We start from the raw sequence: 41,227 nt of genomic DNA on the forward strand, positions 1-41,227 counted from the left end.
ATCTTCGTCACAACCGCGCCGGAGCGCTTCCAGCGGCGCGGTTGTGACGAAGATTGCAGCCTTCGAGCAGCGATCGAACCGCACGTCGGCCGGGTTGCCGCCCGTCGGCCTTCGCGAAATTTACGGCGCTGCCAGCTGGCGGTTAGACTTGACGAAGTTGGCATGTCAGGCGGGTATTGTCATATCGTTTTACGACTTGTCGAGACCGGTTTCCAGGCCACCGTTCAGCGCTGCACGGACGCATCCCTAACGGGATCGTCTCCGCCTGGGGGACAGCCTATCGAGACAAGACCGAGGGGTCCGTAGCCCGCAACCTCCGGGTACGACCTCATCGAAGCAGCCGTTAACGCCGCTCGAAACGTTCAGGTGAAGGGTCAGGTGCATATGACGCCCAAGCGCGTCGGGTTATACAACCCCGCGTTCGAGCACGATTCGTGCGGGGTAGCCATGGTCGTCGATATGCACGGCCGTCGTAGCCGCGACATTGTGGACAAGGCAATCACCGCGCTGCTCAACCTCGAACATCGCGGTGCTCAGGGCGCCGAGCCTCGCAGCGGTGACGGCGCCGGCATCCTGATTCAGGTACCGGATGAGTTCCTGCGTGCCGTCGTCGACTTCGAGCTGCCCCCGGCGGGCAGCTACGCCACCGGCATCGCCTTCCTGCCGCAGTCGTCCAAGGACGCCGCGGCGGCCTGCGATGCGGTGGAGAAGATCGCCGAAGCCGAGGGCCTGACGGTGCTGGGCTGGCGCAACGTGCCCATCGACGACTCCTCACTGGGCGCGCTGTCGCGTGACGCGATGCCGACGTTCCGGCAGGTGTTCCTGGCCGGCGCGTCGGACATGACGCTGGAGCGCCGGTGCTATCTGGTCCGCAAGCGTGCCGAACACGAACTCGGCACCAAGGGCCCCGGTCAGGACGGTCCCGGGCGCGAAACCGTTTACTTCCCAAGCCTTTCCGGTCAGACCCTGGTCTACAAGGGCATGCTGACCACCCCGCAGCTGAAGGCGTTCTACCTTGACCTGCAGGACGATCGGCTGACCAGTGCGCTGGGCATCGTGCACTCCCGGTTTTCCACCAACACCTTCCCGTCCTGGCCGCTGGCCCACCCGTTCCGTCGGGTCGCGCACAACGGTGAGATCAACACGGTCACCGGCAACGAGAACTGGATGCGGGCCCGCGAGGCGTTGATCAAGACCGACGTCTTCGGCTCGGAAGCCGACGTGGAAAAGCTGTTCCCGATCTGTACCCCGGGCGCCTCCGACACCGCGCGGTTCGACGAGGCGCTCGAACTGCTGCACCTCGGTGGCCGCAGCCTGGCCCACGCGGTGCTGATGATGATTCCCGAGGCATGGGAACGCAACGAGTCCATGGATCCGGCGCGGCGGGCCTTCTACCAGTACCACGCCTCGTTGATGGAGCCCTGGGACGGGCCCGCGTCGATCACCTTCACCGACGGCACGATCGTGGGCGCCGTGCTCGACCGAAACGGCCTGCGCCCGTCGCGGATCTGGGTGACCGAAGACGGTCTGGTGGTGATGGCCTCCGAGGCCGGCGTCCTGGACTTGGACCCCGCCACGGTGGTGCGCCGGATGCGGCTGCAGCCCGGCCGGATGTTCCTGGTGGACACGACGCAGGGGCGCATCGTCTCCGACGAGGAGATCAAGGCCGAACTCGCGGCCGAGCACCCGTACCAGGAATGGCTCGACCGGAACCTGGTTCCCCTCGAGAAGTTGCCGCAGGGCGACTACGTGCGGATGCCGCATGATCGACTCGTCAAGCGGCAGTTGACATTCGGCTATACCTATGAAGAGCTCAACCTGTTGGTTGCGCCGATGGTGCGTACCGGCGCCGAGCCGATCGGCTCGATGGGCACCGACACCCCGGTCGCGGTCCTGTCGCAGCGGCCGCGGATGCTCTACGACTACTTCCAGCAGCTCTTCGCGCAGGTGACCAACCCCCCGTTGGACGCCATCCGCGAGGAGGTGGTGACCAGCCTGCAGGGCACCACCGGCGGCGAGTGTGACCTGCTGACACCGACCGAGATCTCCTGTCACCAGATCATGTTGCAGCAACCGATTCTGCGTAATCACGAGCTGGCCAAGCTGATCAACCTCAATCCCGACGATGAGGTCAACGGGCGTCCGCATGGCATGCGGTCCAAGGTGATTCGCTGCCTGTACCCGGTCGCCGAGGGCGGCGCAGGATTGGCCGCGGCGCTCGATGACGTGCGCGCCCAGGCGTCGGCCGCGATCACCGACGGCGCGCGGCTGATCATCCTGTCGGACCGCGAGTCCGACGAGCGGATGGCGCCCATCCCGTCGCTGCTCGCCGTTGCCGGTGTGCACCACCACCTGGTGCGCGACCGGACGCGCACCCAGGTGGGCCTGGTCGTCGAGAGCGGTGACGCCCGCGAGGTGCACCACATGGCGATGCTGATCGGTTGCGGGGCGGCGGCGATCAACCCCTACCTGGCGTTCGAGTCGATCGAGGACATGCTCGACCGCGGCGCGATCGACGGCTTCGCCGACCGGCAGGAGCGCGAGAAGGCTTTGAACAACTACGTCAAGGCCGCGGGCAAGGGCGTGCTCAAAGTGATGTCCAAGATGGGCATCTCGACGCTGGCCTCCTACACCGGCGCGCAGCTGTTCCAGGCCGTCGGTGTTTCCGAGGACGTGCTCGACGAGTACTTCACCGGGCTGAGCTGCCCGATCGGCGGGATCACCCTGGAGGACATCGCCGCCGACGTCGCCACCCGCCACCGGCTGGCCTACCTGGACCGCCGGGACGAGCGCGCGCACCGCGAGCTCGAGGTGGGCGGCGAGTACCAGTGGCGCCGCGAGGGTGAGTACCACCTGTTCAACCCGGAGACCGTGTTCAAGCTGCAGCACTCGACGCGCACCGGCCAGTACAAGATCTTCAAGGACTACACCCGCCTGGTCGACGACCAGAGCGAGCGGATGGCCTCGTTGCGCGGCCTGCTCAAATTCCGTGGCGGAGTGCGTCCCCCGATTCCGCTGGAAGAAGTCGAGCCGGCCAGCGAGATCGTCAAGCGCTTCTCCACCGGTGCGATGAGCTACGGCTCGATCTCCGCCGAAGCGCACGAGACGCTCGCGATCGCGATGAACCGTCTGGGCGGGCGATCCAACAGTGGCGAGGGCGGCGAGGACGTCAAACGTTTCGACCGCGACCCCAACGGGGACTGGCGGCGCAGCGCGATCAAGCAGGTCGCCTCCGCGCGCTTCGGCGTTACGTCGCACTACCTGACCAACTGCACCGACATCCAGATCAAAATGGCGCAGGGCGCGAAACCCGGTGAGGGAGGCCAACTTCCCGGCCACAAGGTCTACCCGTGGGTTGCCGAGGTGCGGCATTCCACGCCCGGTGTCGGGCTCATCTCGCCGCCGCCGCACCACGACATCTACTCCATCGAGGATCTCGCACAGCTGATCCACGACCTGAAGAACGCCAACCCGTCCGCGCGGGTGCACGTCAAGCTGGTCTCCGAGAACGGCGTCGGCACGGTTGCCGCCGGTGTCTCCAAGGCGCACGCGGACGTGGTGTTGATCTCCGGTCACGACGGTGGCACCGGCGCGACGCCGCTGACGTCGATGAAACACGCCGGTGCGCCGTGGGAGTTGGGCCTGGCCGAGACGCAGCAGACGTTGCTGCTCAACGGTTTACGTGATCGGATCGTGGTCCAGGTGGACGGCCAGCTCAAGACGGGCCGGGACGTGATGATCGCCGCGCTGCTCGGCGCCGAGGAATTCGGCTTCGCCACCGCACCGCTGGTGGTGGCCGGCTGCATCATGATGCGGGTGTGTCACCTGGACACCTGCCCGGTAGGCGTGGCCACCCAGAACCCGGTGCTGCGTGAGCGGTTCACCGGCAAGCCCGAATTCGTCGAGAACTTCTTCATGTTCATCGCCGAAGAGGTACGGGAGTACATGGCGCAGTTGGGTTTCCGTACCCTCAACGAGGCGGTCGGCCAGGTGGGGGCGCTGGACACCACCCTGGCTCGGGCGCACTGGAAGGCGCACAAGCTGGATCTCGCGCCGGTGCTGCACGAGCCGGAGTCGGCGTTCATGAACCAGGACCTCTACTGCAGCTCCCGGCAGGACCACGGCCTGGACAAGGCGCTGGACCAGCAGTTGATCGTGATGAGCCGTGAGGCACTCGATTCCGGCAAGCCGGTGCGGTTCTCCACCACGATCAGCAACGTCAACCGCACGGTGGGCACCATGCTCGGCCACGAGGTGACGAAAGCCTATGGCGGCCAGGGGCTTCCGGATGGGACCATCGATATCACCTTCGAGGGGTCCGCGGGCAACAGCTTCGGGGCCTTCGTGCCGAAGGGAATCACCTTGCGGGTCTACGGCGACGCCAACGACTACGTCGGCAAGGGTCTGTCCGGTGGCCGGATCGTGGTGCGTCCTTCCGACAACGCCCCGCAGGACTACGTGGCCGAGAACAACATCATCGGCGGCAACGTGATCCTGTTCGGTGCGACCAGCGGCGAGGCGTTCCTGCGCGGAGTGGTCGGCGAACGGTTCGCGGTCCGCAACTCCGGCGCCCACGCCGTCGTCGAGGGCGTGGGTGACCATGGATGCGAATACATGACGGGTGGTCGGGTCGTGATCCTCGGTCCGACCGGCCGCAACTTTGCGGCGGGAATGTCAGGCGGTGTGGCTTACGTGTACGACCCGGACGAGGAACTTCCGGACAACCTCAACATCGAGATGGTCGACACGGAGAGCCTGGACTCCGATGACGCCGAATTCCTGCACGGCATCATCCAGGCGCACGTCGACGCCACCGATTCCGCGGTCGGCCAGCGGATCCTGGCCGACTGGCGCTCCCAACAGCGCCACTTCGTCAAGGTGATGCCGCGCGACTACAAGAAGGTGTTGCAGGCGATCGCCCAGGCCGAGCGCGACGGCACCGACGTGGACAAGGCGATCATGGCGGCAGCACATGGCTGATCCGAGCGGCTTTCTCAAGTACACCCACCGGGAACTGCCGAAGCGTCGGCCCGTCCCGCTGCGGTTGAAGGACTGGCACGAGGTCTACGAGGACTTCGACGAGGACACCCTGCGCGAGCAGGCGACCCGTTGCATGGATTGCGGGATCCCGTTCTGCCACAACGGGTGTCCGCTGGGCAACCTCATCCCGGAGTGGAACGACCTGGTACGCAGGGGCCGTTGGCGCGACGCGATCGAACGGCTGCACGCCACCAACAACTTCCCGGACTTCACCGGGCGGCTGTGCCCGGCGCCGTGTGAACCGGCGTGTGTGCTCGGCATCAACCAGGATCCGGTGACGATCAAGCAGATCGAGCTGGAGATCATCGACCACGCCTTCGACGAAGGCTTCGTCGTGCCGCTGCCCCCGGACAAGCTGACGGGGAAGAAGGTCGCGGTGGTGGGCTCGGGCCCGGCCGGTTTGGCCGCCGCCCAGCAGCTGACCCGCGCCGGCCACACGGTCACTGTTTTCGAGCGGGCGGACCGCATCGGTGGGCTGCTGCGCTACGGCATTCCGGAATTCAAGATGGAGAAGCGGGTCCTCGACCGCCGCCTGGACCAGATGCGCGCCGAGGGAACCGAATTCCGGGCGGGCGTCAATGTCGGGGTGGACATCACCGCCGAGCAGTTGCGCGCCGACTTCGATGCGGTGGTGCTGGCCGGCGGCGCCACGGCTGGGCGGGACCTGCCCATCCCGGGACGCGACCTCGACGGCATCCACCAGGCGATGGAGTACCTGCCCTGGGGGAACCGGGTGCAGGAGGGCGACGACGTCCTGGGGCCCGACGGGCAACCTCCCATCACCGCGAAGGGCAAGAAGGTCGTCATCATCGGTGGTGGTGACACCGGGGCGGACTGTCTGGGTACCGCGCACCGGCAGGGCGCGACCGTCGTGCACCAGTTCGAGATCATGCCGCGCCCGCCGGACACTCGCGCCGAATCGACCCCGTGGCCGACCTATCCGCTGATGTACCGGGTTTCGTCGGCGCACGAAGAGGGCGGTGAGCGGGTGTTCTCGGTGAACACCGAGCAGTTCATCGGCGAGGACGGCCACGTGACGGCGCTCAAGGCGCACGAGGTCACCATGCAGGACGGCAAGTTCGTCAAGGTCGAGGGTTCGGACTTCGAGCTCGAGGCCGACCTGGTGTTGCTGGCCATGGGGTTCGTCGGCCCGGAACGCGAGGGGCTGCTCACCGACCTCGAGGTCAAACTGACCGATCGCGGCAACGTGGCGCGCGGAGCCGACTTCGACACGTCGGTGCCCGGTGTGTTCGTGGCCGGGGACATGGGCCGCGGCCAGTCGTTGATCGTCTGGGCGATTGCTGAAGGCAGGGCCGCGGCCGCCGCCGTGGACCGGTACCTGATGGGCGCGACCGCGCTGCCCGCGCCGGTCAAGCCGACGGCCGTACCGCTGCAGTAATCACACCAGTCACACCAGAAACACGCCGACAATCGTTCGGCGAGCCTGCCCTAGTTTGCCAGGACGTAGGTGTCTAATGGACCGCTGTGGGCTTCATGCCACAGAGGCCCCGGCTGAACAGACCGTCGCAGGAGTGGTCACTGTGCATATGAATCCATTACCTCGATCGCGGGTGGGGCGAATGGCCTGGTCATGGCTGCGCCACCCGGTCAAAAGTCGCGAGTTTCCCGCCAAGCACGAACGCCTGGTTACGGCCGAGGATCTGCTGCTCTTCGGGGTGTGAACAGCCGACACGGCCGCGCACGGCGCTCGGGGGGTTTGCTCAAAGTCGCTCGTGGCGGCCGGCCCGCGATCAGCCGTCCAACAGCCCCGAATCGCGGATGGCCTCGGCCAGCGGTTCTAGAACGGCCGGGTCGTGCGGTGGGTTGATGTACAGGATGCCCAGGTCGAGCCCTTCGGCCGCCAGTCCAGCCGCCTGCTCGAGGACCTGCTGGTAGTTGCGCTCCTCGTCCAGGCGCAGGTGGGCCGACAGCGTGATCTCCTTGGGGTCGCGGCCGATCTTCTCGCACTCCGCGGCCAGCACGTCGCGCTTACGCGCGAACTCCTCCGGCGGGCCGCCGACGAAATTCCAGTGCTGCGCGTAACGGGCGGTCAGGGGCAGCGTTCGTTTCTCCCCGCTGCCACCGATGCAGATCGGGGGGTGGGGGCGCTGCACGCCCTTGGGCTCGTTGCGGGCGCCCTTGAGCTGGTAGAACTTGCCGTCGAAGTCGGTGGTCTCCTGGCTGAGCAGGCTGATCAGCACCTGACACGCCTCCTCGAACCGATCGAAGCGTTCCCGCAGGCTGCCTAATTCGATGCCGTAGGCGCCCGACTCCTCCTCGTTCCACCCGGCGCCGATGCCCAGCTCGAGCCGGCCGCCGGAGATGATGTCGAGCGCGGCGGCCATGTTGGCCAGCAATGCCGGGTGCCGGTAATGGATCCCGGTGACCAGGGTGCCCAGCCGCAGTCGTTTGGTGGCCTGGGCCAGCGCGGTCAGCGTCGTCCAACCCTCCAGGCAGGGCCCGGTGCTGTCGGAGAAGATCGGATAGAAGTGGTCGAAGGTCCACCCGGACTCGAAGACGTCGATATCGTCGGCGGTCTGCCAGACGGCGAGCATGTCCGCCCAGGTGGTGTCTTGGGGTGAGGTCTTGAACGCAAATCGCATGGAATCGACGTTAGTCGATCTTTATGAAGGGCAACTAAACTCAGCGGGGCGATGAGCTACTCCCTCGGACTCGACACCAAGGTCACGCTGCTGGCGGCCGGCCTGATCTTTCTGCTGGCGCTGGTGCTCGGGGTGTGGAAGTACCGGCAGATCATGGCCGCGCCCGACCATCGCGCCCATCCCTACGTCGACATCGCACACCGGGCGGCGTTGCTCTACTCGTTCGCGACGCTGCTGCTGGCGGTCTTCGTCGAGCTCAGCGCGTGGCCGACGTGGGTCAACCTGAGCGCGGCCGGTGTGGTCGTCTTCTTCTTCGTCGGCGCCATCCTGAGCTACATCGGGCACGGGGCGCGGCGCGACACCGTCAACCAATTCGCGGATCCGTCATCCGGCACCCGGTTGGTGATGGTGTTGCTCACCGCCGGCGAGATCGGCGGCTTCAGCGTGCTGTTGGCCGGGTTTGTGGTCGGCCAGCTGCTCTGAACGTAGCGCTGCGACCCTCCCGATCTGCTAATGGGCGGTCATGCTCAGACCGCTCCCGCCGCCGCCTCGGCCCCGGATAGGCTCTGCGCCCATTGCAGGAGACTGGGTGCGTCGAGCTGAGGTTGAATTCCCGCGGTTCCCGCCAGGCCAGGTGAGCTGCTGAGCACGCCCGCCCCGGGGAGTGCGCCCGCCCCGGTTGACGCCGACGGTACGGCGGCCGCCGCGCTGATGGTGTATGGCTGCGCGAGGACGACGTTGCCGGTCGTGGAGACCACTCCGCTGACGATGTTGAGAGTTCCACCGTAGGTTTCCAATGCTCCTCCGGTGGACCCGACCCCGACCGTGACGATGCTGTCAGAGATCGTGACGCTATCGCCGGAGAAGGCCCCCATGCCGCAGATACTTTGCGCAGTGAGCGTCAAACTGCTGCCGTTCTGGATGGTCAACGTCGCGCCATTGCCGATCATTTGCATCCAGCCGCCGTTGGTGAGGATCAATGTGCTGCCGGACTCGATGTTGATGGTGCAGCTGTAATTTACGTTGAAAGTGCCAGCGTCGATGATGAGGGAACTGCCGGCGCCGATATTGACGATGCCCCCTTGCGACGTCGTGTAGGTGCCGGGGCCGTATGTGCCGGGCCCGGTGATCTCGCCGGTGACGGCGGTGTTGGGGGAGGCTAGCTGGCGGGTCGCGTTGGTGCTGAGTTGCTGGGTCAGTGACTGGGTGCGGGCGCCGGTTGTGTTGCCCGCGGTCTGGGCAACCGAACGGGCCTGCGCGTCGCGCCCGGACTCGTTGGTGGTCTGGGGCGGTTCGTGAATCGGGGTCAGGGTGCTCGCGGGCGCCGATGCAGCGGCATAGGCATACATCGCGGTAGCGTCTTGGGCCCACATCTCCATGTACTGGGCTTCGGTGGCCGCGATCGCCGGGGTGTTCTGCCCGAGAAAGTTGGTCGCGATCAACGCCATCAACTGCGCCCGGTTGGCCGCAATCACCGGCGGGGGCACGGTCATCGCGAACGCGGCCTCGTAGGCCGCCGCCGCCTCGTACGCTTGGGCCGCGGTGCGCGCTGCCGCAATCCCACTGGCCTGCAACCACGCCACGAACGGTGTGGCCGCGGCCGCCATCCTCGTCGCCGACGGACCAAACCACCGCCCGGTAAGCCCCGACACCTCCGCCGAGTAGCCGCTGGCGGCGGACTCCAACTGCGCAGCCAACGCATCCCAGGCCGCCGCGGCCGCCAGCATCGGTCCCGAGCCCGGCCCGGCATACATCCGCCCGGAATTCACCTCAGGGGGCAGCAACCCATAATCCACGACGACGTCTCCGTTCCCTCGGCGCGATTCTTAGCCGAACGTACGTTTAGCTCAGCTAGTTATACGCATGTCGGATTAACTGTGAGCGACAGCGCGCTGAAGTTTCTTGGCACGGAATCATCTGTGGCGCAACAGCATCGGCCATGCAGAAGTCCGAGGGCGACCCCGAGCAAGTGGGTGACGCTCGTCTAGGGGATTGCGGCGGTCGCCTGCGGCGCCCGGCTGCGCCCCGCTTGCAGTCACCGCGCGGGCACACTGGAACCATGGATCCCGTTGACGCTTTGCGGCAGATCGCCTACTACAAGGACCGCAGCCGCCACGATCCCCGGCGGGTTATGGCGTATCGCAACGCCGCCGACATCATCGAAGGTCTCGACGACGCGGCGCGGGAGCGGCACGGCCAGGCCAACAGCTGGCAGTCGTTGCCCGGGATCGGGCCCAAAACCGCGAAGGTGATCGACCAGGCCTGGTCGGGCCGCGAGCCCGATGTCCTCGTCGAATTGCGTTCCACCGCAGAGGATCTCGGCGGCGGTGACATCCGTGCCGCGTTGCGCGGCGACCTGCATCTGCATTCGAACTGGTCCGACGGGTCCGCTCCGATCGACGAGATGATGGCGACCGCGTCCGCGCTGGGGCATGAGTACTGTGCGCTGACCGACCATTCGCCGCGGCTGACGATCGCCAACGGGCTGTCGCCGGAACGGCTGCGCGCCCAGCTCGACGTGATCGACAGGCTGCGTGACCAGTTCGCCCCGATGCGCATCCTGACCGGGATCGAGGTGGACATCCTCGAAGACGGCAGCCTCGACCAGGAGCCCGAGCTGCTCGAGCGCCTCGACGTCGTCGTGGCCAGCGTGCATTCGAAGCTGTCGATGGATGCCGCGGCGATGACGCGGCGCATGGTGCGGGCCGTGTCCAATCCACATGCCGACGTCTTGGGCCACTGCACCGGCCGGCTGGTCTCCGGAAACCGGGGCATCCGGCCGGAGTCGAAGTTCGACGCGGAAGCGGTGTTCACCGCCTGCCGCGAGCACGGGACCGCGGTGGAGATCAATTCGCGGCCCGAACGGCGCGACCCGCCGACCCGCCTGCTCAAGTTGGCACTGGACATCGGCTGCGTGTTCAGCATCAACACCGACGCACACGCGCCCGGCCAGCTCGACTTTCTGGGCTACGGCGCTCAGCGTGCCGTGGACAACGGCGTGCCCGTCGACCGGATCGTCAACGCCTGGCCGGCCGACAAGCTTTTGGAGTGGGCGGGCTCGAATTGAGCCGGCTCAGACCCGCACGGCTTCCTCGGCATCGGGAACCGGTTCGTCTTTGCGGCCAGCACCATGCAGCACGTTGGCCCCGGCGACGGCCGCGCAGGTCGCGGCCGGAATGAGCAACGCGTAACCGCCCAACTCGGCGCCAAACACGATCCCGGCCACGCCCCCTCCCAGAAACAATAGGAGCGTCGTCACCAGAATCGCGGCATTCCATTTCTTGATGCCGTGTTGCCGACTGCGGCCGAGCATCAGCCCGAGGTCGGTGACCGTCCCGGTGAAGTGGGTGGTGCGGATCGCCATCCCGCGGAAGCTCGAGGTCATCCCGTTCTGGAGACCGAGGGCCGCGGCGGCCAGCAGCGCCTGCACCGCGGTTAGCTCGACCCCCAGCGCATTGATCTGCCGCCTGACAAAGGTTTCCTCCACGCCGGCGGCGGCCAGCACTAGGAGGGCCGCCTCGGTGAGCAGCACGAAGGCGTGCCGGCGGCCCGCGAGGGCTTCGGTGGGCGCAAGAACCGCCCCGGCCACCGTCGCGCCCATCAGGAAGCCCAGAAAGATCGCACCGAGCACGTGGCCTTCATAGAGCCACGGGTTGGCCGTGTTCATGCCCAACTGCGTGGTGATCGCGGTGAGGTTACCGACCGGCAAGGCCAGGATCAGGAGCGCGACCGCGTTGACGAAACCCGCTGACAACGCCAATACGGCGCTGTAACCGAGCAGGATGCCTTCGCGGGGCGGGCCGCTTGCGCGGGCCTTGTCCGGCGGCGGCATCGTGTTCAGTTACTCACTTTCGAGGTCGGGTTTTCCCCAGCCTAGCTAGCGGGGCTTCGGACGCGCCACGGGCGAAGACCGTCTCACATCAACCTCAAATCATTGAAAACATTTGCGGCGTAGGAGAATTCGAAACGAGGTGCAAACCGCTCAGTCGGGTAGGTGCGGTATCTCCAGCCCGGGGTCGCGGCCCACGAGCACCGCGGGCGTCAGCGCGGATTTGCCGTAGCGATCGCGCACCCGGTCAATCGCCGCATCGATCGCGAGCCGGTGCTCGTCGTCGTCGAAGGGGAGCGTCAGCTGCTGGGCGCCGCTTCGGTCGATGCCCGACACCGCGAAGCCGACCAGCGTGAGCCCGCGCTGGGCGATCAGTGGCGCGGCCGCCGCTACCAGCTGGCGCGCGGCGGCCAGGACCGGCTGCGTCGAGGACGTCGCCCACGGCAGCGTCCGCGAGCGCGTCACCCGGCCGAAGTCGTCGAACCGTAGGCGCAGCGTCACCGTGCGCCCGGTGCGTCCGGCGACGCGCATCCGGCTGGTGATGCGGTCGATCAGGTTGACCACCACCGCGTCGACCTCGGCGGGTGACATCGTGTTGCCGGCGCGGCCCAGCGCGCGCTGCGCGCCCACCGACCGGCGACGCGCTCCGGTGGTCACCCGCCGGCGGTCGATGTTGCGGGACAGGGCGAACAGCTGGCGGCCCATCGCGCAGCCCAGCAGCGACGCCAGCGTCGATTCGCTCAGCTCGGCGACGTCGGCGACCGTCACCAGCCCGTGGGCGTGGAGTTTGTCTGCCGTCTTGGCGCCCACACCCCAGAGCCGCCGCACCGGCAGCGGGTGCAGGAAGGCCAGCTCCCGGTCGGGCGGGACCAGCAACAGCCCGTCCGGCTTGGCCTCCTGGCTGGCGACCTTGGCGAGGAACTTGGTCCGGGCGACGCCCACGGTGATGGGCAACCCGACCCGCTCTCGCACGTCGGCACGCAGCCGCGCGGCGATCTGGACCGGTGTCCCGGAAACCCGGCGCAGCCCGCCGACGTCGAGGAACGCCTCGTCCACCGAGAGCGGCTCAACGATCGGCGTGCAGTCGCGGAACACCTCGAAGACCGCCTCGCTGGCGCGGCTGTAAGCCCGCATCCGCGGCGGCACCACCACGGCGTGCGGGCACAGCCGTCGCGCCTGGCCGCCACCCATCGCGGTGCGCACACCGTAGGCCTTCGCCTCGTAGCTGGCGGCGAGCACCACCCCACCCCCGACGATCACGGGGCGGCCCCGCAACGTCGGGTCGTCGCGCTGTTCGACGGACGCGTAGAAGGAATCCAGGTCCGCGTGCAGGATGGACGCATCACACCGCACGAACATATGTTCGCACGGGTGGCTGACGCCATCCGATGGTGGCGACCCGCTTCGCCCGGCTACGCCGCGCTTGCGATCGCCACGTTCCAATGGTGGCGACCCGCTTCGCCCGGCTACGCCGCGCTTGCGATCGCCACGTTCCGATGGTGGCGACCCGCTTCGCCCGGCTACGCCGCGCTTGCGATCGCCACCTAGCCGGTTTCGCCGTAGATGCTCGTCACCCAGATGTGGGTGAGGGTGTCGACGACCCGGTCCTCGTCGACCGCCGGCGTCTCGGCGGACAGCGCGGCCATCATCGTGCGCTCGTTCATCTGGTTCAGTGAGGTCGCCAGGTCCGCCGCCGGAATCGTCTCCGGGGCGGCGCCGCGAGCGCGTTCCGCGGTGATCATGGCCGCCGTCTGATCGATCCACTTCTGCATGAACCCCAACCACACGACCCGCAACTCGGAGCTCGTCGCCAAGGCCTCGGTGGCGGCGCGGGCCAGCCGGCGGTGCGAACTGAACGCCTTGTAGAACGCCTTGATGCCGTTACGCCACACCCGGCGCGGATCCTCCGGCAGCCGTTGGACGGCCCCGTCGAACTCGGAGTCGGCGCGCGCGATCACCGGCTCCAGCAGGGAGAGCAGCACCGCTTCCTTGGACTTGAAATAGAAGTAGAACGTCGGGCGCGACAACCCCGCCCCTTTGGCCAGGTCGTCGACGGAGATGTCGGTGAACGAGCGCTGCCCCAGCAGCCGTTCGGCGGTCGCCAGGATCGCCTGTTCACGGTCGTCGCCGGAGGGGCGGATGGCGCGGCGGCCACGCAGGGCACGGGTCTGGCCGGCGGTAGTCACGCCCGTTACTTTACACAGCGTCGAAAGTTTCGACACAGCGTTGACTTAATCGACAGCACGTTGATAGCGTGGCCGCATGAGTGAGCACCTTGACGTGATCATCGTGGGCGCCGGCATCTCCGGGATCAGCGCGGCGTGGCACCTGCAGGAGCGCTGCCCGACCAAGAGCTACGCGATCCTCGAACGCCGCGACGACCTGGGCGGCACCTGGGACCTGTTCAAATACCCGGGCATCCGGTCGGACTCCGACATGTTCACCCTCGGGTTCCGGTTCAAGCCCTGGCGCTCGGCGCAGTCGATCGCCGAGGGCGCCGACATCAAGAACTACATCAAGGAGGCCGCGGTCGAGAACAAGATCGACCGGCACATCCGCTACCGCCAGCGCGTCGTCGCCGCCGATTGGTCCGACGCCGAGAACCGCTGGACCCTGATCGTCGAATCCGATGGCGACCAGCGCGAGCTGACGTGTTCGTTCCTGTTCGCCTGCACCGGCTACTACAACTACGACGAGGGATATTCGCCGACCTTCCCCGGCGCCGAGGACTTCGAGGGCAGGATCGTCCACCCGCAGCACTGGCCGGAGGACCTCGACTACACGGGCAAGAAGATCATCGTCATCGGCTCCGGAGCCACCGCGATCACGCTGATCCCGGCGCTGGTGAACACCGGCTCTGGCCACGTCACGATGCTGCAGCGCTCGCCGACGTACATCGGCTCGCTGCCCGGGATCGACCCGTTCGCCGAGCAGGCCAACCGGTTGCTGCCGGGCCGGCTGGCGCACATCGCGAATCGCTGGAAGGCCATCGCGTTCAGCACCTTCCAGTACCAGCTGTCGAGGAAGCGCCCGGCCTACATGCGCAAGACGTTGATGACCATGGCCAAGCGGCGCCTGCCGGAGGGCTACGACGTCGAAAAGCACTTCGGTCCGCGGTACAACGTGTGGGATCAGCGGCTGTGCCTGGCCCCCGACGGCGATTTCTTCCGCACCATCCGGCACGGCAAGGCCGACGTCGTCACCGACACCATCGACCAGTTCACCAAGACGGGGATCAGGCTCACCTCGGGCGAGGAACTGCAGGCCGACATCATCATCACCGCAACGGGATTGAACATGCAGTTGCTGGGCGGGGTGCGGCCCACCCGAAACGGGGAGCCGATCGAGCTGACATCGTTGATGACCTACAAGGGCCTGATGTTCTCCGGCGTGCCCAACTTCGCGATCACCTTCGGCTACACCAACGCGTCGTGGACCCTCAAGGCCGACCTGGTCTCCGAGTTCGTCTGCCGGCTGCTGAACTACATGGACGACAAGGGATTTGACTTCGTTGAGCCGCAGCACCCCGGCGCCGACGTCGACGAACTGCCGTTCATGGACTTCAACCCTGGCTATTTCCAGCGCTCGATGCACCTGCTGCCCAAGTCGGGGTCGCGCGCCCCATGGCGGCTCAAGCAGAACTACCTCTTCGACATGCGCACCATCCGGCGCGGCAAGGTTGACGACGAGGGCCTGCGATTCGCGAAAAAGCGTGCGCCGGTTGCGGTTTAGGGCTTGACGACGACGATGCCGTCGTCGTCGCTGTAGGCGATCTCACCCGGGACGAACGTCACCCCACCCAGCGTGACCTCGACGTCGCGCTCGCCGGCTCCGGTCTTGCTGCTCTTGCGGGGGTTGGTGCCCAGCGCCTTGATGCCGATGTCGAGGCCACGCAGCGCGGCGGCGTCACGCACCGCGCCGTTGACGATGAGGCCGGCCCAGCCGTTGGCGCGGGCCAGCTCGGCGATGACGTCGCCGACCAGCGCCGAGTGCAGCGAGCCGCCGCCGTCGATCACCAGCACGCCGCCCGCACTCGGCTGGGACAGCACGGATTTCAGCAGCGCGTTGTCTTCGAAGCAGCGCACCGTGCTGATCGGCCCGGCGAATTGGTGGCGGCCACCGAACTGGCGGAATTGGACGTCGCAACTGCGTACGTCGGGTCCGATGTCGTCGACGAGGTCGGCGGTCGGCTGGAATGACACGGTCACGCCTGACACGGTAGCGGCTACGCGCGCGCTCAGTGGCGCCGCAGCTGCCGGATCAACAGGATCGCCAGCAGGCTGACGGCCAGGGCGACGATCAACGGCACCGGCGACTGGCTCAGGACCGAACCGCGAACGTCGGGGGAAACCGGGTTGTTGGCGGCATCGACTGTGGATTTTGCTTGTGCCGCAGCGTCTTTGGCGGCCGCGGTGAGATCGCCGTTGCTTTCGATTCGCTGCTGCACCTCAAGCGGTGGCTCGGCGGCCTTCGCGGGGGGCTGGACGGCTTTGGCGGGTGCCTTCTTCGCCGGTGCCTTCTTCGCCGGTGCCTTTTTGGCGGGCGCCTTCTTCGCAGGAGCTTTCTTGGCGGGAGCTTTCGCGGCCTTCTTGACCGCCTTGGCCGGAGGCTTCTTTTCCGGCGGCGGGGTCGATGCGCCGTCGGGTTCGCTGTTGGGTTGGTCCTGCGGGTCTGCCATGCGGCCGCTCCTTGAGCAATCTTTCAGTAGTTCTCTAGCCGACGCGGGTTCTTCGAACCCATCATGCCAGCACGGGTGCGGGCGCCTCGGCCGCCGGTCACGGTCGGCGCCGCAGCGCCCACACAGCGCCTCCGGCGACGAGCACCGCCGCCACCACGACGAACGGCCACACCGGGACCGCCGAGTCCCGGCCTCCGGCGTGGTCCCCGCCCGCCGGAGGCCCCGGCGTGCCGGTGCCCGGCACGGTCAGCCGGAACGACCAGGATCCGGAGACCACGTGACCGTCGGCGGAGGTCACCCGGTAATTGACGGTGTAGGTCCCGGCCGGCCCCAGCGGCCGCAGGCCGATGCCGACCACCGCGCCCTGCACCGTGGGGTCGCCGGCGGACCACACGTTGCCGTCGGGCCCGACGACGGTCATGGCCGCGAACGTGGTCTGCAGCTGTTCGTTGAAGGTGGCGCTGACCTGCTCGGGACCGGTCGTGAGGATCGCTTTGTCGGCCGGATCGGTGGAGACGCGAGCGGCGTGCGCCGATGCCGCCGGCGCCGTCAGGGTGGCGATCATCAGCAGGGCGCCGACGCATGCGGCGGCCGCCAACCGCCTCATGTCCGTCGGCGGATCAGCGCAATGCAGACTCCCAGCGCGGCGAGGACCAGGGCCGCGCCGCCCAGCAGTCGGGCGGTGTCGTCCGCGGATCTGGGCTGCGGCGGCGCGGTCGCCTGCTCGGCCGGCTGCCCGGGCGCCGGGTGGTGGTCGTGCGGCGCCACGGGTCCGGCGGCGAGTGCCAGCGTGGGCACCGGGTGTTCGGGTTCGCCGCCGCCGGGCTGCGGCGGCTGGTCCCACTTCACGACGGCTCCGTCCGAATAGGTCTGCGTGGCCGGGAAGCTGGCGGTCTCGGTGTCGGGCAGCTTCACCGAGATCCGGAACAGCGCGAATTGATCGGCCGCGATCCCGCCGCCCGGCGCGGCCGTCCACGTCACCGAGTGCACGGCGCCCGATGCCGCGTCGCGGTCGAGCTTGATCGTCCACCCCGGCATGCTCTCGGCCCGCGCCGAGGCGCCGTCGGGCAGGGCGACACTCAGAGCGGTGGTCAGCGCGCCCGTGTTGGATTCGTTGGGGACCTGAAAGGTGACGACTGCCATGGCGCCGCGCACCGCGTCGTCGCTGCTGGCGTGGACGTGTGCCCCGGCCGCCGGAAGGTGGGCCGCAGAGGCCAGGTAGAGGGCGACGGCGGCGGCCACCGCGATCGGGAGGCGGGCCAGCCTCGACAGTCTGCGCGGGCGCATCCGTGCGTCAGCTCAGCCCGAGGCGGGCCATCAGGTCCGCCTCGATGCCGTCGAGCTGCGACGAGATCGCGGCGTGGGCCGCCCGGCGTCGCGCGGCCGGCATGTTCTCCGCGGCGGTGACGGCCGCCGACAGGTCGGTGAGCCGCTCGGTGATGGCCGCTACGAACTGTTTGGTCTCGGCGTCCTTGGGCTTCCTGTCCTGCACGGCCCGCAGCGACTTCTCCGCTCCGGCGATCCGGGCGGACAGCTGCGCGCCGTGGCCGGAGAACTGCCCGATCTGGGCGAGAGGAATCCCGAGTCGATCCGCGCGGCGCTGATCGATCAGCGCACGCGCCGAGACCGCGCCGCGATAGATGACCGGCGTGAGGACCGGCGCGAGCAACCGGGACACGGTCAGCGCCCGCCTGATGCGCGCCGGCGAAAAGATCTTGCCCTCGCGCGCCGCTTTGAGTTCGGCCTCGGCGACCTTCAACGCGGTCCGGTCGCTGTCCCGTTGGGCCTTGATCTGCGCCCTGAGGGCCTTGGCCTCCGCACGTTGGGCCGCCTTGTAACGGCGGGTCTCGTTCCTGGCGGCGAGCTTGGCCTCCAGCTTCGCGCGGGCCTTGATCGCACGGGCTTCGGCGCGACGCGTCGCGCGACTCTTTCGCTTGCGGAACAGGCCCATACCCGGCCGCCTCCCCGGTCTCTCGTGGACTATCGCTTTCGCGCGTGCGCGATCCGTGAGCCAACCCTAATCGGAATGGGCGGGCGGGAGCCCTCCAGGTAGGGGCTGGCCAGCCGAGTGCGGGCGCGGGCTCGCGCTATGCGTCCAAGTGCTCCGCGCGGCGCAGCTCGTTGACCCGCTGCATGACCTCGTGCTGGGCCTCGGGGGATAACTCGGATGCGCGCAGGGCAATGCGGCGCACCCCGTCATCGCGAATCGTGGCCAGGAATGACAGCTCCTTGTCGAGCTTCTCGTAGTACTCGTCGTCGGTGAAGTAAGCCGGCTTGATGCGGAAGAAGTTGGCCAATGCGGCCATCGTCGTCGCCGACGGGTTGGTGCGGTTGCCCGACCGCAACTGCGAGAGGTACGGAGCCGACATCGTGACGCCCTCAGCCTTGAGCGCCGCGATCACTTCCGCGGAGGTGTGCGGCCCGCGTCCGGGCGGATACACCGTGTCGAACAGGCGGTTCAGGCGAGCAGCGAACGTCGTGCTCATTGGATATGACCTCCACTTGGCTGTAGAAGTGAACTATTACCTAGGTGTATTTGCTGATCATGGTAGCGAGGGTTGGTGTACCTAACCAGGTGCAAACCCCCACGTATTCGGGCCGGGCGTAGCTGTAGCTTGCCGGTGCCACACTTGACGAGCGTCTAACTGATTCGCTGGGGTGTCCACTAAATCTGCGAAACTCACAGGTTATCCGCAGAATCCGGCCTTCCGGCCAAGGTGGCGGGGCGGCGGCGCCGCGCTCGGCGAAGTGTAGAATGCGGACGTGCTGGGCAGGCGCACCGCAACGGGGCAGCAATTTATGCTTGCTTAACGCCTTATTTGCTGTCGGGTCCTTACCGCGCCCGGAATTCGGCGCGTGTGGCCGTGTCGGGGATGTGAATCGGCGTTCGTCGCGCGGTATCAGCCGCCGACTGCCGGCCGGGCCACGCGGGGTGGCGTGCGCGAAGCGGCCGACCTGACCGCGACCCCTTCAGACCGACCGGACCGGCACGCGGGACGGGCGGTAGTGCGAGCACCGGGTCGAACGATTACGCGGCAAGCAGCATCGCCAGAATCGCGGTGTCCGGGTGGGAGATGGGGTCCACGCCGACTCGGCTCACCATGGACGTGATGGTCCCGTCCGCCTCGGCCTCCACCCAGGCCGCCCGATGCTCGAGTCCCAGATACGGCAACCCGGGCAGCAGGACGCATCCCGACGCCGCGCCGCTGCATTCCGGCAGGGAAGGGGTGGTCTCCGAGGGAGGATGCAACATCAGCAGCGCCGGGGGCTGGTGATCGGCGAAATAGCCTGGCTGGATTGCCGATTCACCGAAGACGGTGCCCTCGGCGAGCACCAGGCCGACGGTGCCCGGCTCGGGGGAGTCGGGTAACTCCTCCCGGGCGCCGAACACCGTTGTCGTGGAGAGCAATCCGGGAAGTGACGCCACCCTGACCGCGACCATCAGCAACTGGGCCCACTCTTTGGTCGAATCGGGCCAACGCCCGGAGATCACAAACCCTTTCAGGGCACCACGAGCATGGAAAGGGGAAACCCCTATCGGGCGGTCAGACCCAGTCTCCATTTTCGACCTCCGCGCGACGCCTCCATCCGATTAACCACACTGGTAGCTCGAATGATTAAGCATGCCTGCGGGTTCGGCGCCGTGCAACCCGACACGGCCAGTGGCGCACATGTTCTCGGAATGCCCGATTTCTCGCCGGACAAACGACAGGGGCGCCGCGCATGCCGCGCGACGCCCCTGCCGATCGAGGTGGACTCAGCCGAAGATCAACCCGCCGGTCTTCGACGTGGCCGCCGCGTACCGCTTCTGCACGTCGGCCCAGTTGACGACGTTCCAGAACGCCTTGACGTAGTCCGCCTTGACGTTCTTGTACTGCAGGTAGAAGGCGTGCTCCCACATGTCGACCTGCAACAGCGGAATGATGCCGAGCGGGACATTGGCCTGCTGGTCATACAACTGGAAGGTGAGCAGTCGATCGCCGAGCGTGTCATAGCCCAGCACCGCCCAGCCCGAACCCTGAAGGCCATTGGCGGCCGCGCTGAACTGGGCGCGGAACTTGTCGAACGACCCGAACTGGTCGTCGATCGCGGCGGCCAGGTCGCCGGTGGGCTTGTCGCCGCCGTCCGGCGACAGATTCTTCCACCAGATCGAGTGGTTGACGTGGCCGCCGAGATGAAACGCAAGGTTCTTTTCGTTCAGGAAGATCGCGGCGTGGTCGTCGTTGGCGCGCGCCTCTTCGAGTTTGGCAACGGCGTCGTTCACGCCCTTGACGTACGTGGCGTGGTGCTTAGTGTGATGGATCTCGTTGATCTGACCCGAGATGTGCGGTTCCAACGCTGCATAGTCCCAGTCCAAATCGGGCAGGGTGTATTCAGCCACGGCGTTCCTTTCTTCGATTGTCTACTAACGCTCATTCGCGCGGGCCTGCCACGCGGCGGCCAGCCGTAGACAACCCTGCTCCATGACTGCACGGACCGCAAGAATGGCTATCAGCCCCGAAGGGGGATACCCGCTCGGCGGCGAATCAAGACAGTTGGGATCAAGACAAAACGATGAGGGCGAGGACCGCCAGCAGCGCGAGGGCGATCAGCCCGGCACGTAAGGCGGCGACGCTGTAGCTGTGGTTCCACGCGGGCGAGCCGGAGTACGACCTCGAGGGGGCCGGTGAACCCGGACCGAACGAATGCGTGGCCATCAATCGCCTTTCACCCGCTCCTCACCCCGCGACAGTGAGGTGAGTCACAAACAATTTTTCGCGAACGCGATCATAACGCCTCAGGGCGGGCTTGGAAAACGACGCACTGAACTGCGGGTTGGCGCAGGTGATCGGCCGCAGAATGTGACCGGCGGTCACTCGCGCTGCGCTTCGGGTGCTTAGCAAGGCAACCCATTTCGCTCGACGGTGGTGGCGGGCTGTCCATGGCAAGACAAAAAGACCGCGGTGTTATCCACATGTCGAACCACGGCTAGCCGGTAGTGCTGTAGTAATGCTTCCCTTACCCACTGTCCGCGTGTGGATAAACCTGTGGAAACTGTGGATAGCCACGGGCGTTGGGTAGATAGCCGACTGGGCTCAGCTCGGCCGGCCCGCCGCGTCCCGCGGCGCGCGTCGTCGCGAGGCGGCGTTGGATTGCCCCGCTCCTCAGCCCGCCGTGTCCCGCGGCGCGCATCGTCGCGAGGCTAGGCTAGTCCGGTGATCCAGGTGTGCTCCCAATGCGGCACGCGGTGGAACGTGCGCGAGCGGCAACGCGAGTGGTGTCCCCGCTGTCGGGGAGCGCTGATGGCGCCCTTGGCGGACGCGCCGGCGCCCGACCCGCGGTGGGGCGCAACCAACGCCGCGCCGGCGCCACGGCCGTCCGCGCCGCCGAGTTGGCAGCGCACCCCGCCGCGGCTGCCCCCGGGCTTCCGCTGGATAGCGGTGCGCCCGGGCGCCGCTCCGCCCACCAGGCGCGGACGGCGTCCGCTCGGCCCCACGCCGCGTTATGCCGTGATCCCGCGCTGGGGCCTGGCCGACCGCATCGAGCCAACGCCGGCGGCCGCCCAAACCGCGGCGCACGCGCCGTCGGCGCCGAGGATCCGCACCACGCTGTTCGTCAGCGTCCTCACCCTCGGCATAGCCGCCCTGGTCTACGCGGTGCGGTACGTGCTGTTGATCATCAATCGGAACACCTTGTTGAACTCCTGGGTCGCCGCCGGGGCGGACTGGCTCGGCATCCTGGCCAGCGTCGCCGCGATCGCGGCGGTGTTTACTTCCGGCGTGATGCTGATCCGCTGGCTGATCGCCCGCCGCGCCGCCGTGTTCGCGCAGCACGGTCTGCCCGAGCCGCGGTCCACCCGAACGCTGTGGGCGGGGTGCATCGTGCCGCTGGCCAATCTGTTGTGGGCGCCGGTCTACGTCATCGAGCTGGCGATCCTGGAAGAGCACTACGGCCGGATACGTCGACCCATCGTCCAGTGGTGGATCGCGTGGGTCGCCAGCTACCTGGTCTCCGTCTTCGCCATGGCGACCAGCTTCGCCAGGGATGCCCAGGGCATCGCCAACAACACGATGACGATGGTTTTCGCCTACCTGCTCGCCGCGCTCACCGTGGCCGCCGCGGCCCGGGTCTTCGAGGACTTCGAGCGCAAACCGGTCGAGCGGCCCGCGCACCGCTGGGTCGTGGTCTCCAACGACTCGGCGCCGACATCGCGCCCGGTTGAGCTGGAGGGTCAGGAAGCGGCAGCATTAGGCGTATGACGTGGGCCGAGGAGGTGCTCGCCGGGCACCCCTTTGTGGTAGCCCACCGCGGCGCGTCGGCCGCCAGGCCCGAACACACGCTGGCCGCCTATGACCTCGCCCTCAAGGAAGGCGCCGACGGCGTGGAATGCGACGTGCGCCTGACCCGCGACGGCCACCTGGTGTGTGTCCACGATCGCCGGCTGGACCGGACCTCGACCGGGGCCGGCTTGGTCAGCACGATGACCCTTGCCGAGCTGCGTGAGCTCGAGTACGGGGCGTGGCACGACAGCTGGCGCGAAGACGGCACCCACGGTGACACCAGCCTGCTGACGCTGGACGCCCTGGTCTCGCTCGTTCTGGACTGGCGGCGGCCGGTCAAGCTGTTCATCGAGACCAAGCACCCGGTCCGCTACGGCTCGCTGGTGGAAACCAAGCTGCTGGCGCTGCTGCACCGGTTCGGCATCGCCGCCCCTCCCTCCGCCGACCGGTCCCGCGCGGTGGTGATGTCGTTCTCGGCGGCCGCGGTCTGGCGGATCCGGCGGGCCGCCCCGCTGCTGCCGACCGTGCTGCTCGGCAGGACCGCGCGCTACTTGACCAGCGGCGCGGCCACCGCCGTCGGCGCCACCGCCGTCGGGCCGTCGCTGGCGACGTTGAAGGAATATCCCCAGCTCGCGGACCGCGCGATCGCCCAGGGCCGGGCCGTGTACTGCTGGAATGTCGACGAGTATGACGATCTCGACTTCTGCCGTGATGTCGGGGTGGCGTGGCTCGCCACCCACCACCCGGGCCGGACGAAGGCCTATCTGCAGAACGGCCGCGGCGGCGAGGGGTGCGACTAGTCCGGCGGAGCCGTCGGCACGGGCGCGTCGGAGGCCAGCGCCTCGAACAACCGGCTGGCCTCGTCGTGGTTCCACACCACTACCGATCCGGCGTCGCCGTTGGTGAACTCCCCGATCGGGACGGTCATGGCGGTGGGGGAGCCGTGCAGTCCCCAGCCGAGGCGGGCCAGGTCCCAGACATGGTCGCCGCGGTCAACGGTCAGGGCGTCGGCGACCGCGCGCGGCACCGAGTACCAGCGCCACGGGTTCAGCCACACCGCGGGGCTGCCGGCTGCGCGCAGCAGCGCCGCGACGAATTGCCGCTGGTTGACCATCCGGTCCAGGTCGGCCCGCGGGGTGTCGCGCGTCCGGACGTATCCGAGGGCGTTGCGGCCGTTGAGCTTCTGGCAGCCGGCGGGCAGGTTGATCCCGGCCAAGGGGTCGTCAAGCGGAGCCGTCGGACACACCGTCACCCCGCCCAGCGCGTCGACCACGCCGGCGAACCCGCCGAATCCGATCTCGGCGTAGTGGTCGAGGCGCAACCCCGTGGCCTGTTCCACCGTCTGAACCAGCAAGCCGGCCCCGCCCATCGCGAAGGCGGCGTTGATCTTGTCCTTGCCGTGGCCGGGAATGGGGACGTAGGAGTCCCGCGGTATCGACACCATCGTCACCCGCCCGCCGGACCACAGCTCGGGCAGGTGTACCAGCAGGATGGTGTCGGTCCGGCTGCTGCCGATGTCACCGCCGGTGGCCAGGTTCTCCTGCTGCTCGGGGCTGAGGCCTTGGCGGCTGTCGGAGCCGACGAGCAGCCAGTTCGTCCCCCGGCCTGGTCCGGGGCGTCCCGGATAGTCGGTGAGAACGTCGTCGCGGTGCAGCCTGCTGTCGAACCACACGGCCCCGCATACCGCACCTATGCCGACCAGCAGGACGCCGATCACCAGGGTCGAGGCGAACGCCCGCGTCCAGCGGCGCCAGCCGCGCCTGCGACGTGGCCCCGGCGCGGTGGGCCGGGGCGGCGGGCCGGGCGGTTGTCGGGTGCGCGGCGCCGATGGGACGGGGCGCGGCGTCTGGGGTGCTGGAGGGGGTGGCGTCGGCCGACGCAGCGGCGTGGTCTGTTCGGCCGGTGTCGTGGGGTGGGCCCCGCGGCGAATCACCGGCGACGGTTCGGTACGCGGCTCGGGCCGCTGCGCTGGTCGATCGCCGTTCACCTGGTTAACGTACGCGGCCGGGTCGGCCCGACACGACCGGTTGGGCTACCGGCGGGCGTGCAGGCCGTTGATGAACGGACACCCCATCAGCACCCGGATGGCCTGGCTCAATCCGGTCATGTCGTCCACCGGCTTGTGGAAGGGCAGCCGGACGTCGTGGTCGCGGTCCTTGCCTTCGACGCGGAACCGCACGCCGTAGCGGTCGAGGCCGAGGGGGCGGACCTGCCCGCGACGCAACGGCGCCGGGAGCCGGGACACCAGCCGCGCAACCACGTCGCTGTGGGCGGTGTCCAAGTGCCACAGCAGGTTCGACTCGATCTCACAGAACGGGTCGGGCCGGGCCGCCAGGAGATCCTCGACGCTGACCGGCTCGGCGCCGGTGGCGTCGGTGACGACGACGGACGCGATCTCCAGCCGGACCAGCGTGTACCGGGGTTCCTGCCCGTCCGATGGCGCGCACCTCGGGGTGTCGACCTGGAGCAACGCCGGGTGTGGCCACTCGGCGGCGATCAGGTCGACCGTCTCGGCGACCTCGGCCGGGTGGAATTCGTGCAGACGCCCGCGCACCCACACCAGTGAGCGCACCGGCTCCCGCAGCGGCAGCGGCGCGTAGTCGGTCAACTCCAGCAGCGCCTGCGATCCTGCGACCCCGCGTTGGGGGTGGCCGTCGCTCTCACTCGGGAGCGCCAGCGCGAACGACCCGTCGGGCAGGAGGTGATGGATGGGCGTCACGACCGGGTCCTGGCGCGGGTGCGCGGTTTCCAGCGCCAGGAGGGCTCCGCCGGCGCGCACGCACGCGCTGCGGATCCGTTCGGCCGTTGTCGGGGCGGGGCACGTCAGCGGTAACACCATTCTCCTCAAATTAGGTAAGCCTAAGTTAACTTAAGTCGGGGGATGCCGCAAGGAGCGGTTGGGCGACGGTCGCCGCTAGGGTTGGGGCGTGGTCCGCATCGCTTATCTCGGTCCGGAAGGGACCTTCACCGAGGCGGCGCTGGCGCAGATCACGGCCGCCGGCCTGATCCCGGGCCAGCCGCCCGGCGAGGTCCGGCGCCTGCCGATCGACAGCACCGCCGCGGCGCTGGACACCGTCCGTGATGGCGGTGCCGAATACGCCTGCGTGCCCATCGAGAACTCGATCGACGGCTCGGTGACCCCCACGCTCGACAGCCTGGCCATCGGCTCGCCCCTGCAAGTGTTCGCCGAGACCACCCTGGACGTCGCCTTCACGATCGTCGTCCAGCCCGGTCGCGCCGCCGCCGATGTGCGCACGCTGGCGGCGTTTTCCGTGGCGGCGGCGCAGGTGCGGCATTGGGTCGCGACCCACCTGCCCGACGCCGAGCTGCGGCCCGCCTACTCCAACGCTGACGCGGCTCGTCAGGTGGCCGAAGGTCAGGCCGACGCCGCGGTGACCTCGCCGCTGGCCGCGACCCATTGGGGGCTGGCCGCACTGGCCAGCGGCGTGGTCGACGAGGCCAACGCGTGCACCCGCTTCCTCCTGGTCGGCCCGCCGGGCCCGCCGCCGGCCCACACTGGCGCCGACCGGACGTCGGTGGTGCTGCGCATCGACAACGCGCCCGGTGCGCTGCTGGGCGCGCTGACCGAATTCGGGATCCGAGGCATCGACCTGACCCGGATCGAATCCCGCCCGACCCGGACGGCACTGGGCACCTACGTGTTCTTCGCCGACTGCGTGGGCCACATCGACGACGACGCGGTGGCCGAGGCACTCAAAGCGCTGCACCGGCGTTGTGCAGATGTGCGATACCTGGGATCTTGGCCGACGGGCTCGCCCGCGGGTGTGCTCCCGCCGCCCGCCGACGAGGCGGCCCGCTGGCTGTCGCGGCTCCGAGAGGGCAAACCGGAAACCACTGCCGGGGGGATCGAGCTATGACCGGCCGGCTGGTGTTACTGCGACACGGCCAGTCCTACGGCAACGTCGAGCGCAGGCTGGACACCCGCCCCCCGGGGGCCGAGCTGACGCCGCTGGGCCGCGACCAGGCCCGCGCCTTCGCCCGCGGTGCGGGACGCCCGGCGCTGCTGGCTCACTCGGTGGCGATCCGCGCGTCGCAGACGGCGGGGGTCATCGGCGGCGAACTGCAGATGGCCGCCACCGAGGTCGCCGGGATCCACGAGGTCCAGGTCGGCGGGCTGGAGAACCGCAGCGACGACGACGCGGTCGCGGAGTTCAACGCGATCTACGAGCAGTGGCACCGCGGTGACCTCGATGTCCCGCTGCCCGGCGGGGAAACCGGCAACGACGTCCTGGACCGCTACGTGCCGGTGCTGACCGACCTGCGGCTGCGCTACCTCGACAACCATGACTGGACCGGCGACATTGTCGTCGTCAGCCATGGCGCCGCCATCCGGCTGGCCGCCGCGGTGCTGGCCGGGGTGGACGCCGGCTTCGCGCTGGACAACCACCTGGACAACGCCGAATCGGTGGTGCTGGCTCCCATCACCGACGGGCGCTGGAGCTGCGTGCGGTGGGGCAGCCTGACGCCCCCGTTCTACCCCGAGACCGAGGCGACCCCCGTCGCGGACGCGGTGCACTCGAGCACCGACCCGATGGGCTGACGGTCGATCAAACGGCCAGCGCGACGGATTCGAAGCAATCGCAGCCGACCGCGTCGCAGTCGACGACGAAGGCGTGCGGCAACAGCTCGGGGCTGAAGCAGTCCGGCTCCGTGCATTCCGAGCGGCGCAGGGCATGGCGAATGATGGTGCCGTGACAGTGATCTAGACCCGCCCGGCAGTCGCGGCAGTCAGCACTCATGAGCCGTTCATAGCACCGGGCGCGGACAAATCCGGGATGCCGCGCCCGGAAAGCCGGCGCGGCTTACGGTGTCAGGCCCAGCCCAGCTCTTCCAGCCGGTCGTCGTCGATGCCGAAGTGGTGGGCGATCTCGTGGATCACCGTGATCGCCACCTCCTCGACGACCTCGTCGTCGGATTCGCAGACGTCCAGCAGCGCCTCTCGGTAGATGGTGATCGCGTCGGGCAGGGACCCGGCGTAGTCGGAGTCGCGCTCGGTCAGGGCGACCCCTTCGTACAGCCCGAGCAGTTCGCCGTCCTCGGGGTGGCGATCTTCGACCAGGACGACGACGTTGTCCATCGCCGCCGCCAGCTCGGGCGGGATCAGGTCGAGCGCGTCGGAAACCAGTTCGTCGAACCGCTGCGGGTCCATCCGCGCGGGCACTCGGTCAGCCCCCGGGTGCCGGCCCTGGAGGCGGTGCCTCCCCCGCCGCGGGGGGCGCTCCGGCGTCCTGGGGAGGAGGAGGCACCTGGGGCGGCGCCCCGGCATCCGCGGGCGGCGGCGCCTGGGGGGCCGGGGAATCCGATGCGGGCGCCTGGGAGGGCGTCACCACGGGCTGCTGCCCGGGAAGATGTTGATTGTTCGGCGGGATCTCCGGGGCGGAGCCGGTCTGGGTCGACGGCGACTGGGCCGGCACCTGCAGCGGAATCGGTGGCATCGTGAGCCGCTCTTCGGGAATGTCGGGCGGCGGCACTGGCGGCTGGCCGTTGATCAGCAACTGACCCTTGGCGCTGTTGACCAGCGTGGCCCAGCCGCCGTTGCCCAGCGTCGCGCCGATGCTGCAGGCGACCTCGCGGCTCCCGGCCGTCCAGCTGGCCAGCGGCACGGTGGGGTAGATCAGCGTCAAAGTGGTGGTGCGCAACTTGACCGGAGCCAGGTAGGCATCAGTCATCTTGGTGCACTGATCCTTGATGAAGCCGTCCTGGTCGGGCTCCGCCGGCAGCGCGCCGGGGAACTTCTCGGCCAGGTTGACCGTGCCCGTCACCTCCATCGCGTGCGGCGCGCCACACTCCACCGGGGCGTCGATCGGCTGGTTGGTGGTCGAGTCGATGCCCAGGCACGTGCCGGCCGGCCAGACCTTGGACTGGTCGACGTCGGCGACCTTGCCCTTGAAGGCCTGTTGCTGGTTGTTGGTCCCCGGCAGCTGCAGACCGCAGAGCATGCGGCGCTCGCCGGACTGGCGCCAGGCCCGGTCGCCTGGCCACAGCAGGCTGACGGTGAACTTGCTGTTGGGATCGAACTTGGGACCCAGGTAGTTGCGCACGGCGGACTCGCACTGTTCCTGGGTGATCTGCTGAATGCGAGCGGGCGACGGGGGAGCCGCGTTAGGGCCGTACTCGGAGCCTGGGAACGTCCGCATGTCGATCGATTCGGCGACCTCGAACTTGTGATCGTCGGTGCAGTTGACGATCTTCGCCGACTCCGGGGTGGCGTCCGGCCACGTCAGGCAGTCACCGCTGGCCGCCTTGTTGAAGGCGGCGTCGCTCTTGGTTCCGGTGGTGGGCACCGGGTTGCCGTCGAGGTAGCCGGAGAACCGGCCCGCCCCGGTGCCGCCAACCGGCAGCGCCGTGACCAGGCCGGCGATCAGCAGGGCACCCAGCGCGGTGAGCAACAGAGCACGCCTGGTCGCCTGGGCCTGCAGACTCCGCGGCCACCGGAAGCCGGCCTGCGGCTGTTCCGGCGCGGCGGTGGAGGCCTGCGGGGCCTCCGTCTCGGGCGCTTGCGACATCGGCTCCATTCTGACAGGAGCGCTTGTGCCACGTGACAAAAGTTACTGATGTGAGTCCTGGGATGTTGCGGGTGGGACGCTGTGCCACCGGCCCGGAAGTGAAAAAGTAGTCTCAGGGCCGTGATCGACCTGAAGCTGCTCCGGGAAGACCCCGACGCCGTGCGCCGCTCCCAGCTCAGCCGTGGGGAGGACCCGGCGCTGGTCGACACCCTGCTGCAGGCCGACACCGCCCGCCGGGCGGCGATCTCGTCGGCGGACGCGCTGCGCGCGGAACAGAAATCCGCCAGCAAGAGCGTCGGCTCCGCGTCGCCCGAGGAGCGCCCGGCCAGGCTGGCGCGCGCCAAGGAGCTGGCCGAGCAGGTCAAGGCCGCCGAAGCCGAGCAGGCCGAGGCCGAGGCGGCGTTCACCGCGGCGCACATGGCGATCTCCAACGTCGTCATCGAGGGGGTGCCCGCCGGCGGGGAAGACGCCTATCGCGTCCTCGACGTCGTGGGCGAACCAGCGGCCATCGACAACCCGAAAGACCACCTCGAGCTCGGCGAATCCCTGGGACTCATCGACATGCAGCGGGGCGCCAAGGTGTCGGGATCGCGCTTCTACTTCCTGACCGGCCGGGGCGCGCTGCTGCAGCTGGGGCTGCTGCAGCTGGCGCTGCGCCTGGCCGTCGACAACGGCTTCATCCCGATGATCCCGCCGGTGTTGGTGCGCCCGGAGGTGATGGCCGGCACCGGTTTCCTGGGCGCCCACGCCGACGAGATCTACCGGGTGGAGGCCGACGACCTCTATCTGGTCGGCACCTCCGAGGTGCCGCTGGCGGGCTACCACGCCGACGAGATCCTGGACCTGTCCGACGGGCCGCTGCGCTACGCGGGCTGGTCGTCGTGCTTCCGGCGGGAGGCGGGCAGCTACGGCAAGGACACCCGCGGCATCATCCGGGTGCATCAGTTCGACAAGGTCGAGGGGTTCGTCTACTGCACCCCCGCCGAGGCCGAGGCCGAACACGAACGGCTGCTCGGCTGGCAACGCGAGATGCTGGCCCGCATCGGGGTGCCGTATCGGGTGATCGATGTCGCCGCGGGCGATCTCGGCTCGTCGGCCGCGCGCAAGTTCGACTGCGAGGCCTGGGTTCCGACGCAGGGCACCTACCGCGAGCTGACGTCGACGTCGAACTGCACCACCTTCCAGGCGCGCCGGCTGGCGACGCGCTACCGCGACGAGGGCGGCAAGCCGCAGACCGCGGCCACGCTCAACGGCACGCTGGGCACCACCCGGTGGCTGGTCGCGATCCTGGAGAACCACCAGCAGCCCGACGGCAGCGTGCGGGTGCCCGACGCGCTGGTGCCGTTCGTGGGCACCGAGCTGTTGGAGCCGGCCGGCTAGTGGCGATCGCAAGCGCGGCGTAGCCGGGCGCGGCGGGTCGCCATCATTGGCTAGAGACGCCGGGCGCCCGGGGTGTGCCCGAATGCCCGCCGATAGGTGTCGATGAAGGCGCTCGGTGTGGCCCAACCGCATTCGGAGGCCACCGATGTCACATCGCGGCGCTCGGTGAGCAGCACCAGGGCGTGCTGCAGCCGCAGCTGGGTACGCCACTGCGGAAACGTCATCGCCAGCTCCTCGCGGAACAGGCGGCTCAGCGTGCGCTGGCCCACGCCGATCCGATCGCCGATCTGCTGCAACGTCAACGGTTCGCGCAGATGGTCGGCGATCAGCGCGCACGCGTCCCGCAGCCGGCCGTCTGCGGGGGTGGGAATCCACAGTGGCTCAACGGCGCTCGTCGCCTGCAACTGATCGTGCAGCACGGCCAGCATCCGGTGGTGCTCGCCGGTGTCGGTTGCGCCGGTTCGCGAGCAGGCGATGATGAGTTCGCGCATCAACGGGTTGACCGCCAGCACGGCCGGTGCGCCGGGGCCGCGGCGATAGCGACCGGGATCCAGTGCGACGCCGTGAAATTGCGTGTGGCCGTGGAACTTGTGTTCATGCCAGCACCCCGCCGGTATCCAGATGGCCCGATTCGCCGGCGTGATCCAGGTTCCCGCCGGTGTGGTGACCGAGACCGCACCCGAGGACGGGTAGACGATCTGGTGCAAGGGATGGCGGTGCCGCTCGATCCGGGCACCCGGCGGCAGAGCCAGCGACGATGTCGCCGGCCCGTGATGGCTGATTTCCGACATAAGTCGGCAAGATATCGGAAGTGCGCCTTCCTCAGGTGCGCCTAACGTCGTGGTTATGGGAATGAATCTTTTGCACCGGCGCCGATGTAGCTCGGCGGCCTGGCAGAAAGCGGTGGCGGGGCAGCTGTTGCCCTGGGCGTTGGACGGCGTCGAATTAGGTTCGCGGACTTTGGAAATCGGCCCGGGCTATGGGGCGACGATGCGCGCCCTGCTGGACAGGGCCGATTCGCTCACCGCCGTCGAGGTCGACGCCGCGATGGCCGACCGCCTCGAGCGCCGCTACGGCGACCGGGCCCGCATCATCCACGGCGACGGCGCGGACACCGGGCTGCCCGCCGATCACTTCACCTCGGTCGTGTGCTTCACGATGCTGCACCACGTGCCGAGCGCCGAATTGCAGGACCGGCTCTTCGCCGAGGCGTTCCGGGTGCTGCGGCCGGGTGGGGTGTTCGCCGGCAGCGACGGTGTCCCGTCGCTGTCCTTCCGGCTGCTGCACATCGCCGACACCTACAACCCGATCGCGCCCGCTGATCTGGGCGCGCGGTTGCGCAACGCGGGATTCGTCGATGTCCAGATCCACCCCTCAGGTGGGCGGCAACGGTGGCGTGCCGTCAAACCGACCTGAAGGTGGGGCTGCCCGCCTCGAGCGGGACCCGGCCGGCACGCGCGGTGAAGCTGATCGCGTGATACCAGCCGCACAGCATCGTGAGGTCGAGGATCTGGCTTTCGTCGAATTCGGCGCGCAGCGCCATCCAGAGGGCATCGTCGATGTCTCGACGGTCGTAGAGCGAATCCACGGCACGGACGAGTAGGCGATCTCGCTCGGCCGTCCAACACGGATCGTCGGCGCCGCCGTGGGTCAGGGAGTGGATCTGCGTGCGATCGAGACGGGCCTTGTCCGCGAAAAACGCGACGTGCACGCCCCATTCGTACTCGCAGCCGCAGCGAGCGCAGGTGCGGTCGATCACGATCTCGCGGTCGCGAAGGGACAGCGACAACGCGCGGCTCAGCTCGTAACCGCCCCAGCGCGTCATGGCCTCGGCCATCGGCATGTTGCGCACCACGACGCGAAACAGGGCGATGGGCGGCACGTCCGGCGGCATCATATTCTGCAGTAGGGCCGCCACCGCGGCCTCGTATGGCGGGTCGAGGGCGTCGATGCGAGGCGTTACTATTTCCGTAACCATGGACAGGAAAGCTACGTTACGGAATCCGAAACGTCAATCGGTGGCTCGACCGGGGCGCCCCGTGCGGGGGTCGACGACCGGGCGGCCACTCATGGCGGCCCTCGACCTCCTCGGGCGGCGCTGGTCGCTGCGGATCCTGTGGGAGCTTCGCGACGGACCGCTGGGGGCGAGGTCGTTGCGGGAGCGCTGCGACGGGATGTCTCCCAGCGTCTTGTATGACCGTCTCGGCGAACTGTCGGACGCGGGCCTGGTCGTCCAGCGCGACGATCAGTCTTACGAGCTCAGCGAAGCCGGCCGGTCGCTGGGCGAGGCGCTCGATCCCCTCGACCGGTGGGCCCGGCGCTGGGCGGACGGAAACTAGGCGTCCACCGTCTCGCGGGCTTGTTGGTGCCGGCGCTGCCGCTCCATGGTGGCGAAGTAGAAGGCGAACCCGAACGTGAAGCTGGTGAAAAGGCTCGACACAAAGAACAGCCACGGGTGCTTCAGCCCGCGGCGGTAACCGTCCACGATGGTAAACAGCGGCAGCAGAATGACATTCGCGATCGTGTAATCCTGGCTGGCGGAGTCCGCGGCGGGATTGGTGAACATCAGCCTGATGTATTCGGCCCAGCTGCCGTGCTCGCCCCACAACGGATTGGTGGACCCGTGCGAGTACTGCTGGACGTAGGTGATGTTGAAGTACCAGCCCAGGACCACCGAGCCGATGCCGATGACGTAGTACAGGCATTCCAGCGGGGTGAACAGCGGCCCGCCGGCCGGCCGGGCGAACACCTTCGAGTTCGAGGCGACGATCCAGCCGATGACACCGAACCCGAGCACTGCATGCACAAGAAGCGAGACCATGGGCGCAGTCTCACCCCGAAGCCAAAGTTTTGTCAATACTGACAAAAGGTGGTTGCGGTACCTTACTTGCATGGTCAGGCCGGCGCAGACGGTGCGCAGCGAGCGCACGCGGGAGGCGTTGGTCCAGGCGGCCATGGTCCGGTTCCTCGCCCAGGGCGTCGAGGAGACGTCGGCCGAGCAGATCGCGGCGGACGCCGGGGTGTCGCTGCGGACGTTCTATCGGCACTTCAAGTCCAAGCACGATCTGCTGTTTGCCGACTACACCGGGCTGAACTGGTTTCGGGCCGCACTGGACGCCCGGCCTGCCGACGAGGCGATCATCGATTCGGTGCAGTCGGCCATCTTCTCGTTCCCCTATGACGTTGAGGCCGTGACGAAAATCGCCGCACTGCGGGGCGGCGAGCTCGACCCCGGCCGCATCGTGCGCCACATGCAGGAGGTCCAGGCCGACTTCGCGGGTGTCATCGAGACGCAGTTGCATCGGCGTAGCTGTACGGCCGCCGGGACGCTGGACGGGCGATTGCGTGCCGCGGTGATCGCGCGCTGCATCGCGGCGGGCGTCTTCGGTGCGATGGAGTTCTGGATGCTGGGCGACGACCGGTCGCTGGGCGAACTGGCGCGGATGTGTCACGCGGCGCTGGAGTCGCTGCGCGCGGGCATCACCGACGCCTGGACCACCGACCGCGGATAAAAGTTTCGTCATAATTGACAAAACTTCGGCGCCGTGTCAGCCTCCTCTCGTGGAGGGCAGGACCATGACACGGTATGACGCGATAGTTATCGGTGCGGGACACAACGGCCTGGCGGCGGCGGTGCTGCTGCAGAAGGCGGGCTTGCGCACGGTGTGCCTGGATTCCAAGCTCTACGCCGGTGGGATGGCGTCAACGGTGGAGCTTTTCGACGGGTATCGGTTCGAGATCGCAGGTTCGGTGCAGTTCCCCACGTCGAAGGTGGTGGTCGACGAACTCGGCCTGGACACCCTGCCGACGATCGACCTGGACGTGATGTCGGTGGCGGTGCGCGGCGTCGGTGACGACCCGCTGATCCAGTACAGCGACCCCGTCAAGCTGTTCACCCACCTCAACGAGGTGCACGGGGCGGACGCGGTCAACGGGATGGCGGGCCTGATGGCCTGGAGCCAGGCTCCGACGCGGGCGCTGGGCCGGTTTGAGGCGGGGACGCAGCCCAAGACGTATGACGAGATGTATGCCTGCGCGACAAACGAATTCGAACGCTCGGCGATCGACGACATGCTGTTCGGGTCGGTCACCGACGTGCTGGACCGCTATCTGCCCGACCGCGAGAAGCACGGTGCGCTGCGCGGCTCGATGACCGTGCTGGCGGTCAACACCCTCTATCGCGGGCCGGAAACCCCGGGCAGCGCCGCCGCGCTGGCCTTCGGGTTGGGCGTCCCCGACGGCGACACCATGCAGATGAAGAAGTTGCGCGGCGGCATCGGGGCGCTCACCGCGCACCTGGGCGAACTGCTGGAAAGCCACGGCGGCGAAGTCCGGCTGCGGACCAAGGTGACCGAGATCGTGGTCACCGACGGGCGGGTGGCCGGGGTGCGCACCGAGGGCGGTGAGGAGCTGACCGCCCCGATCGTCGTCTCCGGTATCGCGCCCGATTTCACCCTCAACGAGCTGATCGACCCCGCCCTGCTGCCCGGTGACATCCGCGAGCGGTACGCCAAGACCGACCACCGGGGCAGTTACCTGCAGATGCACTTCGCGCTCGAAGAAGCGCCGGAGTTCGCCGCGCCCTACGAGGCGCTCAACGATCCGGCCATGCAGGCGTCGATCGGCCTGTTCTGCACGCCCGAGGAGGTCCAGCGGCAGTGGGAGGACGCGCGGCGCGGGATCGTCCCGGCCGACCCGACCGTCGTGCTGCAGATCCCCACCCAGAACGACCCCGACCTGGCGCCCGCGGGCAAGCACGCCGCCTCGGCGTTCGCCTTGTGGTTCCCGATCGAGGGCGACGCCGATTACGGCGAGGCGAAGGTCGAAATGGGTCAGCGGGTGATCGACAAGATCACCCGGTTGGCGCCGAACTTCGAGCGCAGCATCATCCGGCACACCACCTTCACGCCCAAGCACATGGGCGTGATGTTCGGCGCGCCCGGGGGCGACTACTGCCACGGACTGCTCAACCCCGACCAGATCGGGCCGAACCGGCCCGGCCCGAAGGGCTTTCGCGGCCAGCCGATACCGATCGGGGGGTTGTACCTGGGCAGCGCGGGCTGCCACGGCGGACCGGGCATCACGTTCATCCCCGGCTACAACGCGGCCCGACAGGCGCTCGCCGACCGCACGGCCTGACGGTCGGGCCGGCGCAGCCGGCGGCACGCCGTACCAAGCGGCCCACGACGACGCGGGCTAGGCTACCCACCGAACCTCAGCACACCGGTGTTCGGCGGATCCCCCCGATACGCAGTCAGCTGCCGTTCTCCGCGCAGAGCCGTCGGTGCTGAAGCACGGGAGGTAGCAGTGCGGATCGGCCCCTTGGACGTCTCCACGGTCGACGAGTGGGCGCCGGCTCCCGGCACATTGTTCTCGTGGCACCCGTCGCCCGCCGCGCGCGAGAGGGCCGTCGCGGCACCGGCGAGCGCCGTGCCGCCCAGCTACGTGCAGGCCCGGCACCTGCGGAGCCTGCGCGAACAGGCCGCCCGCGGCCTGGACCATTCGCGGCTGCTGATCGCGTCGGTCGAGGTGTCGGGCCGCTGCGACCTGCGGGCCATGACCTACGTCATCAATGCGCACCTGCGCAGGCACGAGACCTACCGGAGCTGGTTCGAGTACCACGACGCCGACCACATCGTGCGGCACACCCTCGACGACCCGGCGGACATCGAGTTCGTCCCCACCGAACACGGCGAGGTGACCGGCGCGCGGCTGCGGGAGCACATAGTGTCCACCCCCGATTCGCTGCAGTGGGATTGCTTCAGCTTCGGGGTGATTCAGCGCCCGGACCGCTTCACCTTCTATGCCAGCATCGATCACCTGCACGCCGACGGCCAGTTCGTCGGGATGGGACTCCTGGAGTTCCGGACCATGTACGCCGAGCTGACCGCGGGAAATCCGCCGGTCGAGCTGCCGCCGGCCGGCAGCTATGCCGACTACTGCCTACGGCAACGCGACTACACCGCGGGCCTGACCGTCGACTCGCCCGAGGTGCGGGAGTGGATCGACTTCGCCGAACTCAACGGCGGGACGTTCCCGGCGTTCCCGCTTGCCCTCGGCGACCCCTCCGCGCCCTGCGCCGGTGACCTGTTGGGCGTGACCCTGTTGGACGAGGAACAGACGCATCGATTCGAAACCGCCTGTGTGGCGGCCGGCGCCCGGTTCGTCGGCGGGATGTTCGCGTGCCTGGCTCTCGCCGTTCACGAGTTGACCGGAGCCGGAACGTATTTCGCCATCACCCCGAAAGACACCCGCAGCACGCAGGCCGACTTCACGACGCAGGGGTGGTTCACCGGGCAGATCCCGGTCACCGTTCCCGTCGCCGGATCATCGTTCAACGCCATGGCACGAAGCGCCCAGGCGTCCTTCGACTCCGGCGCGGACCTCGCGAGGGTACCGTTCGAACGGGTCGTGGAACTACAGCCCTCGCTGCGCAGGCCCCCGCCGTTGTTCTCGCTGGTGAACTTCTTTGACGCGCAAGCCAATCCGCTGTCGATGATGACCAAGTTGTTCGAGGGCCTGACCGTCGGCGCACACAGTGACGGCAGGGTCACCTACCCGCTCAGCACCATGGTGGGGCGGTTCGACGAGACGGGGGCGAGCGTGCTGTTTCCCGACCATCCGGTGGCCCGAAATAACGTCACCCGGTATCTGGGTGCCATAAAATCCGTGTGCGTCCGCATCGCCGACGGCGGGGCGGCGGAGCGTGCGCGTAACGTCGCCGGCCGCGACCGGCAGGCGACGCACTGACGCTCGAAGCAGAATGCGGTTTTCAATGTCACTAGCGAAGACTGGCCGGGACGACCCGGTGGGCGTCTTCCCCCGCCTCGGACGCCTCGTCGGGCGAAGACCGTGGCTGGTGATCGGCATCTGGATCGCGCTTGCGGGCATCCTCGCGCTGACCGCGCCGTCGCTGGAAGAGATCTCCCAGCAACACCCGGTCGCCATCCTGCCGTCCGACGCGCCGGTGCTGGCCGCCACCCGCACCATGAACGCCGCTTTCGGCGAGGCCGGGTTGCAGAGCATCGCCGTGGTGGTGCTCAGCGACGCCAAAGGCTTGACCGCGGCCGACGAAGGCACCTACCGCAAACTCACCGAGGCCCTGCGCCGCGACACCCGAGACGTGGCGATGCTGCAGGATTTCCTGACCACGCCGCCGCTGCGTGAACTGCTGACCAGCAAGGACCACCAGGCCTGGATGCTGCCCGTCGGCCTGCCCGGCGATCTGGGCTCCCCGCAATCCAAGCGGGCGTACGCGCGGGTGGCCGAGATCGTGCGGCAGACCGTGGCCGGGTCTACGCTGACGGCCAACCTGACCGGGCCCGCGTCCACCGTCGCCGACCTGAACGTCACCGGCCAGCGGGACAGGACGCGGATCGAGCTCGCGATCGTCGTGCTCTTGTTCGTCATCCTGTTCGTCATCTACCGCAACCCGGTCACGATGGTGCTGCCGTTGCTGACCATTGGCATGTCCGCGGTGGTGGCCCAGCGGTTGGTGGCCCTGGTCGGGCTGGCCGGCCTGGGCATCGCCAACCAGACCGTCATCTTCATGAGCGGGATGATGGTCGGCGCCGGAACGGATTACGCCGTCTTCCTGATCAGCCGCTACCACGACTACGTGCGCCAGGGCGTGGACTCCGACCAGGCGGTCGTCAAGGCGTTGGCGTCCATCGGCAAGGTGATCGCCGCCTCGGCGGCCACCGTCGCGGTCACGTTTCTCGGAATGATCTTCACCCAGTTGGGAATTCTGCGGACGGTCGGGCCGGTGCTGGGCATCTCGGTGGCCGTCGTCTTCTTCGCCGCAATCACGCTGCTGCCCGCGCTGCTGGTGCTCGCCGGGCGCCGCGGCTGGATCGCGCCGCGCGGCGATCTCAGCCGTAGCTTCTGGCGGCGGTCGGGCATCAACATCGTGCGGCGGCCCAAGGCCCACCTACTGGCCAGCGCGCTGGTGCTGGTGATCCTGGCCGGGTGCGCGGGGCTGGCCCGGTACAACTACGACGACCGCAAGGCCCTACCGGGCAACGTGGAAAGTTCGGTCGGCTACGCCGCGCTAGAAAAACACTTCTCGACCAACCTGATCGTCCCCGAGTACTTGTTCATCTCCTCGCCGCAGGACCTGCGCACGGCGAAGGCCCTCGCCGACCTCGAGCAGATGGCGCAACGGGTCAGCCAGGTGCCGGGCGTCGCGATGGTCCGGGGCATCACCCGGCCCACCGGGCAATCGCTGGAGCAGGCCAAAACCTCATGGCAGGCCGGCGAAGTCGGCGACAAGCTGGACGCGGGTTCCAGGCAAATCGTCGACCATACCGGCGATCTCGATCGGCTCGCGGGTGGCGCCAACCTGATGGCGGGCCGGCTCGGCGACGTACGGACCCAGGTCAATCAGGCCGTGTCAGCGGTCGGCGGCATGGTCGACGCCCTGGCGGCCTTGCAGAACATCTTCGGCGGGAACCGGGCGCTGGCCGAACTCGATGGCGCCGAACGGCTCGTCAACGGCATGCGTTCGCTCGGCGATGCCATCGGCGCCAACGCCAACTTCGTTGCCGACAACTCTGATTGGGCCAATCCGGTGCTGGGGGCGCTGGACAACAGCCCCATGTGCAGCGCCGAGCCCGCCTGCGTCAACGCGCGCGACGAATTACAGCGGCTGGTGACGGCGCGCGACGACGGAACACTGGGCAAGATTTCGGAGCTGGCCCGTCAGTTGCGGGCGACCCAGGCCGTGCAGACCCTCGCGGCAACGGTTTCCGGGTTGCGCCGGGCGTTGTCCACCGTCATCGGTGCGATGGGCTCGCTGGGGATGGGCAGCCCGGGCGGCATGCGGGCGAAGATCACCTTCCTGCAGCAGGGGACCAACACACTCGCGGACGGCAGCCGCCAATTGGCCGACGGTGTGCAGCAATTGGTCGACCAGGTCAAGAAGATGGGCTTCGGGATGGGCGAGGCGTCCGCGTTCCTGCTGTCCATGAAGAACGAGGCGACGACGCCGGCGATGGCGGGCTTCTACATCCCGGCGCAGGCGTTGTCGTATGCCACCGGTGAGGGCGGCAAGCCCGGGGCGTTGCCGGGCGGAGTGCGGGGCCTGCTCGGGGGCATGAGCGCCGACCAGCTGAAAAGGCTTGCCGGCGCGTTCGTTTCGCCCGACGGCCATGCGATGCGGTACTTGATCCAGACCAACCTCGATCCGTTCAGCACCGCGGCGATGGACCAGGTGGATGCGATCAGGGCCGCCGCGCAGGGCGCCCAGCCCAATACCACGCTGGCCGATGCCAAGGTATCGGTGGTGGGGTTGCCCGTCGTGCTCAAGGAGACGCGCGACTACTACGATCACGATCTGCGATTCATCATCGCGATGACCGTCTGCGTGGTGCTGCTGATCCTGATCGCCCTGCTGCGCGCGGTCGTCGCGCCGCTGTATCTGATCGGGACGGTGATCGTCTCGTACATGTCGGCCCTCGGCATCGGCGTCATCGTCTTCCAACTGATCTTGGGCCAGGAATTGCATTGGAGCGTGCCGGGTTTGACGTTCGTCATCCTGGTGGCGGTCGGGGCCGACTACAACATGCTGCTCATCTCCCGGCTGCGGGAGGAATCCGCATCGGGAATGCGCTCGGGTGTCATCCGAACCGTGTCCTCGACGGGCGGGGTGATCACCGCGGCGGGCCTGATCATGGCCGCGTCGATGTACGGCCTGGTGTTCGCCAGCCTGTCCACCGTGGTCCAGGGCGGTTTCGTGCTGGGCACGGGTCTGCTGCTGGATACGTTTTTGCTGCGGACGGTGACGGTGCCCGCGATCGCCGTCCTGGTCGGGCGGGCGAACTGGTGGCGGCCATCGCTGCGGGCGGCCGCGGGACGATGGTCGTTGCGGCGGCACCGCGGCCCGGTCAAACGCAAGCCGCTGCTGCCCGGCGAAGCGAAGTCACCGGCGTGGACGGCCGAGCAGCTGGTCGGCTTTTCGCCGCACGACGGGCTCAGGCTCTAGCCGGCACTACTTCTTGGCTTTGACCACGGCGCGGACGAGCTTCGGCAGCAGACCCTTGCCGCCCCTGCCGAGCCCGGGCCCCGGGGTGATGGTTCGGGCCAGGTTGGCGACCGCGAACGAGTTGGTGGCCAGGTTGATTCCGGCGCTCGCACCGCGGACGGGCCAGGAGACGGCGGAGATGATCGTCGGGATGTGGGCGAGGCCGTTGATCATCTGGACGGGGTCGTGCGCAGGGCCCGGGTCGTAGGCCCTGTCGATCAACGGCCGCAGCGCCGCGTCGATCGGGCCGACCGCCTCGGGGGGCATGCCCGCCCCGTCGACCAGCGCCCGGGCCAGCGGCAGCTCGGCGTTACGGATGAAATACGTCGTCGACGTGGCGCCCAGGCTGTTGGTCGTCCTCTTGACGTCCCACGGCGCGACGCGGGAGGGGTCGGAGAACGCCGTGGCGGTGTGGCCGTAATATCCCCCGGCCGCAACGGCATTCAGGTCGGCCAGCAGATTGCCGGGGTGGTTGGGTGGGTCGGAGAACGGGTCGTACTGGCCGACGATGTTGATCGTGTCGTACTGGCTCTCCACCGGAGCCGGGACCGTGTAGTCGATGATCGGCACATGCGTCCCCGGCCCGAACGCCTGATAGAGCAGGTTGTTGGGGTTGCCGGCCTTGATGAACGTGAGCTGATTCGGCGGCGGTGCGGTCGGATCGTGCGCCAGGCGCGCCTGCTCGCGGTCGAGCGCCAGCGTGCCCTGGGACAGGCCGGCCACCGAGATGGGACCTTCGGTGTTGCGGATCGCGGCGTCGAGGTTGTTCGCCCCGGTGTTCACGGAGCTGTTGACGGTCGGCGAATTCAGCCCGGTGACCGGCCAGAAGCTGCCGGGATAGGGCACGACGCGCCGGACGGCGGCGGGACTGTAATAGTTCTCGTCGATC

Annotated in this window: 39 protein-coding genes and 1 pseudogene; 17 read left to right on the forward strand and 23 right to left on the reverse strand. The window is 68.3% G+C overall.

What is annotated here, in order from left to right; translation table 11 throughout:
* Positions 1-384 precede the first annotated feature (384 nt).
* On the forward strand, positions 385-4,980 hold the full coding sequence (gene gltB, locus A5713_RS14860) for a glutamate synthase large subunit (protein ID WP_068096609.1): 4,596 nt from the start codon (positions 385-387) through the stop codon (positions 4,978-4,980).
* Positions 4,973-6,439, forward strand: a complete 1,467-nt coding sequence (locus A5713_RS14865; RefSeq protein WP_068096560.1) for a glutamate synthase subunit beta — start codon at positions 4,973-4,975, stop codon at positions 6,437-6,439. The genes gltB and A5713_RS14865 overlap by 8 nt, the downstream gene beginning before the upstream one ends.
* Positions 6,440-6,791: 352 nt before the next feature.
* Here the strand turns inward: A5713_RS14865 and A5713_RS14870 are convergent, their stop codons facing one another.
* Positions 6,792-7,643 (reverse strand): LLM class F420-dependent oxidoreductase, encoded by an 852-nt coding sequence (locus A5713_RS14870; protein WP_067919016.1) that lies wholly within the window; start codon positions 7,641-7,643, stop codon positions 6,792-6,794.
* Between the two features lie 51 nt (positions 7,644-7,694).
* Here A5713_RS14870 and A5713_RS14875 point away from each other — a divergent pair, with 51 nt between their 5' ends.
* Positions 7,695-8,126 carry a hypothetical protein gene (locus A5713_RS14875; protein ID WP_068096562.1) on the forward strand — a complete coding sequence of 144 codons (432 nt, stop codon included), beginning with the start codon at positions 7,695-7,697 and terminating at the stop codon, positions 8,124-8,126.
* 44 nt (positions 8,127-8,170) lie between these two features.
* Here the strand turns inward: A5713_RS14875 and A5713_RS29535 are convergent, their stop codons facing one another.
* Complete coding sequence (locus A5713_RS29535; RefSeq protein WP_156751894.1) at positions 8,171-9,439, reverse strand: PPE family protein; 1,269 nt, start codon at positions 9,437-9,439, stop codon at positions 8,171-8,173.
* A 263-nt stretch (positions 9,440-9,702) separates the two neighbouring features.
* Between A5713_RS29535 and A5713_RS14885 the strand changes: the two genes are divergently transcribed.
* Complete coding sequence (locus tag A5713_RS14885) at positions 9,703-10,710, forward strand: PHP domain-containing protein (RefSeq protein ID WP_067925770.1); 1,008 nt, start codon at positions 9,703-9,705, stop codon at positions 10,708-10,710.
* 6 nt (positions 10,711-10,716) lie between these two features.
* Here A5713_RS14885 and A5713_RS14890 read toward each other — a convergent pair whose 3' ends face one another.
* Together A5713_RS14890 and dinB are read right to left on the reverse strand one after the other, a co-directional pair.
* Positions 10,717-11,475, reverse strand: a complete 759-nt coding sequence (locus tag A5713_RS14890; RefSeq protein WP_067925774.1) for a YoaK family protein — start codon at positions 11,473-11,475, stop codon at positions 10,717-10,719.
* Positions 11,476-11,625: 150 nt separating this feature from the next.
* Positions 11,626-12,831, reverse strand: a complete 1,206-nt coding sequence (dinB, locus tag A5713_RS14895) for a DNA polymerase IV (RefSeq protein ID WP_068096568.1) — start codon at positions 12,829-12,831, stop codon at positions 11,626-11,628.
* A 12-nt stretch (positions 12,832-12,843) separates the two neighbouring features.
* Here dinB and A5713_RS28325 point away from each other — a divergent pair, with 12 nt between their 5' ends.
* Positions 12,844-13,020 (forward strand): hypothetical protein, encoded by a 177-nt coding sequence (locus A5713_RS28325; RefSeq protein ID WP_304442515.1) that lies wholly within the window; start codon positions 12,844-12,846, stop codon positions 13,018-13,020.
* Here the strand turns inward: A5713_RS28325 and A5713_RS14905 are convergent.
* Entirely contained in the window at positions 13,017-13,658 is a 642-nt protein-coding gene (locus tag A5713_RS14905; RefSeq protein WP_068096572.1) for a TetR/AcrR family transcriptional regulator, read from the reverse strand. The genes A5713_RS28325 and A5713_RS14905 overlap by 4 nt on opposite strands.
* A gap of 76 nt (positions 13,659-13,734) precedes the next feature.
* Between A5713_RS14905 and A5713_RS14910 the strand changes: the two genes are divergently transcribed.
* Positions 13,735-15,204, forward strand: a complete 1,470-nt coding sequence (locus A5713_RS14910; RefSeq protein WP_068096574.1) for an NAD(P)/FAD-dependent oxidoreductase — start codon at positions 13,735-13,737, stop codon at positions 15,202-15,204.
* On the opposite strand, the gene rraA is transcribed toward A5713_RS14910, so the two are convergent.
* The 9 genes from rraA to A5713_RS28775 all read right to left on the reverse strand — a co-directional run bounded on the left by rraA (position 15,201) and on the right by A5713_RS28775 (position 20,847).
* Positions 15,201-15,680: a ribonuclease E activity regulator RraA gene (gene rraA, locus A5713_RS14915; RefSeq protein ID WP_067925786.1), complete on the reverse strand. Its 480-nt coding sequence runs from the start codon at positions 15,678-15,680 to the stop codon at positions 15,201-15,203. The two genes, A5713_RS14910 and rraA, sit on opposite strands and share 4 nt — an antisense overlap.
* A 29-nt stretch (positions 15,681-15,709) precedes the next feature.
* A complete protein-coding gene (locus A5713_RS29540) occupies positions 15,710-16,150 on the reverse strand; it encodes a nucleoid-structuring protein H-NS (protein WP_067925789.1) in 441 nt (146 codons plus the stop codon).
* Positions 16,151-16,247: 97 nt separating this feature from the next.
* Positions 16,248-16,757, reverse strand: a complete 510-nt coding sequence (locus A5713_RS14925; protein ID WP_068096576.1) for a copper resistance CopC family protein — start codon at positions 16,755-16,757, stop codon at positions 16,248-16,250.
* Complete coding sequence (locus A5713_RS14930; protein ID WP_068096578.1) at positions 16,754-17,437, reverse strand: YcnI family protein; 684 nt, start codon at positions 17,435-17,437, stop codon at positions 16,754-16,756. Before A5713_RS14930 ends, A5713_RS14925 begins: the two co-directional genes overlap by 4 nt.
* A gap of 7 nt (positions 17,438-17,444) precedes the next feature.
* Positions 17,445-18,101, reverse strand: coding sequence for a DUF6474 family protein (locus tag A5713_RS14935; RefSeq protein ID WP_068096583.1), 657 nt, complete (start codon positions 18,099-18,101; stop codon positions 17,445-17,447).
* A 136-nt stretch (positions 18,102-18,237) separates the two neighbouring features.
* Positions 18,238-18,636, reverse strand: coding sequence for a helix-turn-helix transcriptional regulator (locus tag A5713_RS14940; protein WP_067925801.1), 399 nt, complete (start codon positions 18,634-18,636; stop codon positions 18,238-18,240).
* 542 nt (positions 18,637-19,178) lie between these two features.
* Positions 19,179-19,712, reverse strand: a complete 534-nt coding sequence (locus A5713_RS14945; RefSeq protein ID WP_068096585.1) for a peptidase — start codon at positions 19,710-19,712, stop codon at positions 19,179-19,181.
* Positions 19,713-19,907: 195 nt separating this feature from the next.
* Positions 19,908-20,531, reverse strand: coding sequence for a superoxide dismutase (locus A5713_RS14950; RefSeq protein WP_067925807.1), 624 nt, complete (start codon positions 20,529-20,531; stop codon positions 19,908-19,910).
* 160 nt (positions 20,532-20,691) lie between these two features.
* Positions 20,692-20,847, reverse strand: a complete 156-nt coding sequence (locus tag A5713_RS28775) for a hypothetical protein (protein ID WP_197509347.1) — start codon at positions 20,845-20,847, stop codon at positions 20,692-20,694.
* 498 nt (positions 20,848-21,345) lie between these two features.
* Here A5713_RS28775 and A5713_RS14955 point away from each other — a divergent pair, with 498 nt between their 5' ends.
* Together A5713_RS14955 and A5713_RS14960 are read left to right on the forward strand one after the other, a co-directional pair.
* On the forward strand, positions 21,346-22,389 hold the full coding sequence (locus A5713_RS14955) for a DUF4328 domain-containing protein (protein WP_082972958.1): 1,044 nt from the start codon (positions 21,346-21,348) through the stop codon (positions 22,387-22,389).
* Positions 22,386-23,210 carry a glycerophosphodiester phosphodiesterase gene (locus tag A5713_RS14960; RefSeq protein ID WP_067925810.1) on the forward strand — a complete coding sequence of 275 codons (825 nt, stop codon included), beginning with the start codon at positions 22,386-22,388 and terminating at the stop codon, positions 23,208-23,210. The genes A5713_RS14955 and A5713_RS14960 overlap by 4 nt, the downstream gene beginning before the upstream one ends.
* Here the strand turns inward: A5713_RS14960 and A5713_RS14965 are convergent.
* Positions 23,207-24,397: an LCP family protein gene (locus tag A5713_RS14965; protein WP_068096587.1), complete on the reverse strand. Its 1,191-nt coding sequence runs from the start codon at positions 24,395-24,397 to the stop codon at positions 23,207-23,209. The two genes, A5713_RS14960 and A5713_RS14965, sit on opposite strands and share 4 nt — an antisense overlap.
* Before the next feature lie 45 nt (positions 24,398-24,442).
* A complete protein-coding gene (locus A5713_RS14970; RefSeq protein WP_102420042.1) occupies positions 24,443-25,246 on the reverse strand; it encodes a DUF2470 domain-containing protein in 804 nt (267 codons plus the stop codon).
* A 91-nt stretch (positions 25,247-25,337) separates the two neighbouring features.
* Here A5713_RS14970 and pheA point away from each other — a divergent pair, with 91 nt between their 5' ends.
* Both pheA and A5713_RS14980 read left to right on the forward strand, forming a co-directional pair.
* Entirely contained in the window at positions 25,338-26,288 is a 951-nt protein-coding gene (pheA, locus tag A5713_RS14975) for a prephenate dehydratase (RefSeq protein ID WP_068096590.1), read from the forward strand.
* On the forward strand, positions 26,285-26,971 hold the full coding sequence (locus A5713_RS14980) for a histidine phosphatase family protein (RefSeq protein WP_067925820.1): 687 nt from the start codon (positions 26,285-26,287) through the stop codon (positions 26,969-26,971). The genes pheA and A5713_RS14980 overlap by 4 nt, the downstream gene beginning before the upstream one ends.
* A gap of 7 nt (positions 26,972-26,978) precedes the next feature.
* On the opposite strand, the gene A5713_RS14985 is transcribed toward A5713_RS14980, so the two are convergent.
* From A5713_RS14985 to A5713_RS14995, 3 genes and pseudogenes are all read right to left on the reverse strand, one after another.
* Complete coding sequence (locus A5713_RS14985) at positions 26,979-27,170, reverse strand: hypothetical protein (protein WP_068056628.1); 192 nt, start codon at positions 27,168-27,170, stop codon at positions 26,979-26,981.
* Positions 27,167-27,592 (reverse strand): annotated as a pseudogene (locus A5713_RS14990) (metallopeptidase family protein). Before A5713_RS14990 ends, A5713_RS14985 begins: the two are co-directional and overlap by 4 nt.
* Positions 27,593-27,596: 4 nt before the next feature.
* The gene (locus tag A5713_RS14995) at positions 27,597-28,946 is read right to left on the reverse strand and encodes a septum formation family protein (protein WP_068096595.1); all 1,350 of its coding nucleotides are present in this window, start codon (positions 28,944-28,946) and stop codon (positions 27,597-27,599) included.
* Positions 28,947-29,057: 111 nt separating this feature from the next.
* Between A5713_RS14995 and serS the strand changes: the two genes are divergently transcribed.
* Positions 29,058-30,317, forward strand: a complete 1,260-nt coding sequence (gene serS / locus A5713_RS15000) for a serine--tRNA ligase (RefSeq protein WP_068096597.1) — start codon at positions 29,058-29,060, stop codon at positions 30,315-30,317.
* 50 nt (positions 30,318-30,367) lie between these two features.
* On the opposite strand, the gene A5713_RS15005 is transcribed toward serS, so the two are convergent.
* Positions 30,368-31,108 carry a helix-turn-helix domain-containing protein gene (locus A5713_RS15005; RefSeq protein ID WP_068096598.1) on the reverse strand — a complete coding sequence of 247 codons (741 nt, stop codon included), beginning with the start codon at positions 31,106-31,108 and terminating at the stop codon, positions 30,368-30,370.
* A 55-nt stretch (positions 31,109-31,163) separates the two neighbouring features.
* Here A5713_RS15005 and A5713_RS15010 point away from each other — a divergent pair, with 55 nt between their 5' ends.
* Positions 31,164-31,733 carry a class I SAM-dependent methyltransferase gene (locus tag A5713_RS15010; protein WP_068096599.1) on the forward strand — a complete coding sequence of 190 codons (570 nt, stop codon included), beginning with the start codon at positions 31,164-31,166 and terminating at the stop codon, positions 31,731-31,733.
* On the opposite strand, the gene A5713_RS15015 is transcribed toward A5713_RS15010, so the two are convergent.
* On the reverse strand, positions 31,720-32,295 hold the full coding sequence (locus tag A5713_RS15015; protein WP_068096600.1) for a carboxymuconolactone decarboxylase family protein: 576 nt from the start codon (positions 32,293-32,295) through the stop codon (positions 31,720-31,722). The two genes, A5713_RS15010 and A5713_RS15015, sit on opposite strands and share 14 nt — an antisense overlap.
* Before the next feature lie 91 nt (positions 32,296-32,386).
* Between A5713_RS15015 and A5713_RS15020 the strand changes: the two genes are divergently transcribed.
* Positions 32,387-32,656, forward strand: coding sequence for a helix-turn-helix domain-containing protein (locus tag A5713_RS15020; RefSeq protein WP_067925844.1), 270 nt, complete (start codon positions 32,387-32,389; stop codon positions 32,654-32,656).
* Here A5713_RS15020 and A5713_RS15025 read toward each other — a convergent pair.
* Positions 32,653-33,138, reverse strand: coding sequence for a DUF2834 domain-containing protein (locus A5713_RS15025; protein WP_068056562.1), 486 nt, complete (start codon positions 33,136-33,138; stop codon positions 32,653-32,655). The genes A5713_RS15020 and A5713_RS15025 overlap by 4 nt on opposite strands.
* A gap of 70 nt (positions 33,139-33,208) precedes the next feature.
* Between A5713_RS15025 and A5713_RS15030 the strand changes: the two genes are divergently transcribed.
* The 4 genes from A5713_RS15030 (at position 33,209) to A5713_RS15045 (ending at position 40,299) form a co-directional block, all read left to right on the forward strand.
* The gene (locus tag A5713_RS15030) at positions 33,209-33,829 is read left to right on the forward strand and encodes a TetR/AcrR family transcriptional regulator (protein WP_068096602.1); all 621 of its coding nucleotides are present in this window, start codon (positions 33,209-33,211) and stop codon (positions 33,827-33,829) included.
* 64 nt (positions 33,830-33,893) lie between these two features.
* On the forward strand, positions 33,894-35,456 hold the full coding sequence (locus A5713_RS15035; protein ID WP_068096613.1) for an NAD(P)/FAD-dependent oxidoreductase: 1,563 nt from the start codon (positions 33,894-33,896) through the stop codon (positions 35,454-35,456).
* A gap of 168 nt (positions 35,457-35,624) precedes the next feature.
* Entirely contained in the window at positions 35,625-37,067 is a 1,443-nt protein-coding gene (locus A5713_RS15040) for a condensation domain-containing protein (protein WP_068096607.1), read from the forward strand.
* Between the two features lie 13 nt (positions 37,068-37,080).
* Positions 37,081-40,299 carry an RND family transporter gene (locus A5713_RS15045; RefSeq protein ID WP_156751895.1) on the forward strand — a complete coding sequence of 1,073 codons (3,219 nt, stop codon included), beginning with the start codon at positions 37,081-37,083 and terminating at the stop codon, positions 40,297-40,299.
* A 6-nt stretch (positions 40,300-40,305) separates the two neighbouring features.
* On the opposite strand, the gene A5713_RS15050 is transcribed toward A5713_RS15045, so the two are convergent.
* Positions 40,306-41,227 (reverse strand): PE-PPE domain-containing protein (locus tag A5713_RS15050; protein ID WP_067925856.1); only part of this gene is annotated, 922 nt, incomplete at its 5' end.

The organism is Mycobacterium sp. E2497 (assembly GCF_001668695.1).
In the GTDB taxonomy this organism is placed as follows: domain Bacteria; phylum Actinomycetota; class Actinomycetes; order Mycobacteriales; family Mycobacteriaceae; genus Mycobacterium.

What these genes read in the sequence shown, in the direction of transcription:
- A5713_RS15025 (WP_068056562.1), bottom strand. Translation starts at nt 33,138, where the DNA reads ATGGTCTCGCTTCTTGTGCATGCAGTGCTCGGGTTCGGTGTCATCGGC.
- A5713_RS14925 (WP_068096576.1), bottom strand. Translation starts at nt 16,757, where the DNA reads ATGAGGCGGTTGGCGGCCGCCGCATGCGTCGGCGCCCTGCTGATGATC.
- gltB (WP_068096609.1), top strand. Translation starts at nt 385, where the DNA reads ATGACGCCCAAGCGCGTCGGGTTATACAACCCCGCGTTCGAGCACGAT.
- A5713_RS28775 (WP_197509347.1), bottom strand. Translation starts at nt 20,847, where the DNA reads ATGGCCACGCATTCGTTCGGTCCGGGTTCACCGGCCCCCTCGAGGTCG.
- A5713_RS15010 (WP_068096599.1), top strand. Translation starts at nt 31,164, where the DNA reads ATGGGAATGAATCTTTTGCACCGGCGCCGATGTAGCTCGGCGGCCTGG.
- A5713_RS15035 (WP_068096613.1), top strand. Translation starts at nt 33,894, where the DNA reads ATGACACGGTATGACGCGATAGTTATCGGTGCGGGACACAACGGCCTG.
- A5713_RS14980 (WP_067925820.1), top strand. Translation starts at nt 26,285, where the DNA reads ATGACCGGCCGGCTGGTGTTACTGCGACACGGCCAGTCCTACGGCAAC.
- dinB (WP_068096568.1), bottom strand. Translation starts at nt 12,831, where the DNA reads ATGTTCGTGCGGTGTGATGCGTCCATCCTGCACGCGGACCTGGATTCC.
- A5713_RS15030 (WP_068096602.1), top strand. Translation starts at nt 33,209, where the DNA reads ATGGTCAGGCCGGCGCAGACGGTGCGCAGCGAGCGCACGCGGGAGGCG.
- A5713_RS29540 (WP_067925789.1), bottom strand. Translation starts at nt 16,150, where the DNA reads ATGGCAGACCCGCAGGACCAACCCAACAGCGAACCCGACGGCGCATCG.
- A5713_RS15020 (WP_067925844.1), top strand. Translation starts at nt 32,387, where the DNA reads ATGGCGGCCCTCGACCTCCTCGGGCGGCGCTGGTCGCTGCGGATCCTG.
- A5713_RS14935 (WP_068096583.1), bottom strand. Translation starts at nt 18,101, where the DNA reads ATGGGCCTGTTCCGCAAGCGAAAGAGTCGCGCGACGCGTCGCGCCGAA.
- A5713_RS14875 (WP_068096562.1), top strand. Translation starts at nt 7,695, where the DNA reads ATGAGCTACTCCCTCGGACTCGACACCAAGGTCACGCTGCTGGCGGCC.
- A5713_RS14945 (WP_068096585.1), bottom strand. Translation starts at nt 19,712, where the DNA reads ATGGAGACTGGGTCTGACCGCCCGATAGGGGTTTCCCCTTTCCATGCT.
- A5713_RS14890 (WP_067925774.1), bottom strand. Translation starts at nt 11,475, where the DNA reads ATGCCGCCGCCGGACAAGGCCCGCGCAAGCGGCCCGCCCCGCGAAGGC.
- A5713_RS14985 (WP_068056628.1), bottom strand. Translation starts at nt 27,170, where the DNA reads ATGAGTGCTGACTGCCGCGACTGCCGGGCGGGTCTAGATCACTGTCAC.
- A5713_RS14930 (WP_068096578.1), bottom strand. Translation starts at nt 17,437, where the DNA reads ATGCGCCCGCGCAGACTGTCGAGGCTGGCCCGCCTCCCGATCGCGGTG.
- A5713_RS15045 (WP_156751895.1), top strand. Translation starts at nt 37,081, where the DNA reads ATGCGGTTTTCAATGTCACTAGCGAAGACTGGCCGGGACGACCCGGTG.
- A5713_RS14885 (WP_067925770.1), top strand. Translation starts at nt 9,703, where the DNA reads ATGGATCCCGTTGACGCTTTGCGGCAGATCGCCTACTACAAGGACCGC.
- A5713_RS14995 (WP_068096595.1), bottom strand. Translation starts at nt 28,946, where the DNA reads ATGGAGCCGATGTCGCAAGCGCCCGAGACGGAGGCCCCGCAGGCCTCC.
- A5713_RS15015 (WP_068096600.1), bottom strand. Translation starts at nt 32,295, where the DNA reads ATGGTTACGGAAATAGTAACGCCTCGCATCGACGCCCTCGACCCGCCA.
- A5713_RS14910 (WP_068096574.1), top strand. Translation starts at nt 13,735, where the DNA reads ATGAGTGAGCACCTTGACGTGATCATCGTGGGCGCCGGCATCTCCGGG.
- A5713_RS14940 (WP_067925801.1), bottom strand. Translation starts at nt 18,636, where the DNA reads ATGAGCACGACGTTCGCTGCTCGCCTGAACCGCCTGTTCGACACGGTG.
- A5713_RS15005 (WP_068096598.1), bottom strand. Translation starts at nt 31,108, where the DNA reads ATGTCGGAAATCAGCCATCACGGGCCGGCGACATCGTCGCTGGCTCTG.
- A5713_RS14870 (WP_067919016.1), bottom strand. Translation starts at nt 7,643, where the DNA reads ATGCGATTTGCGTTCAAGACCTCACCCCAAGACACCACCTGGGCGGAC.
- A5713_RS14865 (WP_068096560.1), top strand. Translation starts at nt 4,973, where the DNA reads ATGGCTGATCCGAGCGGCTTTCTCAAGTACACCCACCGGGAACTGCCG.
- A5713_RS14960 (WP_067925810.1), top strand. Translation starts at nt 22,386, where the DNA reads ATGACGTGGGCCGAGGAGGTGCTCGCCGGGCACCCCTTTGTGGTAGCC.